Annotated in this window: 49 protein-coding genes, 3 tRNA genes, 1 other RNA gene and 2 pseudogenes (2 of these 55 only partly in view); 29 read left to right on the top strand and 26 right to left on the bottom strand. The window is 66.8% G+C overall.

Translation table 11 applies throughout. From position 1 onward, the window contains the following. On the top strand, positions 1 to 128 hold the 3' portion of the coding sequence (locus EU513_RS02395) for a transglutaminase family protein (protein ID WP_129624255.1). The gene continues 670 nt to the left of window position 1, outside the view; 128 of the gene's 798 nt are visible here — the last part of the coding sequence; its start codon lies beyond the left edge, outside the window; the stop codon is at positions 126 to 128. Positions 129 to 176: 48 nt separating this feature from the next. Here EU513_RS02395 and EU513_RS02390 read toward each other — a convergent pair whose 3' ends face one another. The 3 genes and pseudogenes from EU513_RS02390 to EU513_RS16260 form a co-directional block, all read right to left on the bottom strand. Next, positions 177 to 905, bottom strand: coding sequence for a sulfite exporter TauE/SafE family protein (locus EU513_RS02390; RefSeq protein ID WP_129624254.1), 729 nt, complete (start codon positions 903 to 905; stop codon positions 177 to 179). Positions 906 to 970: 65 nt separating this feature from the next. Further along, entirely contained in the window at positions 971 to 1564 is a 594-nt protein-coding gene (locus tag EU513_RS16265; protein WP_240795903.1) for a fibronectin type III-like domain-contianing protein, read from the bottom strand. Between the two features lie 126 nt (positions 1565 to 1690). Then, positions 1691 to 3292: pseudogene (locus EU513_RS16260) on the bottom strand (glycoside hydrolase family 3 C-terminal domain-containing protein); the annotation flags it as partial. Positions 3293 to 3382: 90 nt separating this feature from the next. Between EU513_RS16260 and EU513_RS02375 the strand changes: the two are divergent. Next, positions 3383 to 5062: a fatty acid--CoA ligase gene (locus tag EU513_RS02375; RefSeq protein ID WP_129624251.1), complete on the top strand. Its 1680-nt coding sequence runs from the start codon at positions 3383 to 3385 to the stop codon at positions 5060 to 5062. Positions 5063 to 5147: 85 nt separating this feature from the next. On the opposite strand, the gene EU513_RS02370 is transcribed toward EU513_RS02375, so the two are convergent. The 6 genes from EU513_RS02370 to EU513_RS15690 all read right to left on the bottom strand — a co-directional run bounded on the left by EU513_RS02370 (position 5148) and on the right by EU513_RS15690 (position 10040). Next, positions 5148 to 5220 (bottom strand) — tRNA-Arg (locus EU513_RS02370). A 156-nt stretch (positions 5221 to 5376) separates the two neighbouring features. Next, positions 5377 to 6540, bottom strand: a complete 1164-nt coding sequence (locus tag EU513_RS02365; protein WP_129624250.1) for a hypothetical protein — start codon at positions 6538 to 6540, stop codon at positions 5377 to 5379. Positions 6541 to 6662: 122 nt separating this feature from the next. Then, positions 6663 to 8219, bottom strand: coding sequence for a metallophosphoesterase (locus EU513_RS02360; RefSeq protein WP_129624249.1), 1557 nt, complete (start codon positions 8217 to 8219; stop codon positions 6663 to 6665). Positions 8220 to 8278: 59 nt separating this feature from the next. Continuing rightward, positions 8279 to 8857: a peptide deformylase gene (gene def / locus EU513_RS02355; RefSeq protein WP_129624248.1), complete on the bottom strand. Its 579-nt coding sequence runs from the start codon at positions 8855 to 8857 to the stop codon at positions 8279 to 8281. A gap of 69 nt (positions 8858 to 8926) precedes the next feature. After that, positions 8927 to 9862: a PH domain-containing protein gene (locus EU513_RS02350; RefSeq protein WP_168990105.1), complete on the bottom strand. Its 936-nt coding sequence runs from the start codon at positions 9860 to 9862 to the stop codon at positions 8927 to 8929. 4 nt (positions 9863 to 9866) lie between these two features. Further along, positions 9867 to 10040: a hypothetical protein gene (locus EU513_RS15690; protein ID WP_168990104.1), complete on the bottom strand. Its 174-nt coding sequence runs from the start codon at positions 10038 to 10040 to the stop codon at positions 9867 to 9869. A 146-nt stretch (positions 10041 to 10186) separates the two neighbouring features. Here EU513_RS15690 and EU513_RS02345 point away from each other — a divergent pair, with 146 nt between their 5' ends. Then, positions 10187 to 11134, top strand: a complete 948-nt coding sequence (locus EU513_RS02345) for a small ribosomal subunit Rsm22 family protein (RefSeq protein WP_129624246.1) — start codon at positions 10187 to 10189, stop codon at positions 11132 to 11134. 85 nt (positions 11135 to 11219) lie between these two features. Then, the gene (locus tag EU513_RS02340; protein ID WP_129624245.1) at positions 11220 to 11534 is read left to right on the top strand and encodes a hypothetical protein; all 315 of its coding nucleotides are present in this window, start codon (positions 11220 to 11222) and stop codon (positions 11532 to 11534) included. A gap of 4 nt (positions 11535 to 11538) precedes the next feature. Here the strand turns inward: EU513_RS02340 and upp are convergent, their stop codons facing one another. Then, on the bottom strand, positions 11539 to 12180 hold the full coding sequence (gene upp, locus EU513_RS02335; protein ID WP_129624244.1) for a uracil phosphoribosyltransferase: 642 nt from the start codon (positions 12178 to 12180) through the stop codon (positions 11539 to 11541). On the opposite strand from upp, the gene tadA reads away from it, so the two are divergent. The 4 genes from tadA to EU513_RS02315 all read left to right on the top strand — a co-directional run bounded on the left by tadA (position 12179) and on the right by EU513_RS02315 (position 16588). After that, a complete protein-coding gene (gene tadA, locus EU513_RS02330) occupies positions 12179 to 12664 on the top strand; it encodes a tRNA adenosine(34) deaminase TadA (RefSeq protein WP_239702542.1) in 486 nt (161 codons plus the stop codon). The genes upp and tadA overlap by 2 nt on opposite strands. A gap of 90 nt (positions 12665 to 12754) precedes the next feature. Then, the gene (locus EU513_RS02325) at positions 12755 to 13927 is read left to right on the top strand and encodes a GAF domain-containing protein (RefSeq protein ID WP_129624243.1); all 1173 of its coding nucleotides are present in this window, start codon (positions 12755 to 12757) and stop codon (positions 13925 to 13927) included. Between the two features lie 89 nt (positions 13928 to 14016). Next, positions 14017 to 15804, top strand: a complete 1788-nt coding sequence (locus EU513_RS02320) for an NAD(P)/FAD-dependent oxidoreductase (protein WP_129624242.1) — start codon at positions 14017 to 14019, stop codon at positions 15802 to 15804. Positions 15805 to 15814: 10 nt separating this feature from the next. Next, the gene (locus EU513_RS02315; RefSeq protein ID WP_129624241.1) at positions 15815 to 16588 is read left to right on the top strand and encodes an acetoin reductase; all 774 of its coding nucleotides are present in this window, start codon (positions 15815 to 15817) and stop codon (positions 16586 to 16588) included. Between the two features lie 221 nt (positions 16589 to 16809). Here the strand turns inward: EU513_RS02315 and EU513_RS02310 are convergent, their stop codons facing one another. From EU513_RS02310 to EU513_RS15685, 4 genes are all read right to left on the bottom strand, one after another. Further along, positions 16810 to 17700: an Abi family protein gene (locus EU513_RS02310; RefSeq protein WP_129624240.1), complete on the bottom strand. Its 891-nt coding sequence runs from the start codon at positions 17698 to 17700 to the stop codon at positions 16810 to 16812. Between the two features lie 269 nt (positions 17701 to 17969). Further along, positions 17970 to 21833 carry a type ISP restriction/modification enzyme gene (locus tag EU513_RS02305; RefSeq protein WP_129624239.1) on the bottom strand — a complete coding sequence of 1288 codons (3864 nt, stop codon included), beginning with the start codon at positions 21831 to 21833 and terminating at the stop codon, positions 17970 to 17972. Between the two features lie 169 nt (positions 21834 to 22002). After that, positions 22003 to 22419: a hypothetical protein gene (locus tag EU513_RS02300; RefSeq protein WP_129624238.1), complete on the bottom strand. Its 417-nt coding sequence runs from the start codon at positions 22417 to 22419 to the stop codon at positions 22003 to 22005. Between the two features lie 232 nt (positions 22420 to 22651). Beyond that, positions 22652 to 22933 (bottom strand): helix-turn-helix transcriptional regulator, encoded by a 282-nt coding sequence (locus tag EU513_RS15685; RefSeq protein ID WP_168990103.1) that lies wholly within the window; start codon positions 22931 to 22933, stop codon positions 22652 to 22654. Positions 22934 to 23162: 229 nt separating this feature from the next. On the opposite strand from EU513_RS15685, the gene EU513_RS02290 reads away from it, so the two are divergent. Then, on the top strand, positions 23163 to 24149 hold the full coding sequence (locus EU513_RS02290; RefSeq protein WP_129624236.1) for a hypothetical protein: 987 nt from the start codon (positions 23163 to 23165) through the stop codon (positions 24147 to 24149). Continuing rightward, positions 24146 to 26080 carry a hypothetical protein gene (locus EU513_RS02285; protein WP_129624235.1) on the top strand — a complete coding sequence of 645 codons (1935 nt, stop codon included), beginning with the start codon at positions 24146 to 24148 and terminating at the stop codon, positions 26078 to 26080. The genes EU513_RS02290 and EU513_RS02285 overlap by 4 nt, the downstream gene beginning before the upstream one ends. 212 nt (positions 26081 to 26292) lie before the next feature. Here the strand turns inward: EU513_RS02285 and EU513_RS02280 are convergent. Next, a tRNA-Ser gene (locus tag EU513_RS02280) sits at positions 26293 to 26382 on the bottom strand. Between the two features lie 99 nt (positions 26383 to 26481). Here EU513_RS02280 and EU513_RS16085 point away from each other — a divergent pair. Further along, positions 26482 to 26679 (top strand): annotated as a pseudogene (locus EU513_RS16085) (helix-turn-helix domain-containing protein); the annotation flags it as partial. Positions 26680 to 26682: 3 nt separating this feature from the next. Here EU513_RS16085 and EU513_RS02270 read toward each other — a convergent pair. Next, on the bottom strand, positions 26683 to 27954 hold the full coding sequence (locus tag EU513_RS02270; protein ID WP_205744639.1) for an alpha-hydroxy-acid oxidizing protein: 1272 nt from the start codon (positions 27952 to 27954) through the stop codon (positions 26683 to 26685). Positions 27955 to 27970: 16 nt separating this feature from the next. Next, positions 27971 to 28495 carry a LytR C-terminal domain-containing protein gene (locus EU513_RS02265; RefSeq protein ID WP_129624233.1) on the bottom strand — a complete coding sequence of 175 codons (525 nt, stop codon included), beginning with the start codon at positions 28493 to 28495 and terminating at the stop codon, positions 27971 to 27973. Between the two features lie 213 nt (positions 28496 to 28708). Between EU513_RS02265 and EU513_RS02260 the strand changes: the two genes are divergently transcribed. Then, positions 28709 to 30259 (top strand): helicase HerA-like domain-containing protein, encoded by a 1551-nt coding sequence (locus EU513_RS02260; protein ID WP_240795887.1) that lies wholly within the window; start codon positions 28709 to 28711, stop codon positions 30257 to 30259. 13 nt (positions 30260 to 30272) lie between these two features. Here EU513_RS02260 and EU513_RS02255 read toward each other — a convergent pair whose 3' ends face one another. Then, entirely contained in the window at positions 30273 to 31094 is an 822-nt protein-coding gene (locus EU513_RS02255) for a LytR C-terminal domain-containing protein (protein ID WP_205744638.1), read from the bottom strand. Between EU513_RS02255 and EU513_RS15680 the strand changes: the two genes are divergently transcribed. Together EU513_RS15680 and EU513_RS02245 are read left to right on the top strand one after the other, a co-directional pair. Further along, entirely contained in the window at positions 31024 to 31983 is a 960-nt protein-coding gene (locus EU513_RS15680) for a MerR family transcriptional regulator (protein ID WP_129624231.1), read from the top strand. The genes EU513_RS02255 and EU513_RS15680 overlap by 71 nt on opposite strands. A 29-nt stretch (positions 31984 to 32012) precedes the next feature. Continuing rightward, positions 32013 to 32099: transfer RNA gene (locus tag EU513_RS02245), tRNA-Ser, on the top strand. A gap of 80 nt (positions 32100 to 32179) precedes the next feature. Here the strand turns inward: EU513_RS02245 and ffs are convergent. Continuing rightward, positions 32180 to 32276: signal recognition particle sRNA small type (gene ffs / locus EU513_RS02240), an RNA gene on the bottom strand. 263 nt (positions 32277 to 32539) lie between these two features. Between ffs and EU513_RS02235 the strand changes: the two genes are divergently transcribed. After that, positions 32540 to 34888 carry a DNA polymerase III subunit gamma and tau gene (locus EU513_RS02235; protein WP_129624230.1) on the top strand — a complete coding sequence of 783 codons (2349 nt, stop codon included), beginning with the start codon at positions 32540 to 32542 and terminating at the stop codon, positions 34886 to 34888. Between the two features lie 2 nt (positions 34889 to 34890). Continuing rightward, positions 34891 to 35562, top strand: a complete 672-nt coding sequence (locus EU513_RS02230; RefSeq protein WP_129624229.1) for a 1-acyl-sn-glycerol-3-phosphate acyltransferase — start codon at positions 34891 to 34893, stop codon at positions 35560 to 35562. Between the two features lie 4 nt (positions 35563 to 35566). Here the strand turns inward: EU513_RS02230 and EU513_RS02225 are convergent, their stop codons facing one another. The 3 genes from EU513_RS02225 to EU513_RS15675 are packed head-to-tail and all read right to left on the bottom strand — an operon-like array spanning position 35567 to position 37497. After that, positions 35567 to 36127, bottom strand: coding sequence for a DUF5063 domain-containing protein (locus tag EU513_RS02225; RefSeq protein WP_129624228.1), 561 nt, complete (start codon positions 36125 to 36127; stop codon positions 35567 to 35569). Next, the gene (gene recR, locus EU513_RS02220) at positions 36120 to 36722 is read right to left on the bottom strand and encodes a recombination mediator RecR (RefSeq protein ID WP_129624227.1); all 603 of its coding nucleotides are present in this window, start codon (positions 36720 to 36722) and stop codon (positions 36120 to 36122) included. The genes EU513_RS02225 and recR overlap by 8 nt, the downstream gene beginning before the upstream one ends. 52 nt (positions 36723 to 36774) lie before the next feature. Further along, the gene (locus tag EU513_RS15675; RefSeq protein WP_168990101.1) at positions 36775 to 37497 is read right to left on the bottom strand and encodes a phosphatase PAP2 family protein; all 723 of its coding nucleotides are present in this window, start codon (positions 37495 to 37497) and stop codon (positions 36775 to 36777) included. 364 nt (positions 37498 to 37861) lie between these two features. On the opposite strand from EU513_RS15675, the gene EU513_RS02210 reads away from it, so the two are divergent. From EU513_RS02210 to EU513_RS02175, 8 genes are all read left to right on the top strand, one after another. After that, complete coding sequence (locus EU513_RS02210) at positions 37862 to 39145, top strand: aspartate kinase (RefSeq protein WP_129624225.1); 1284 nt, start codon at positions 37862 to 37864, stop codon at positions 39143 to 39145. Next, entirely contained in the window at positions 39142 to 40194 is a 1053-nt protein-coding gene (locus tag EU513_RS02205) for an aspartate-semialdehyde dehydrogenase (RefSeq protein WP_129624224.1), read from the top strand. The genes EU513_RS02210 and EU513_RS02205 overlap by 4 nt, the downstream gene beginning before the upstream one ends. 6 nt (positions 40195 to 40200) lie before the next feature. Beyond that, entirely contained in the window at positions 40201 to 41259 is a 1059-nt protein-coding gene (locus EU513_RS02200; protein WP_129624223.1) for an aspartate-semialdehyde dehydrogenase, read from the top strand. Positions 41260 to 41358: 99 nt separating this feature from the next. Further along, positions 41359 to 42165, top strand: a complete 807-nt coding sequence (locus tag EU513_RS02195) for an amino acid ABC transporter ATP-binding protein (protein WP_129624222.1) — start codon at positions 41359 to 41361, stop codon at positions 42163 to 42165. Between the two features lie 55 nt (positions 42166 to 42220). After that, complete coding sequence (locus tag EU513_RS02190) at positions 42221 to 43042, top strand: glutamate ABC transporter substrate-binding protein (RefSeq protein WP_129624221.1); 822 nt, start codon at positions 42221 to 42223, stop codon at positions 43040 to 43042. 70 nt (positions 43043 to 43112) lie between these two features. Next, positions 43113 to 43793, top strand: coding sequence for an amino acid ABC transporter permease (locus EU513_RS02185; RefSeq protein ID WP_129624220.1), 681 nt, complete (start codon positions 43113 to 43115; stop codon positions 43791 to 43793). Further along, positions 43790 to 44659, top strand: a complete 870-nt coding sequence (locus EU513_RS02180; protein WP_129624219.1) for an amino acid ABC transporter permease — start codon at positions 43790 to 43792, stop codon at positions 44657 to 44659. The genes EU513_RS02185 and EU513_RS02180 overlap by 4 nt, the downstream gene beginning before the upstream one ends. Before the next feature lie 39 nt (positions 44660 to 44698). After that, entirely contained in the window at positions 44699 to 45358 is a 660-nt protein-coding gene (locus EU513_RS02175; RefSeq protein WP_205744637.1) for a DUF2461 domain-containing protein, read from the top strand. A gap of 79 nt (positions 45359 to 45437) precedes the next feature. Here the strand turns inward: EU513_RS02175 and EU513_RS02170 are convergent, their stop codons facing one another. After that, positions 45438 to 46430 carry a patatin-like phospholipase family protein gene (locus EU513_RS02170; RefSeq protein WP_129624218.1) on the bottom strand — a complete coding sequence of 331 codons (993 nt, stop codon included), beginning with the start codon at positions 46428 to 46430 and terminating at the stop codon, positions 45438 to 45440. Between the two features lie 131 nt (positions 46431 to 46561). On the opposite strand from EU513_RS02170, the gene EU513_RS02165 reads away from it, so the two are divergent. The 3 genes from EU513_RS02165 to EU513_RS02155 all read left to right on the top strand — a co-directional run bounded on the left by EU513_RS02165 (position 46562) and on the right by EU513_RS02155 (position 49162). Beyond that, a complete protein-coding gene (locus EU513_RS02165; RefSeq protein WP_129624217.1) occupies positions 46562 to 47386 on the top strand; it encodes a CoA transferase subunit A in 825 nt (274 codons plus the stop codon). A 1-nt stretch (position 47387) separates the two neighbouring features. After that, positions 47388 to 48020 carry a CoA transferase subunit B gene (locus EU513_RS02160; RefSeq protein ID WP_129624216.1) on the top strand — a complete coding sequence of 211 codons (633 nt, stop codon included), beginning with the start codon at positions 47388 to 47390 and terminating at the stop codon, positions 48018 to 48020. A gap of 116 nt (positions 48021 to 48136) precedes the next feature. Further along, entirely contained in the window at positions 48137 to 49162 is a 1026-nt protein-coding gene (locus EU513_RS02155) for a phosphotransferase family protein (protein WP_129624215.1), read from the top strand. Positions 49163 to 49425: 263 nt separating this feature from the next. On the opposite strand, the gene EU513_RS02150 is transcribed toward EU513_RS02155, so the two are convergent. Next, positions 49426 to 51180 (bottom strand): alpha-amylase family glycosyl hydrolase, encoded by a 1755-nt coding sequence (locus EU513_RS02150; RefSeq protein ID WP_240795886.1) that lies wholly within the window; start codon positions 51178 to 51180, stop codon positions 49426 to 49428. Positions 51181 to 51395: 215 nt separating this feature from the next. Between EU513_RS02150 and EU513_RS02145 the strand changes: the two genes are divergently transcribed. Then, positions 51396 to 52883, top strand: coding sequence for an amino acid permease (locus EU513_RS02145; RefSeq protein ID WP_129624214.1), 1488 nt, complete (start codon positions 51396 to 51398; stop codon positions 52881 to 52883). A gap of 115 nt (positions 52884 to 52998) precedes the next feature. Here EU513_RS02145 and EU513_RS02140 read toward each other — a convergent pair whose 3' ends face one another. Next, a complete protein-coding gene (locus EU513_RS02140; RefSeq protein ID WP_205744635.1) occupies positions 52999 to 55554 on the bottom strand; it encodes an ABC transporter permease in 2556 nt (851 codons plus the stop codon). A gap of 1 nt (position 55555) precedes the next feature. After that, positions 55556 to 56350: an ABC transporter ATP-binding protein gene (locus EU513_RS02135; RefSeq protein WP_129624213.1), complete on the bottom strand. Its 795-nt coding sequence runs from the start codon at positions 56348 to 56350 to the stop codon at positions 55556 to 55558. 418 nt (positions 56351 to 56768) lie between these two features. Between EU513_RS02135 and EU513_RS16080 the strand changes: the two genes are divergently transcribed. Continuing rightward, positions 56769 to 56972 carry the start of an MBL fold metallo-hydrolase gene (locus tag EU513_RS16080; protein ID WP_205744634.1) on the top strand. Its footprint extends 222 nt past the window's final position, so the window shows 204 of its 426 coding nt (coding positions 1-204); its start codon is at positions 56769 to 56771; its stop codon lies beyond the right edge, outside the window.

Genomic DNA, 56972 nt, shown 5'->3' with positions numbered 1-56972 from the left:
ACGCGAGCGACACCGCGTTCATGACGGTTGCTGCCGGTCAGGTGGAGCTCGGTCAGATGCAGGTCACCGCGATCGCCGAGCCCGACCTGCCGACCGACGACCCCTCGATGCTGACCCAGCTGCGCTGATCGTTGTCTGAGTGTCAGGCGCAGTCCGCGACGCGGATGGTCTGACACTCAGACGGTCAGGGCGACCCGGACGATCACGGCCACCGCAGCGACGGTGGCCAGCATCAGCATCAGCTGCTTGAACCGGGTCGGGTCGATGCGGTGACGCAGCGGCTGCGCGAGCACCGAACCGAGCACCATGAACGGCATCCAGGCGACGCCTGCGATCAGCGCCTCACGCGGCACCTGGCCGCCGACGCCCAGTCCGGCCAGCGAGGCCAGTGCACCGATGAGGAAGAACGGGGCGAGCGTGGAGCGCACCTGCTGCGGCTTCTGCTCCTGCAGCACCAGGCCGTAGAAGGGTCCGCCGATCGATGCGGCTGTGGCCGAGACGCCGGTGACCAGGCCGGCGAGCCCCGACAGGGCGGGCGTCGGTTGCACATGGATCCGGGTGAACGAGCCCGCAACCGCAGCCAGCACCATCGCGGCGACCACGAGCGAGATCACCGAGGTCGACGCGACCGACACCAACCAGACCCCGAGCGGCATCGTGGCCAAGCGTCCGAGCAGTGCCCAGCTGCAGGACCGCCACAGCACATGGGCGCGTCCGCTCACCGCCTCCAGGAGCGGTAGCGGCAGGACGGTGATCAACAACGATGCCGGCATCAGGTCGGGAGCTGCCATGACGACGAAGGGTGCCGCGACGACCGCGAGACCGAACCCGGCGACCCGTTGCACGAACGCGCCGAGGCCGATCACGAGTCCGAGAACGACGAACAGCGTCCATGAGATGCCCATGGGTGCTCCCTTCGCTCAGGCCGACGGACGATGGTCTCAGCGGCGGCCGGGAAACGACGAATCGGTCAGCGTCGACCGAGGTTGCAAAGGCGCAGGACGAGGTCGATCGTCCGCCAACTGAGTTTGCCGTCGCCGAAGCGTGCCGCCGCGCGCAGCGGCAACTCGGCGAAGTTGCGTTCGACCATGGGGCGGTCGGCATCGCTGAGCTCGGTGCCGGCGATCGTCGCGCGCCAGCAGATCGCCCGGAAGGCACGTCCGGCCGGGGTCGTGGCGATCTCGGCGAAGGTGGAGTCGCGGTCGAACGGACGTGTCGGACGCGGTGCCGGGATGGAGCGACCCAGCCGCGCGGCGAAATCGGCGTCGCTCGCAGCGAGGGCGGGCCCGGACGGTGGATCGGCACTGTCGGTGGCGTCACCGTCGACCTGCAGCGAGAGCGTGAGGCCGGGATCTGCACTCGATCGCGCTGCGACGAGTTCGAATCGTCCGGTGGGACAGCGCCATTCGTCCGTACGGACGTCCCAGAACTCGAAGCTTCGGGCAGGCACCTCGACGTCCACCCGTCGTGAACCGCCGACTTCGAGATGCACCTTGGCGAAGCCGGCCAGCTCGCGTTCCGGACGCAGGACGACGCCGGTGAGGTCACGACGGTAGATCTGCACGACCTCGCTTCCCGCACGCGTACCGGTGTTGGTCACCGTGATGCTCACAGTCAGGGCCTGGCCACGGCGGATCGACGGTGAGGACAACTGGGGATCGGACCAGTCGAAGGTCGTGTAGCCGAGTCCGTGGCCGAACGGGAACGCCGGTGCCGGACCGCCGGACACGTGGTGCCGGTACCCGACGAAGAGCCCTTCGCGGTACTCGACCTGGCGTGGGCGTCCGGGAAACCACGGCGTGCTCGCGACGTCCTCGAGACGTTCGGGGAAGGTCTCTGCCAGGCGCCCGCCGGGTTCGGCGTCACCGAGCAGCACGTCGACGACGGCGGCGCCGGATGCCTGCCCGCCGAGGTAACCCTCGACGATCGCCGCCACCTCGTCGCGCCACGGCATCGTGACGGGTGCGCCGTTCGACAGAACCACGACGGTGCGCGGATTGGCCTGTGCAACAGCCGAAACCAGTTCGTCGTGCGCCGCAGGGAGCGACAGGGTGTCGCGATCGAAGCCCTCCGATTCGTAGGCCGGGGGCAACCCGACCATCACGACGGCGACATCGGCAGACGCTGCGATTCGCGCTGCTTCGTCGAGCTGAGCGGCGCTGCTCGTGGACGTCGCCGGGTCGTAGCCCTCGGCATAGGTGACCTCGACGCCGGCGTCGGCGAACGCGTCCCGCACCGTCGTCACTCGGGTGGGATTGACCAGTGAACTGCCTGCGCCCTGGAACCGCGGAACCTCGGCCAGCCCACCGATCAGCGCGATCGATGCCCGGCGATCGAGGGGAAGGGTGTCGTCATTGCGGAGCAGGACCGCGCCGGCCGCCGCGGCCCGCCGACACAGTTCGTCGTGATCGGGTTCGACCGAGCCGACCTCGTTGCCCTGCACTCGTGCGAGCAGGTCGAGGACGCGCTGTGCGGACGTCTCGACCTGTCGATCGGTGAGCTGTCCGGAGGCCAGAGCATCCTGAATGTCGTTGTCCGACAAGGAATGTCCGCCGGGCATCTCCAGATCCATACCGGCGGTGATGCCGACGTCACGCTCGTACACCGCACCCCAGTCGCTCATCACCACTCCGTCGAAGCCCCACTCGTCGCGCAGGATCTGGGTGAGTAGTCGGTGATTCTGGGAGGCAAGTTCACCGTCGACCGAGTTGTACGACGCCATCACCGTCCATGGCTTGCCCCGTTTGACGGCGTACTCGAAGCCGGACAGGTAGATCTCACGCAGCGTGCGCTCGTCGACGACCGCGTCGACCACGAAGCGGTAGTACTCCTGATTGTTGACCGCGTAGTGCTTCAGGCAGGCGCCCACACCGACGCTCTGCAGACCATCGACAACTGCCGCAGCGAAATGTCCGCTGATGAACGGATCCTAGGAGAAGTACTCGAAGTTCCTGCCGCCCAACGGGTTTCGCTTGATGTTCAACCCTGGACCGAGTACGACGTCCACACCGAGTTGGCTTGCCTCGGCACCCAACGCGACAGCCACCTCCCGTGCAAGGTCGAGGTCCCAACTGGAGGCCAACGTGACGGCAGAGGGAAAACAGGTGGCCGGGTGGCTGTCGCCGACTCCGAGATGATCGGCCGACTCGCGCTGCAGCCGGATGCCGAGGGGACCGTCCGACAGGGTCGCGGGAGGCAGGTCATGAACGGGCAGCGGACGCGTGTGCCAGAAGTCGACGCCGCTGAGCAGACCTATCTGCTCGTCCCTGGTCAGGTCGGTGGCTCTCGGCATGTGGGACACAACGACCACTTTTGCAAAGTCGGAGGCGGCTTGCTGTGATTCACGCCACATCATCGCGGCCGGAAATGGCAGGCTCGGTCCATGAAGAGCACCATGCAGTCGCCGCCCCTGTTGATCTCGTCCCTGCTGGAGTACGGAACCACGGTGCACGCCGAGAGCAGATGCATCACCTGGACGCCGGAAGGGGGACGGGAGGTCACGTACGGCGAGATCGGACGACAGTGTCGACAGCTCGCGAATGCGTTGCGGGACATGGGTATCGACGGTGACAACCGCGTCGCGACCTTCATGTGGAACAACGCCGAGCACCTCGTCGCTTACCTGGCCGTCCCGTCGATGGGGGCGGTGCTGCACCCCCTCAACATCCGACTGTTCCCCGAGCAACTGATCTACACGGCCAATCACGGCGGCAGCGAGGTCGTCGTCGTCGACAACACCCTCGCCGAGCCGTTCAGCAAGCTGCTGGAGCACCTGCCCAAGATCCGGCACGTCATCGTCAACGGACCGGTCGACGACGCCGTCCGTGAGGCCCTGGGGGCGCCTGCTCACGTCGAGGCAGTGCACGACTGGAACGAGTTGCTGGCCGGTCGGTCGGACGAGTTCGAGTGGCCCAAGGACGTCGACGAGAACGACGCCTCGTCCATGTGTTACACCTCCGGCACCACCGGAAACCCCAAGGGCGTCGCCTATTCGCACCGCTCGAACTACATCCACGCGATGAGTTGCTGCCTGACGCTCGCGCTCACGCCGTCCGACACCGCGCTCGTCGTCGTGCCGCTGTTCCATGCCAATGCGTGGGGCTACCCGTACACCGCGATGCTCGCGGGCGACAACCTGCTCATGCCCGACCGCTTCCTGCAACCCGAACCGCTCGCTCGGATGATCGAGAAGTGGCGGGTGACCGTCGGTGCGGGCGTGCCGACCATCTGGAACGGACTGCTGCAGCACCTGGACGCCAAGGGTGGTGACATGTCGAGTTGCCGCATGCTGATGTCCGGCGGCGCGGCCTGCCCGCCGGCTTTGATGAAGGCCTTCGAGCGCTACGACGTGGAGATCATCCAGGGCTGGGGTATGACGGAGACCTCGCCGGTGGCGAGCCTGGCGTTCCCTCCCGGTCGTCTCGAGGAAGGCGGCGACGAGTACTGGAAGTACCGCGCCTCGCAGGGCCGGATCATGGGCGGGGTCGAAGCCCGCATCATGGGGCCGGACGGTTCGGTGCAGCCGTGGGACGGGGAATCGGTCGGCGAGGTAGAGGTCCGCGGTCCGTGGATCACCGGCTCGTACTACAGCAACGGCAGCGAAGCCGAAGGCGAATTGGCCGATATGGCAAGCAAGTTCGACGACGGCTGGCTGCGCACGGGTGACGTGGGTTCGATGACCTACGACGGTTACATCCTGCTGAGCGACCGCGCCAAGGACGTCATCAAGTCCGGCGGCGAGTGGATCAGCTCGGTCGACCTGGAGAACCATCTGATGGCGCACCCGGCCGTGCTCGAGGCGTCCGTCATCGGTGTGCCGGACGACAAGTGGGGCGAACGTCCGTTGGCCGCTGTCGTCATCAAGGACGGCGAATCGGTGGAGATGGAGCAGTTGCGCGATTTTCTGTCCGGACGCGTCGCGCGGTGGCAGGTGCCCGAGCGCTGGGCGATCATCGACGAGGTGCCCAAGACGAGCGTCGGCAAGTACGACAAGAAGGCACTACGGTCACGCTTCGCCGAGGGCGGTCTCGACGTCGCGGAGACTGGGGCACCCGCCCAGTAGGTCAGAACGAGGAAGCCCCGACCGGCGCATCCGCCGGTCGGGGCTTGGAATCCTCTGTCTCAACACAGATTCTTGGTATTACCTGTGCACCCGTAGGGATTCGAACCCCAAACCTTCTGATCCGTAGTCAGATGCTCTATCCGTTGAGCTACGGGTGCTTGCTGCCATCACTGGCAACGACGTCACACTCTACCTGCTCACCTCGATCGATGAGAAATCGAGGGCACGATGTGTACGTCACGCTCTGATCGGTGAAGCCGGGCGCCCGTCCGGCCCGCAACCGGCGGACGGTTCCGAGCCGGACGAGCCCGCACTCAGTTACCCGGGCTGACGCTGTCGGCGGCGACGATGCGGCCGTCCTTGACCTGCAGGATCGCGGTGTACGTCTGCTCGGCGGCGGTGTACTTCGAAGGGACGACGTAGGACGATCCCTCACGGTAGTTCGACAGGTTCGGTGCACCGTGCACGCTCTGCGTCCACACCCACTGGGGAGCGCTGATGTTCTCGTTGACGCCGACCAGGATCGACGCGCGGGCGTCCGGGGCAAGGGTCGCGGAGCGCGCGGCGCCGTCCTCGGGGCCACACGGCACTTCCGGCTCGGGGTCGCAGTTGTCGACCTGCGGCTTGAAGGTGACCTTGTTCCCGTCGACCGACACGATGCGCGCGGTGAAGCGTCCGTCTCCGGTGTTCTCCTCGCCCTTCTTCGGCTCCGCAGGCTCGACCGTCACCGGTTCGGCGCGGAAGACGTTGTCGCTCTTGAGGATGAACGTGCCCTCACCGTTCGCCTTCCAGACGCGGACGATCGGGTGTGCGGTGCGCTCCGCGGTGGAAGCGTCGTTGTCCCACGGGGACGTCTCGATCAGGCCCTGGTCGGAGAGCCCGAGCTCGATCGGACCCCAGTTGGCCTGCGACCCCTTGGTGTTCACCACCAGATCGTTGCCGTCCTTGGTGAGCGGTCCCCAGACTCCGCTGCCGTTGGAGAAACCGGCTGCGAACCGGTGACCGACGCCCGGAAGGCTGCTGTTGACGACGAAGACGGCGTGGAAGTCACCGAGTTCGGCGGCGTCGATCTTCGGGGTCGACTGCTCGTGCGACTCGGGGGCCCTGGAGGAGCCGACCTGCTTCCACGACGTGCCGTCCTTGCTCTCGAAGAACTTGACCGTTCCGTCCTTGGCGTACGACATGCCCTCGTGGCCGTTGCTCACCTTGATCGATTTCACGTACGGGGTGCCGGCGACTTTGCTCAGGCTGCCCGACTTCACGGTGGACTGCGAGGACGTGCTGCTGGAGTTGCTCGACCCGGACGACGACGCCGACGAACCCTCCGGCGAGGACGACGACCCCGACGAGGACGACGGGGACGATGGTGAGCCGGACGGGCCGGACCCCATGGTCTCGCTGTTGCAGGCAGTGGTGCCGAAGCCGACAATCGCGATCAGGACGAGGCTGGACAGGCGGCGGGCGGTGTTGTTACGCATGGCATTTCCCCTTGTTTCGTGATTGCGCGAGCGAAGTTCGTTGGTGTGATGATGGCGTGTGAACAGGCGTTCCCGCGATGGGGAGACCTGCCCACGCGGCGCCTGACACAGGAACCCGTCTGTTACTCGCCGCGTACCGGCACGGTGACCGGCTCGACGGGTCCTGCGCACTGCCGATCGTCTGCGGCTTCCGGTACGAACTGTCGCCCGCTCAACACGTTGGTCGACTGCAACTCGGGACGGCCCTGCAGAATGCCGGTGAAGGTGTAGCGGCGCATGGTGGTCAAGGAGCAGCCGGTGTCGAACTCGGCGATGTCGAACGAGTACGCCTGGGTCTGTACCTCGGTGCCCTTCTCGGCGCCCTGTGCAAGGCGGGCGCCGAAGAGCCCGCCGCCGGTGAACGTGCCGACGGTCATCCAGTTCCCGTCACGATGCGGGGTGTGGGTGTGTCCGGAGATCAGCAACTGGTCGTCCTCGAACCCGTCCTCGACCGCGCCCGGCTCGTGGCTCACCACGACGTCCGGGGCCGGGACCTCGTTGTCTTTCCACGTGCTCAGAAAGTGCTTGCGGGCACCTGAGTGGATGCTTTTGTCCTTCGGGTCGCCGTCGCCGTAGAAGCGCCGGTCGTTGAAGCCGCCGAATGTCACACCGGCCATCGTCACCTTCGTGTACAGGCGTGAGTTGGGTTGCAGAGTAACCACATTGGGCACCTTGCTCATCCGGTCCAGCAACGCGGTATCGGTGGCGCTGGTCGCGTCGTGGTTGCCGCGGACGAACAGGTACGGCACGCCGAGCCGCTCGATCGACCGGAAGATGCCGGCGGCTTCGGCCTCGCGCACACTGCCGAAGTTGATCAGGTCTCCCGCGTCGACAACGACGTCCACTCTTTCGGATCGGATGATGTCGCGCATCAATGCGTACTGGTTCGTGCCGTGGATGTCGCTCACGAACATCACCCGCAGCGCGGTCGGCGCAGCGGTCGAGCGGGGCGCGTACTTGGTCTGCAGGGCGCTCGAGAGGGCGAGCACGCTGGTGATGTACCGCGAGGACTCGGAGGTGCGCTTCTCCAGATCGGTGAGGATCGACAGGTCGTTGCGCGCCATGCTCAACAGCGACGTGGTGCGGACCTCGCCGATGTGGCGCTCGTGGTAGGTCACGTAACCGGTGAGGGCCGGTGCGACCAGCGAGAGCGCGAGCGCACCGGCCGCCGTGACCAGACTCGCGCGCGGGTTCCGCCAGGCGCGCCGCGCAACGAGCAGGGCTCCGGCGGTGAGGGCGAGGCCGAGGACGAACCGCCAGGCCACCCCGGTGAGCCCGGCACGGGCAGCAGTGTCCAGCTCTGCGGGGCTCGGCTGGAACTGTGCGGGCGTCGGTGTCCGGCCGGCGAAGGCCTCGGTGACGTCCTTGCGCAACTGGGCGTCGACGATGATGCCCGGGGCAGGCAAGGGGCCGTCGAAGCCGACCGACACGTCGCCCAGCAGGGTCGGCAGGCGGACCGTGGAGTCGGGCACCAGCCCCATCCGGACGTCCGCAGAGTAGAACTTCGTCTCGACGGTGGTGGGGAACAAGCTGGTCATCCCGACCCCACCGACGTACCCGAATGCGGCAAGCAACAGCGTCGCGAGCGCCCACCTACCGGCGCTGCGTGCGTTGCTTCGGGTGATCTGTGGAGCCTTCACTCCTCAACCCGACCAAATCACCGGCGTCCTCGGCGGGAAACGGCACGGTGAACTTGGGATCAGACGTCGTCGGCCTTCTGGGTGGCCGGGTCCCACTTGGTGACGCCCTCCGCTTCCCAACCGCGTTCCTTGCGGGCCTGGCGCGACAGGTCGCGCTGGCTCGGGGTGAGGCGCTCGAGGTAGAGCTTGCCGTCGAGGTGGTCGGTCTCGTGTTGCAGGCAGCGTGCGAACAGTCCCTCGCCCTCGTAGGAGACCGGGTTACCGTCCAGGTCGGTGCCGGTGACGCGGGCCCACTCGGCTCGCGGGGTGGGGAAGTGTTCGCCGGGTACGGACAGGCAGCCCTCCAGGCCGTCGTCCTCGTCCGGCTCTCCGGGCGGCACGACCCCCTTCTCCAGCACGGGGTTCACCACGACGCCGACGAAGTTGTCGTCCTCGCCCCGTTCGGACGGGCAGTCGAAGACGAAGATGCGGTGGCGGGCGCCCACTTGGTTGGCGGCCAGGCCGACGCCGTTGGCTGCCTCCATGGTGTCGAACATGTCGGCGACCAGCGTCCGGATCTCGTCCGTGACTTCCTTGACCTTCTTGGTCGGCTGGTGCAGCGCCTTGTGCCCGATGATCGTGATGGGACGGACGGCCATGTGCGTGGTTCTCCTGGGTGGTGACGGATCAGCGACCAAGTTTCGCACGCGCGCCGAGGTGTCGAGTGATCAGTGGTCGCGGCGGTCGATGCGTTGCGGCGGGGACGCGTCCTCGTGGCTCACCGACCAACTGTCGCCCCGGAAGGGAGTGTCGATCTGGGACGCGTTCTCGTGGTCGGGTGCGGGCTCGGTGACCTGCGGGCCGCGCAGCAGGCGTTCGCGCATCGGAGTGCGTGCCTTGTCGCGGTAACGGTCGACATAGGTGCCGAGGCGGGACGCGACGTCGGACTCCGGGACGTCGGGGATCGGTCGCCCGCCCCCAGGCCGACGTGGTGGTGCGGTCCTCGTGCCGGTGCGGGCCGAGGACGGACGGGGCAGGAACGGATCGGTGTCGTCGGCGCGGTCGTCGTACGCGTCCGTGGTCGGCACCATCACCGGCATCGCGTCCTCGTCCGGATGGCTGAACAGTTCGCCACAGATCGCCCGATAGGACGCCTCGGGGTGCGGAATGTAGGTGATCAGGCGCAGTGCCTGCTCCTGGCCCGCGGACTCCATGACGAACTCGCCATAGCCGAGGATGCGTCCGATGACGGGCTGGTTGAACGACATGTCGGTCACCTTGGCCAGCGGCATCATCGCGGTCTTGCGGTTGAGAATGCCGCGTCGCCAGACCAGCCGCTGATCGGTGGCCATGAACCAGTCGCGGGTCCAGAGCCAGACCGTGATGACCGTGTAGGCCAGCATCGCGAGCAGGACGTACCACATCGCGTTCGTGACGACCCCGAACGAGGGCGGTGCCGTGAACCCGACGAACAGCGTGATCGCGAAGCCCGCGAGCAACGAGAAGACGGTGCCGGCAAGCGATGCCCAGTGCGGACGGTGGACGACGACCATCCGTTCGCCGTGCACCAGGAAGCGGCGCATCGTCTGCGCGCCGCGCGGGTCGACCAGTTCACCCCACGAGGATCGGGTGTTGCTCGGATCGTCGAGGGGACGCCGTGGCATGACGCTACTTGCCGATGATGGCCTTGAAGAAGTCGCCCATGTTCTCGACCCCGGAGGCCAGGAGGTCCCAGATGTTGCGGACGATGTCGGCGGACTTGTCAGGGCTGGTGAAGATGGCATAGAGAACGAAGGCGAAGAGCACCCAGATGGTGATCCTCTTGATCTTCTCGGTCGCCATGGGACCCTCCGGTTGATGAGCGAGCGGGACAGCCCGCTCAAGACGAGCATATTTGCGCGGCTCATTCTGCCAGCGATGTGACGGCTGTGACTGGAGTGGTCATCGCCCGGGAGTGTCGCCGTGCCGGTGGTCGTACGCTTCGACTCGTGAACTCACTGGCTCCGGTGTTGCGTTCGGCTCTCGAGGACGAGCTCGCCGGGCGTCCCCGTGCGGCACTTGCGGCCGCGACGGTGCGGCTGTCCGAGCGCTATCGACGAGGTGGCGCGGCCGCGTCGCCGATCCTTGCGACCGATGCGGATGTGGCCGCCTACGCGGCATATCGAATGCCCGCGACGTATGCCGCATGTGAGCGGGCGCTCGCGCTTTCCTCGTTGTGCTTCGGTGGCCGGATCGACTCGGTGGTCGACCTCGGTGGTGGCACCGGCGCCGGGGCGTGGGCGGCTGCGTCGGTGTTCGAGCCCTCGTCGGTGCGCGTGCTCGACCAGGTGGACGCGGCGTTGAAATGCGGGCAGCGACTGTCCTCGTCCGTGTTCGATGCTCGTTTCGAGACCTGGAGGGTCGGGTCTGCCGTACCGGCCGCCGACCTGGTGATGGCGTCGTTCGTGCTCTCGGAACTGAGCGAGGCGCAGCGGGCTTCCCTGGTCCACGCGATGGGGTCGTCGGCGTCCGAAGCGGTGTTCCTGATCGAGCCGGGCACGCCGGACGGACATCAGCGGATCCTTGCCGCCCGTGCACAACTCGTCGATTCGGGTTGGACGATCGCGGCTCCTTGTCCGCAGTCGAGGGAATGCCCTGTGCGGCAACCTGATTGGTGCCACTTTGCCGCGCGGGTCGAGCGTTCGGCGATGCACCGACAGATCAAGGGTGGCGATCTCAGCTACGAGGACGAGAAGTTCTCGTTCGTGTTCGCCGTCCGCTGCGGTGCTTCGCCGTCCGGTGCGCGCGTGCTGCGGCACCCGGGCAAGCGCAAGGGGTTCGTCGATCTGACCGTCTGTGATGCCGCGGGCGAGACCGGTCGACGGGTCGTCACCAAGAAGCAGGGGGATGCGTACAAGCAGGCCCGCGACCTGCGGTGGGGCGACCCCTGGGTCTGACCCATCCGCCGCATCTGACCATCCGGGCGGCGTCTGGACATCCAGATCACAACGGGTGCCGCCGGCGCTCCCAGTCGTGGCTCGGATGTCCATTCGCGATCCGGATCATCAGATTCGCACAACCCCCAAACAAATCGTTGCTGTTGATGTCGCTCAGGGAGAACGCATTCCGCCGACCGCACTGTCCCGGGAGGGCAGCTACGACATGGTCGGCTCGTTCGTCGCGATGCCGATCGGGATGCTCGTGTTCGGCGTCCTCGCCACTGCCGTCCCGCTCAAGCCGCTGCTGATCGCGTCAGGCGTGCTCTACGCGCTCATCGCGCTGTCGACGCTCGCCGTGCACTCGATCCGGACGATGGAACGGCTTCCCGAGCACGCCGACGAGCCGCTGCTCACCTGACCGGTCAGTCGGCGACGCCGTACAGACGGTCGCCCGCATCGCCCAAGCCCGGGACGATGAAGCCCTGCTCGTTGAGACGTTCGTCGATCGAGCCGGTGACCAGCGTGATTGGGATCTCGAGTTCGGCGAGGTCCCTCTCCATGAACTCGATGCCTTCGGGCGCGCACAGCAGCGTGACCGCGGTGACGTCGTCCGCGCCACGCTCCGCCAGGTAACGAATGGCCATGGCCAGCGAACCGCCGGTGGCGAGCATCGGGTCGAGCACGTAGACCTGGCGGCCGGACAGGTCGTCGGGAAGGCGGTTGGCGTACGTGACCGCTTCGAGTGTCTCCTCGTCGCGCTGCATGCCGAGGAACCCGACCTCGGCGCTCGGCAACAGCCGCACCATGCCTTCGAGCATGCCCAGGCCGGCACGCAGGATGGGCACGATCAGCGGCTTCGGCGATGACAGCTTGATACCGGTGGTGGGGGCGACGGGGGTGCTGATCTCGAACGGCTCGACCCGCACGTCCCTGGTGGCCTCGTAGGCCAGCAGCGTCATCAGCTCCTCGGCCAGGCGCCGGAACGTGGGGGAGTCGGTGCGCACGTCCCGCAGGTAGGTGAGCTTGTGGGCGATGAGCGGGTGATTGGCGACCAGAACACGCATGGACCAGACTCTACGGGTGATCGCCGCCGCCGACGACTGGATGCAGATCGCGCTCGACGAGGCGCGTGCCGCGCTCGCCACTGACGACGTGCCGGTCGGGGCCGTGGTGCTCGATGCGGACGGAGTGGTGATCGGCACGGGACGCAACGCGCGGGTCGCGATCAACGACCCGCTCTCACACGCCGAGATCGTCGCGATCCGTGCAGCTGCTGAGACGCACGGCAACTACCGCCTCGACGACTGCACCCTTGTCGTCACTCTCGAACCCTGCCTGATGTGCACCGGTGCGGTGATGCAGGCCCGCATCCCGAGGGTGATCTTCGGGGCATGGGATGCGAAGGCGGGCGCCTGCGGTAGTGCATGGGACGTCGTGGCGACCAACCGCTCCCCGCACAAGCTGACCGTGGCCGGCGGGGTGCGTGAGGCAGAGTGCGCGCAGTTGCTCACCGACTTCTTCCGCGCACGGCGGCGGCGCAAGGGCTGATTGCGACTCCTCACCCCAGGGCCCACCAAGTGGTGCAGATCACATTTCTATAGGTCAGACTGGTCGCCTACGTCCGACCCCAGGAGTCCGATGAGCAGCCCGACCTTGCCGGTGACGCCAGCCGTCCGTGCTCTCGACGACCTGCGGCACAAGGCCGCGGATCTTGCGCGCCTGCACGAGCAATGGCAGCGCAGCCGGCTGGTCCCTGACGCCCTGCGCCCCGAGGTGGCGCGGGCATGGGCGCGCCACGAGCCCGAGCACCGAGCCGCTCGTTCCATCGGCACGCTCGCTGTCGACCAGGTGCGCGAGCGGCGGGACGCCTCGGTGGTGCTCGCGGCTGCGGTCGAGCCGCTGCGTCAGTTGCTGCTCGACACGGCCGTCGAGTCGAGCAACGAGATGGTCGTCTGCGACACCGACGGAGTCGTGCTGTGGGTCGACGGGCCACGTCCGGTGCGCGCCGAGTCGGAACGGCTGGGGTTCGTCGAGGGTGCCCGCTGGACCGAAGACCTCGTCGGCGTCAATGCGCTCGGCACCGCGCTGACGGAGAGGCGAGCGATCCAGTTGTTCGGCGCGGAGCACTCCAACCCCGACCAGCACCGCTGGGTCTGCACCGGCGCACCGATCCGCGACCCCGCCTCGACCGCGGTCATCGGGGCGATCACGCTGTCCGGGCCGCTCGCGAGCGCCCACCCGCACACCCTCTCGCTGGTGACCAGCGCTGTCCGGGCCGTCGAGTCGGAACTCACGTTGAGCCACCGCCGCTCGCTGCGCGACCTTGCCGGCGCAGACGAGCGCGCCGCGCTGGTCGTCGACAGGTACGGCTGGGTCGCGGCGGCCCGCGGTATCGATGCGCCCGAACGCGTCTGGGCGCCAAGGGGATTCGCTTCCGGTGCGATCTGGTTGCCCGCGTTCGGCACCTTCGAGTGCGTGCCGGTCAGGTCGGGCTGGGCATTGCACCCGACTCAGTCGCCGCAGCCGCAGCTGCGGCTGGTGCGGCACCCGCGTCCGACCCTGGAGGTGGGGGAGGCGCAAGACCCATCGGACGCCGCGAACGCGCGGTTCGCGCTCACCCCGAAGCAGGTGGTGCTGGTCGAAGCGCTCGCGGCCGCGCCGGGCGGACTCGACGTCGCCCAACTGCAAACCGTGCTCGGGGTCGGCAGCGCCGTGTCGGTGCGGGCCGAGATCTCCCGGCTGCGACGCCGCGTCGGCGGACTGCTGGAGAGCCGGCCCTACCGCTTCACCGTGCCGTGCGCGATCGACTGACCGCTGCAACCTTCTGCAACGCTTTCTCGCTGCGCACCTGACTCCTAACGTCGGCGATGTGACCCACATCACCTTCGAAGGAGACCGTGATGACCGATGAACTGAAGACCGCCCAGCAGTGGCTGAGCTCGTTCGAGCAAGCCCTCGGCGGGGACGACGACGCCGCGGTGACCGACCTGTTCGGGCCGGAGTGTTACTGGCGCGACCTGGTGTCGCTGACCTGGAACCTGCATACTGCCGAGGGCGCCGACGAGATCACCGCGATGCTCGACGGCACTGTGAAAGGCCTGCGCCCCAGGAACATTCGTGCGACCGAGGCGGCCGACGCCGACGGGGTGATCGAGGCCTGGTTCGAGTTCGACAACGACGCGTTCAACGGCAAGGGCCTGGTGCGGCTGCGCGACGGCAAGGCATGGACGCTGCTGACCACCTCGCAGGAACTCGTCGACTTTCCTGAGAACCGGGGCACCCGGCGTCCGCTCGGCGCCGAACACGGCAACCCCAACCAGGACAAGAACTGGCTCGACCACCAGAAGGAACGCCAGGCGCGCCTGGGTTACGAGGACCAGCCGTACGTGGTCATCGTCGGCGGCGGTCAGGGTGGCATCGGGCTCGGTGCCCGGTTGAAGCAGCTCGGGGTGCCGACGCTGATCATCGACAAGCACCCGCGTCCGGGCGACCAGTGGCGTGGCCGCTACCACTCCCTGTGTCTGCACGACCCGGTCTGGTACGACCACCTGCCCTACCTGCCGTTCCCGGCGAACTGGCCGGTGTTCACGCCGAAGGACAAGATCGGCGACTGGCTGGAGAGCTACACCAAGATCATGGAGCTCGACTACTGGAGCAACACCGAGTGCGTGTCGGCCGACTACGACGAGTCGACCCAGAAGTGGACCGTCAGGGTGATGCGCGACGGTTCGCCGGTCACCCTCGAGCCCTCGCAATTGGTGCTCGCAACGGGCATGTCGGGTGTGCCGAACATGCCGACCGTGCCGGGCATGGAGACCTTCAAGGGCGAGATCCAGCACTCGTCCCAGCACCCGGGTGGCGACGCGTACGCCGGCAAGAAGGCCGTCGTCGTCGGTTCGAACAACTCGGCCCACGACATCTGCGCCGACCTGTGGCGAGCCGGAGCCGACGTCACGATGCTGCAGCGTTCGAGCACCCACATCGTGCGGTCGCAGTCGCTGATGACCGAGGTGCTCGGCCCGCTCTACTCCGAGGAGGCGCTGGCCAACGGCATCGACCACGACAAGGCCGACCTGATCTTCGCCTCGATCCCGTACAAGGTGCTGCCGGGCGTGCAGAAGCAGGCCTTCGACGTCATCCGCGAGAACGACAAGGAGTTCTACGACGGGTTGGAGAAGGCCGGGTTCATGCTCGACTTCGGCGACGACGACTCCGGTCTGTTCCTGAAGTACTTGCGGCGCGGCTCCGGCTACTACATCGACATCGGTGCCTCCGACCTGGTGGCCAAGGGCGAGATCAAGCTCGTCGCACCGGCGAACGTCGACCACATCGACGAGACCGGGGTGGTGCTCGACGACGGACGCCACCTCGACGCCGACCTCATCGTGTTCGCCACCGGCTACGGCTCGATGAACGGTTGGGCGGCGAAGCTGATCAGCCAGGAGGTCGCCGACAAGGTGGGCAAGTGCTGGGGCCTCGGCTCCGACACGACCAAGGACCCGGGCCCGTGGCGAGGCGAGCTGCGCAACATGTGGAAGCCCACCAAGCAGGACAACCTGTGGTTCCACGGCGGCAACCTGCATCAGTCCCGGCACTACTCGCGCTACCTGTCGATTCAGCTCAAGGCGCGCATGGAGGGGCTCGACACGCCCGTCTACGCCATCCCCGAAACCGTCCACCTGTCCTGAAGGAGCCGTCATGGCCAACGTCCACATCACCGGCGCAGCGCGCGGAATCGGCAAGTCGATCGCGAACCGATTGGCGAGCGACGGACACGACCTGGTCGTGTCCGACCTTCCCGACATGTCCGACGCACTCGAGGCCACCGCCGAGGAGTTGCGGACCCACGGCGGCAAGGTCGTCGCCGCCACCGGTGACGTGTCATCGGCCGACGACGTACGCCGGTTGGTGGCCACGACCGTCGACGAACTCGGGTCGCTCGACGTCATGGTCGCCAACGCCGGTATCGCCCAGACCAAGGCGCTGCTCGAAGTGACTCCCGAGGAATACGACCGGGTGCACGCGGTCAACGGGCGAGGGGTGTTCCTCTGTTACACCGAGGCCGCCAAGCAGATGATCTCCCAAGGCAACGGCGGCAAGATCATCGGCGCGGCGTCGATCGCGGCGCACAAGGGATTTCCGTTGCTCGGTGTCTACTGCTCCAGCAAGTTCGCGGTGCGGGCGCTCACCCAGTCGGCCGCGCAGGAGTGGGCCGAGCACGGCATCACGGTCAACGCCTACTGCCCGGGCATCGTCGACACGACGATGTGGGAGGAGATCGATCGCGATCTCGGCGCGATCAACAACGTCGGCAAGGGCGAGTCGATGAAGGCGATGGCCGCAGGCATCGCACTCGGACGCGTTTCGACCGGCGATGACGTCGCCAAGCTGGTGTCGTACCTGGCTGGCCCCGACTCGGACTACATGACCGGGCAGTCGGTGCTGGTCGACGGTGGAATGGTCTTCAGTTAGGTCTTCAGTTAGTCAGACGGCAAACGGAACGAGGCGCCCGCATCGCTGCGGGCGCCTCGTTCCATCTGGCGGGGTTCCGACGAAAGTCTGGTGACCTGCGTAGTTGGCACCTGCCGAGTTGGTGGTTGCACGGGCAACGGCGCTCCGTTGCACACGCACGGAAGGCGGTGAGGCCCTGCGGGTCCAAACAGTGGCAACGCGCGGGAGTTGGCCTAGACGTCTCAGCTTCGACCGTCACGGTGGGCCAGTGGCTGGGTGAGCCCTTCCAAGAAGGCGCTGCCGCGACCGTGCGTGGCCAGGAGCGCCGGGACGACCGGGTCGCCCAGGTTGGTCTTGGTGAGGATGTCGTCGAGGGAGACGAGGACGTCCATGACGGATCTGGGGTCGAACTGGCCGATCTGCTTCTTGGTTTTGTGACGGGCGTTGTTCGGGGTGAGCCCGGCGTCGATGACGGAGTGTCGCCACAGCCGGGCGTGGTGGGCGCACCGGTTCCGGACGTACACGAGGGCTTTGACTCTGGAGTGGAAACCGGCCTTGGCGATGCCGAGCTCTTCAGCGATCACGGGGTGCAGAGTGCCGCCGGCCGCACGTTCGACGCACTTGGAGAGTGTGCCGAACGAGAACGCTTCGACTGCGGACCAGACCGGAAGATCCGCGTACGGGTCGGAGGCGTTGTTGTCGCGGTAGCGGAGGATGAACCGTTCCCGGCTGCGGTTCAGGTCAGCCCGGCACGACTCGGCAAGGGATTCTGACGTGGCGGCTCCCGAGAAGAACGAGTCCTGCAAGTAGGTGGCGTGCGAGTACGTGTCTCGCCCGAGGACGTACGCGTAGGTGGTGCGTAGCGCGATCTCGACCCGTCCGAGCCCGGCCATCAGCAGATCCCGCAGGGCTTCGTCGGCTTCGTACAGCGCCCACACGTCAGCGAACGTAGCCCCCGCCACGAAGGAGTTGTTCCCGTCGTGTGGCGCGGCTTGGAAGTACCGTGCGTACCCCATGAACCGGTAGTAGTTGACTCTGGACAGCCGCTCCTCGCACACGTCGGTGTCGCTGATCTCGAGCCCGCGCTGCTGGAGCAGGGACACTTGGTCGGGCCAGGACAGCCAAGGCTTCATGGAGGCATCGAAGCACAAAAAAGGCCCCTCCCATTTGAGCTTCTACGAGAGGCTTGGGAGGGGGGCGATTGGCCGCAACACTACGGCGGTTGCGACGGAAGGTCAACTGACAGGTGGGGCGGCGGCCCCGCGCTGAGCGTCTTGCAGAACGTCCGGTGGAGGTCTTGAAGGGCCACCGCAGCCCCGCCCGGCCAAGGGGATGGCGCCCTCGCCTTCAACGAACGAGCCTGCTGGCGACGTTGGTCGTGCCGAGCGCGCGGGTACGCGGTTCAACGCACCGTGGGGCCCCCGTCGCGGAGCCCCTTCCTCAGCGCACCGAGGGCAGTCGTGTCGTCCTCGTTGTAGGCGACCAGCCGCGCCCGCGCCTGGTCAGCTTCAGGCCCGGAAGCGCGGGCCATGTCGATCCAGGTGAGGGTGTCGGCCCCGCTTGCGCCCACCGTCCGCCAGGTTGCCCCGAACGTCGCGGCGACCGCCTTGAGCGACGTCCCGGCCACCCCGTCGAAGTGGTCTCGAACAACCTTGAGCAGATCCACCATGTTGTCTTCGAGCGCGCCGATCCGCTTGTCCCCTGACAGCACACGTTGGAGGTTCGCCGGTTCGGTCGGGCCGTAGTGGTAGATCCCGATTGAATGCCCGGCATGTCGGGCGTTGGCGGTGACTTGTGAGATCCAGCCGACGAACTCGTCCGCGAGTTGCGCCTCTTCTGTCTGCCCGTAGTCCGTGCTCCAGTTCGCAAATGCTCGGTACGTCCCGTCCGGGTCGTCGGGTCCGGTCAATGTCGCTCCCCACAGGTAGACGTGCCCGTCCTTGTGTTCGCAGTCGATGTCGATGCTCACGTCCGTGAGTGGTAAGCCGATATCACCATTGGTTACGCGGGCGAGTGCGGTACCTGAAGCGCGCACCTCGTCCCGTCTGACGGCGACGTCGGAGAACGCAGGCGTCGGGGCGGTGCCGGGCCCCACAACACGATCGAACGCCGCGTTCAGTTCAGTGGCCAGGTCCGCGAGGGCCGACACTGCGGCGATCGTCTTCAATGTCTCGCCCGCTTGCGAGATCGTGGCGGTCCAATGCGCACGCGCCGCCAGCCATTCGGGTAAGACCCGATAGTTGCTGACCATGAAGGACCACACGCCGTGTGGTATTCCCGTGATGGTGCGCCCGTTCGCGAACCGCAACGTGGTGCCGACCAGTTCGGCAGCGCCGACCGGACCGTGGCCCTTGCCTTCCCATTTCAGCCCAGTTGTCGGCGCTTCCTTCCGCCATGCGGTGCGGGTCCTCCGTCCGAGCGCGGCAACGTCGGCGGCGAGACCCTCGTCGTCGGTTAGTGGTACGCGCGGCGCGGAGGCTTCCAGTTCGGGCCAGTACCGTTCGGCGTATGCGGGCGCGGACAGGATGGCGAGCGTGTAGTCGTATGCGTTTTGGGCCGGGTCGAGCGATTCGGGAAATACGCGGTGCGCCCACCCAAGCGCCGCGTCGCTTAGACCGCAGCGGCGCCCGCCGACGATCGTGCGACCATCGTCTGGTTGGCCGTCGCCTGGTAGCCAAAGCGGGAACACGCCCTTACCGCCCGCCTGTCCTTTGAACGAGTGCTGGTCCGGTAGCAAGTCGGTGTGGATCGCCAGCGGGCCAGCACCCAGATCCCGCGGGAGGGAGATGAGCGTCGGCACGTCACCGGCCGCGTAGACGGCGTGCAGTTCGTCGCGGTACCAGTCGATCCACGCCGGGTCGTCATACACGTGTCGGCTGTCGAGGGGCCGGTAGAGGGCTTTGCGGACCTTGCCAGTGCTGAGCTTGTTCTTGTCGGGCACCGCCTTCTTCGATCGTGTGGACTGCGCCGTGGACCAGCCGGCCCGTCGTTGCGGGTCTGTGAGAGCAGCCCACCTGCCGAGGTTCCCGCCCTTGATAACAGGCGCGGATGGTTTGGCCCGAACTTCCGAGTAGACACCGTCACGGTCGACTGCCCACGGGGAGTACTCGCTAGTGTCGCGGGCCGACTGGATCCCGGTGAACGGGTCGTACCGGAACATTTCGGTCAGGGTCGGCGCGTCCGCAAGCGCGGCGGGCCAGTGGACCGGGACGAAAAGGTCGTCGCCGTCGACGGTCTCGAACGCGGACGCATCGAACGGGTCAGCGAGTGCGGCCAGCTTGTCGGCCTTTTTGCCGAACATGCGTCGATACCGGACGGTTGGTTCCCCGTGGAACGTCTTGTCGAACACGAGCCAGACAATCGCCACGCCCGTCTGGATACCGAACACGTTCACGTCGCCTCCAGCGAACGAGCGGGCCCCGGAACCGCCTCGCGCGTCACCGCCTAGGTCGTACACCCACACTTCCTTCACGCCCTTGCGGACAAGGCGGCGCAGGCCGACCAGGCTCGGGCCGATGATCCATGTGCGGTTGGTGACGTAGGCGACGATGCCGTGGTTCGTGGTCGTGTCGATGGTCGGCAGTTGTGCCGTGGCCTGCCGGTCCTTCGGGTCGCGCAATGCCCACAAGGACCAGGCCCAGAACGCGACGTACAAGTCTGTCGCGGATTTCAGGTCGGCCCGCCGGTCAACGGGGGTCGCGTTGACGACCTCCTGCATAAGGGCTGCCGCGAACACATCCCAGCCGCCGTTGGCGGTCTTGACCCGCTCATACGGTGGATTGCCGAGGATGACGAGGATTTCCTCGCCCGTCTTGATCCAGTCGGCACGTTGACGCTCTGCGAGTATCTCGTCGCCAGCGGGCCCGAACCCCGATACGGGTAGTTGGCCTGACTCGGGCGCGGCGAGTGTGTCAGCGAGGTAGATCGGGAGGCGTTGGGTCGGCGGGACTCCTTGTGCGGCTAGGAGTGCTTCGAGGCGCTGGTGCGCGATCGTGTAGGGGCCGGGGAACAGCTCGAAGGCGGACGTGCGGGTGGTCAGGACCTCGCTAACGACTTGGTCGGTCGGCAGCCCGGACTTGCCAGCTTCGTGCGCGATCTCGTTGGCAAGTCCGAGGAGGAACGTGCCGGTCCCTGTTGCGGGGTCGAGGAATCGCGCGTCCTCGTCAAGAATGCCGTCGGGTCGGGAGAGCGCGGTGCGGATGAGTTCGTCTACGCCGGAGACGATCTGTTGGACGATTTCTACGGGTGTGTAGTAGACGCCGTTCGCCTCGCGGGCGGCTTGGTCATACCGACGGAAGAACGGCTCGTAGGCATGAACGATGGGATCCGGTACGTACTTGCGGCGACCCTTCTGGTGCGTGGTCGAAGTGAACAGCGTCGGAGGGATGAGGTTGACGGTGCGGCACAATTCTTCGAGGAGAGGCTTCAGGGTGGCGACCTGCGATTGCGGGGACCATAGGATCGCGAGACACTGCGCGAGGAGGGGGTGGACCCCGGGTTTCAGGCCGACCTGTTGGGTGAGGCTGATGTCCTGGCCGGATTCCAGGTGCCACAGGAGCGCCCCGAAAGCCGCGATCTGTACGTAGGAGTCCACGAACTTTTCCCAGGTGAATGGCTGTCCGTTGCGGTAGAGGAGTGCCCCGAAGTCGCTGCGGAGTTGGTTGAGGTGCGAACCGGCGTTGGAGGGGCCGAGCTCAATGAGGGCGAGTTTGATCGCCTTGGCTCGGGACGCGAGCGCGACGACCGCCGTGTCGACCTTGGTGTAGTCGCCGAGCTGGAAGGACGCGAACAGGCCGAGCAGGTCGTGGAGGTCGTCCAGTGCTTTCGGGTCGGTGGGCAGGATCGTGTCGGTGGTGAACGTGTCCCGCTCAAAGGTGGCCTTCTTCACCCGTCGGCTGTCCTGGTACAGCTCCCATTGCCAGCCGTCGGTCAGGATCAGGTTGTGTAGGCCAGCGACGAACAGTTCACGCTGCTTCTTGTCGTGGCCTTTGAGGTCGGTAAGGTCCTTGCCGGTCACTGCCTTGAACTCGATCCAACCGAGCAGTTCGTTGCCGCTGTCCACGCGGAAGTCTGGGATTCCAAAGTCAGTTCCGGCCTGCTGTGACACGTGCAGGGTGCGTGCCGTGACCGCTGGGAGTGCAGCGGACAGGAAGTTGTCAAGCTTGCCGGTCACGCTGAGTTCCGCGGACGCGCCGGGGATCGCGAGGGTGGATTTGCACTCGGATACGAACGCGGCAAACAGATCCGGAACTGACTCGTTGGGCATGTGCGCGTGTCCCTCCTGCGGCTGGTGCCACAATGTAATCGCTTGCCTCCGCGTATTCGGCCGTTCGATTCGGTTTCGCGGGTTCGGTGATGAGTATCGGACGGCGGCACGGAAATGCTCGCGGTTCCGCGAGTGTACGTGTCAGGGAGCCGCAGCTTCGCCTCGCCATTCAGCTGGGGTCGACGCCGGTGAGTTGGGCGTACGCCTCGCGGATGCTGCTCAAGGCGAAGGGGAGCCGGTCCGCGATGTGCATCAGGAGGTTGTGGAGGTCGGCCAGGTCTTCGTCGGTGATGATGCCGTCGAGGAGGTCTCCGAGGAGTTCGAGGACGCCTTCTTGCATCAGCCCGTCGCATACGCTGACGTATTCGAGCGCATGGTCGAGCTCAGCGACGACCGTGTCGTCGGCGGCCAGGGATGCTTGGTGTTTTAGGGCTTGGAGTTCCCGCTTCTTGCGTTGTCGGAACTCTGCGTGGGCGAAGGCGTCTCGGGCGCGTCGTGCTTCGGTCCGGCAGGTGTCTGAGCAGAACGCGCGTCTTGGGGGTGGGACGGGTTTCCCGCAGCGGGCGCAGCTGCGGGGTGTCCTCATGGTGTGTGCCTACCGGGCACCAACCGCCACCGTCAACGGGTACACGCCGTCAAGCGTGAAGTGATGACGTCATCACTTGGGTCCTCGGACGGGAACCCTGGCGCGCATGACGCACTCGTCGCTTCATCCGGTCGGTCAGCGGATCACGCTGCCCGCCGCCGGCGCCTGCGGGCGCGACGCGACCCGGTTGATTCCGGGCGCGCTGGAACGGAGTGTGCTGGAGCGGGGCGGGTCAGTCGCGGTTGGGTTGGCTGACCGGCCAGAGGCTGACGCCCAGGGCGGCTTCGAGCCGCGCGAGGACTCGTGTTTCGACGCGGGTGCTGCCGGTGCGGACGGCGTGGACGGTGCCGACGGAGACGCCGGCGGCTCGAGCGACGTCCCGCGTGGAGAGCCCGTGTCTGGTCATGTGCCCGTCGAGGGTCGCGGCGATGTGTTGGGTGGTGCGGTCGACGGCAGCGTCGAGGTCGTCCGCGGTCGCGCGGCGCGTCTCGTCGTGGTTGCCGGGGTCGGTCACCCGCTCAGGGTACGGGTCCTGCAGGTGGGGTTGTCCCGTCCGTCGGGTTCGTGGGGTTGCGTCGGGGTCGGGATGGACGGTTCCATGGGTGTTCAGCAGAATGAACACTTGGGAGGTTGTGGCGCGTGGAACCCTCATCTGGCCGTCGGCCATGTGGGCAACCCACTTCCTCGACTGCCGACCACGCCACTGCACCCACGACCTTCCCCTGCCGTCCTGGTGGACACGCATGAGCGGCCGCGGCATCCCCATGGCGTCGAACCGCGACGACGCGCTCCGCGCCGGGATCCGTCTCGCTCACCGGTTCAAAGGCAACCCGCCCCTTCCGGCGCCCCAGAGGGAGTTCGCCCGCGACCTCGTGATCGACGTCCTGCCTTCAGCGCCGCAACCCGTCTCCAGCGCGTGGGTCCGCCACACCCTCGCCGCCGTCGGCACGTTCACCCGGTGGGTCGTCATGGACGGGCTGCCCCTCGACCGGGACGTCGTGCTGACCGAGGAGGTCATCACCCGCTGGGTGCACGTCGGTCTGGCGGACAGGACGAACGGGACACGCTCGACCTATCAGACCCGGCTCGAGATCATCCGCTGTCACTACCGCGGCATCGAGTGGGTCGGCAGCAGGTACCCGACCATCGGGAAAGACGACCCAGGCATGCCGTTGACCCCACAGGCCGAAGCCGACCTGTGGTTGTGGTCCACGAACCTGCGCCGCGTCACGTGGCGGCAACGCGTGGGCGCTTCACTCGCCCTCACGCTCGGGTGCGGACTGACCCGGTACGAACAAGGCCGGGTCGCACGTGAGGACGTGACCCGTGACGATCACGGCGTCCACGTCACCGTGGCCTCGGTCCGCGCGGACATCCCGCCGCGGGTCGTCACCTGCCGCCGCTCGTGGGAGACACGCCTGGCAGCGTTGACGCTCGCGACCGAGCCCGGCCATCTGATCGCGTCACCGTGGCGGACCATCCCACAGACCGACGCGGGGTTCGACCAGATGTTCGCGACCGTCAACCGGCAGTCCCCGCCCCCGGCCCGCTGGAACCACCAACGGCTCCGCAACACCTGGTTCGCCCGGCACCTGACCGTTGGCACGCCCATCCCGGTCCTGCTCGCCGCCGGAGGGGTCACCTCCCTGCAGACTCTGACCCGGCTGCTGCCCCTCCTGCCTGACGTGGACTCTCACGCCGCGGCGACCTGGTTGCGAGACGCGCCATGAGCCGTTCCAGCAGCCGACGGCGCGGGAAGCCCACGACCGGAACGACGGGACGTGAGCTGCGCCAACAGGTCGCCACCCCGCCCGGTCTGGGCTACCGCTCGGTCCTCGCGCGCGTCGGGCGCCCACCTCTGGACGAGACCGTCCGCATGTCAGCGTTCGGGCTCGTCACCTTGTCCCGACCGACCCTGTTCGATGACGACGAGGTGCGGGACGTGGCCGCGCTCATAGACTGGTCCGGGCTGCCCGACTGGGTCCAAGCCAGGATCGACGCGCTGAAGACGAAACCGGGACGCCCGTGCGTGCTCCCGATCCGGGCTCTCATGGTTGGGCTGCTCCTCGCGCCGCGCGACAACAGGGGACTGCTGCTGACCGAGGTGACCGAGATCCTGTACCGCCGGATCCGCCCGTCCGTCCAGGCTGAGCTCGGGATCGCCCCGGCGGCCCGGCAGGGCGAGGCGCGGACACGGGAACGGCGTGCCCGCGACGCGGAGTACGGGCGGGTGCAGCGCGCGTTCGCGCGGCTCCGCGCCGTCATGGACCCGTCGATCCACCGGAAAGGCAGGGTCATGCCGTGGACCGAACTCGTCCAGCACGACCGGCAGCTCACTCCCGACGAGCAGTTGGAGATGCAAGCCGTCCTCGACACGTTCTCCAACACGCTGCTCGCAGCCACGTTCGCGGCACTCCCGGACGCCACCCTCGACGCGTACGACGGCTCCGCAGGCGTGGACGCCACACCCATCCGGCTCCACGCACGCTTGCGTGGAGCAGACTCCACCATCGCCGCGTCCGACCCGGACGGCGGCGTCTACAAACGCACCGGCGACCACTCCGAAGGACCGACACCCGTCAAGGGCGACCGTCGCAGGAAGACGGACAAGACCATGTTCGCGATGGACCTTCACCTGATGGTCTCCGCAGACCCGACCCTCGGGCCGTTCCAGTACATGCCAGCGTTGGCCCTGGCGATGACGCTCGACCGTCCTGGGGTCGACCCCTCCGGTGCGACTCGTCGCCTGGTCTCCGTCCTCGCAGAACGGGGACACACGCCCGGCTACCTCGCCGGGGACGGCCTGTACACCAACCAGAACCCGAACGACTTCCAGATCCCCGCACGCCAAGCCGGCTGGAAACTCGTCCTGCCCTACGGGAAAGACCAGACCGGGAAGCAGGTCACCCACCCCAGCGGAGCCGTCATGGTCGACGGCACCTGGGTCTGCCCTGCGATCACCGGAGACCTCGCCGACGCGGTCGCACGGTTCCGCGCTGAGCAAATCACCCACGAGGAGTTCCTCGCCGCGGTGGCGAAACGCAACGACTACCGGATGCGCCTGCACGCCAAGAACGACGACACCGGCAACCTCCGCCTCCGCTGCCCCGCAGCCGGTGACGCGCCCACCGCGAAGTGCGTCCTGAAGCCACGCTCCGAGGAGCCCCGCCCCATCACCTTGACCGCCTCCGGGCAGAAGTTCGACGGCCGGCCACGCATCGTCCCCGGCCCCGACATCAACCGCGACCACCCGCCCCAGGTCTGCGCGTCCGAGACCATCACGGTCGACGGCGAGGTCGGCGCGAAGTTCGATCAGCACCTCCCGTTCGGCACACCCGCGCACACGCACGTCTACAACGCGCTGCGCCAGTCCCAGGAGGGCTACCACGGGTTCGCGAAGGACGAAGCCCGCGAAGCCCTCGGAACCTCTGGCCGTCGTCGCGTCCCCGGCAAGGCAGCCCAGTCCGTCTTCGCCGCGTTCATCCTCGCCGCCGCCAACCTCCGCAAGATCACCGCGTTCTACGCGAAAGCCGAACCCGACGCCGCTGGCCGGCTCTGCGTCCGACGCCCGGATCAGTCAGTCGAACGGACCCTGAACCCGCCCGGCGAAGCCCCACCCGACCAACCCGACCAAGCCGACGCCGACGAGGACGCCGCCTGACCCGGAACCCCGCAGGGAACGGGCGGCTGGTGCTGCGCCCGAGGGCCATCCCGGCCCCAATCAGCCTCCGCGGAAGGGCCCAGAGGGGCACTCGCGGCCCCTCCACCCCCGAATCCCAGTATGACGAAGGCTCCCGGACCATTGATGGTCCGGGAGCCTTCCTCTTGGATCGACTTTCATCGACCCAGGACGTCATTTTCATTGACGCCCCCTGGCGGTGGCGGAGGGATTTGAACCCTCGGTGGGGGTTAACCCACAAACGCTTTCGAGGCGTTCTCCTTAGGCCGCTCGGACACGCCACCGCCGAAGAACATACCCGACGGTCGACGTTCGGCCCAAACCGGCACACTGGACGGGTGGAGCACGAAGACATCGTCCGGCTGCGGCGGGCGCGTGATCGGATGGATCGCGACTACGCCCAGCCCCTCGACGTGCCCGCTCTCGCGGCCGATGCGCTGATGTCGGTCGGCCATTTCCAGCGCTCGTTCAAGAAGGCGTACGGCGAAATGCCCTACTCCTACCTGATGACCCGGCGGGTCGAGCGCGCCCAGGCGCTGCTGCGCATCGGTGAGTTGAGCGTCACCGACGTCTGCATGGCGACCTCAGGCCAGCATCGAGGAGTCGATCTCGGCGATCGAGGTGACGCCGGTGGTGGCCATCATGAGGTCGAGTTCGGCACGGAAGTGTTCGAGCACCTCACGCACCCCGTCCGCACCGGCGATCGCGAGCCCGTAGACGTAGGGGCGGCCGATGCAGACCGCTGACGCGCCGAGCGCCAACGCCTTGTAAACATCTGCACCACAACGGATTCCGCTGTCGAACAGCAGCGGGACGCGTCTATCGACAACGGGGACGATCGCCTCCAGCGCATCGAGGGAGGCGATCGCTCCGTCAACCTGCCGGCCGCCGTGGTTCGAGACGATGATCCCGTCGACACCCGCCTCCAGTGCCAGCCGAGCGTCCTCGACGGACTGCACACCCTTGACCAGGATCGGCAGGTCCGTCATCTCCCGCAGCGTCGCCAGGTCGTCCCAGGTCAGATCGGTTCGGGAGAAGACCTCCAGGAAGGTCTGGACGGCGGCGCGTGGATAGGGCGAGCGGAGGTTCTCGCGGAACTCGCCGGGATAGTGCTTGGTGATCGAGAGCAGCGAGCGCACCGCGGCCGGGGTCGGTCGTCCGTCGGGCTGTTTGCCCGGCCCGCCGTTCACGCGCTGCTCGACCAGGTCCCGGAACGCCGGGTCGGACGTGTACTGCGCGATGCCGAGACCACGGGCGAACGGCAGGTACGCGCGATCGAGGTCGAGCGTGCGCCAGCCGAGCACGGTCGTGTCGAGCGTGACCACGATCGCGCCCGCACCGATGGCCTCGGCCCGTCGCACGAACGACTCGACGACGGACGTCTGGTTGCTCCAGTAGAGCTGGAACCAGCGCGGGTGATCGCCGAGTTCGGCGGCGATCTGCTCCATCGGCACGGACGCCTGCGAGGAGATGATCATCGGCACGCCCGCGGCCTTCGTCCCGCGCGCGACGGCGAGATCGGCATCGGGATGTGCCATCTGCGCCACACCGATCGGGGCTGTCAGCAAAGGGGAGGGGAAATCTCTGCCCAGCAGGGAGATCGACTGTTCCCGGCGGCTCACGTCGCGCAGCATTCGCGGCACGATGCGGTGCCGGTCGAAGGCGGCACGGTTGGCGTCCATCGTCGACCCGGATCCGGCACCGGTCTGCACGTAGTCGCGTGCCGGCGGGCTCATCGCCTTCAACCCCGCGCGCTCCAGCGAGTCGGCATGGGTCGGCACCGATGGCGTCCGACCGAACACGCCCGCTGAGTAGATTCGCGACTGGATCTCGCGCCCGAAAGGCAACTGGGTCATCTCGGGGCCTCCTGGTTCAGCAGCCGGGTGGGGTGGTGCTGGTGGTCGGCGCGGGGGTGTCGATCGTCGGGAAGGCATCACCCAGAACGACGTCGATCGAGTCGTCGTCGCGTCCGTCGGTCATGCTCTGGGCACCCGGCACGAGGGGTTGCACGAACTGCTTCGCCTTGGCTGCGCCCTTCGGGCCGAACCGGATCTGGCCGACCGTCTTCAGCTTCATCTGGTACGGGTCGTTGCTCACAACACCGACGGTGAAGTGGTGCGCCTTCAGCGCTTTTGCCGTCTCCTTGGCCTTGCCCTGGCCGCTGGAGGCGTTGTAGACGTTCAGGACGAACCCGGCGTTGGCGTGCACGACCTTCGTGGGTGAGCAGCTCGCCGGCTTCTGGGGCGGGCGACTACCCGGGATCATCCCGGTGGTGTACGCCGCCGCGTAGGCCGATCCGAGCACGACGGCCAGTCCGACCCCGATGAGCACCATGAGGGAACGCCTGCGCTTGCGGTCGCGGGCGTGGGCGCGTCCGGTCGATTGTGCGTACTTCATGAGATCGGCACCATCAGATCACGTGGACGCGTGCGTGCAGCGGCGATCGGTGCCCATGTCGGTGGGCATGTCGATCCGTAACGACACCCCAGGCCGTGATCGAAGGACGGGCGCACTTCGCTCACGGCCTGGGAGATCACCGCGCCAGTCTAGGTCGGCTGGTTCCGGCGGCTCGCCTGTGTTCGGATGTGATCTGAGTCTAGAGTCGTCGCCGTGAGCGAATCTGCGACGCAACTCGACCAGATCAAGTCCGGGTACGGCTTCGAGGGCCTGGCCCTCCAGCTCGGGGTGGCGATGGACGAAGACACCCCGCGTCCCGACGCGCCGGTGCGCCTGCCACTGGCGATGATGAACCGCCACGGCCTGGTCGCCGGCGCGACCGGAACGGGCAAGACCAAGACATTGCAGTTGATGGCCGAGCAGTTGTCGAACCAGGGCGTTCCGGTCTTCATCGCCGACATCAAGGGCGACATCTCCGGACTGGCGACGCCGGGCGAATCGAGCGAGAAGCTGCTCGATCGCACGCAGGGCATCGGGCAACAGTGGACCGCGACCGCTTACCCGACCGAGTTCCTCACCCTCGGCGGACGGGGCAAGGGCGCCCCGGTCCGCGCCACCATGACCTCGTTCGGACCGACTCTGTTGGCGAAGGTGCTCGGTCTCAACGACACCCAGGAGTCCAGCCTCGGCCTGATCTTCCACTACGCCGACAAGCGCGGACTGACGCTGCTGGATCTCAAGGACCTGCAGGCGGTCATCAAGCACCTCGTCTCGGACGAGGGCAAGGCCGACCTGAAGGAACTCGGCGGCCTCTCTTCCGCGACGGCCGGCGTCATCCTGCGCTCGCTGATCACGTTCTCCGACCAGGGCGCCGACGTCTTCTTCGGTGAACCGGAGTTCGACACGGCCGATCTGATGCGAGTTGCGCCGGACGGAAAGGGGGTCATCACGTGTCTTGAACTTCCGCAGGTGCAGGACCGTCCCGAACTCTTCTCCACGTTCCTCATGTGGCTGCTCGCTGACCTTTTCCAGGACCTTCCCGAGGTGGGTGACGCGGAGAAGCCGAAGCTGGTCTTCTTCTTCGACGAGGCGCACCTGCTGTTCAAGGACGCGTCGAAGGCGTTCCTCTCCTCGATCGAACAGACGGTGAAGCTCATCCGATCCAAGGGTGTCGGCATCTTCTTCGTCACACAGACGCCGAAGGACGTGCCGGAGGCCGTCCTCGCCCAACTCGGCAACCGCGTCCAGCATGCGTTGCGCGCGTTCACCCCGGACGACCAGAAGGCGCTCACCCGCACCGTCCGCACCTTCCCGACGAGCGAGTACGACCTGGAGGAACTGCTCACCACCCTCGGCACCGGTGAAGCCGTCGTCACCGTCCTGAGCGAGCGCGGTGCACCGACGCCGGTGGCCTGGACGCGGATGCTAGCGCCGACCTCGCTCATGGCGCCGTCGTCCGAAGCGACGATGGATCAGTTGGTCTCCGCGTCGCCCTTCAACGCCAAGTACGGCGCCGCGGTCGATCGCGAGTCGGCGTACGAGATGTTGAACAAACGGATGGAGGCGGCGCCGGAACCCGCAGCCGCAGACCCGGAGCCGCCCGCGCCGGCAGCTCCGCCCGCCCGGCGGGCCGAGCAGGAACCGGGAGTGGTCGAGCAGGTGGTGAAGTCGAGTGCCTTCAAATCGATGCTTCGTTCGGCCGGCACCGTCATCGGACGCGAGATCACCCGAAGCCTGTTCGGGACGGCTCGGCGTCGTCGCTGACCGCTGGTTCTGATCAGCAGCCCGGCGGTCTGGAACTCGGTTTCGCCGGAGCCGGAGTCGCCTCGGCGGCGGGCACCAACTCCTCGAACTTGCTGCCCAGCATGACGTCGACGGTCTCGTCCTTGCGACCGTCCTTCACCAGGCGTGCGCCCTTGATGGACAGTTGCACGCGGCGCGCGGCCGGCTCGCCGAATTCGCCGTGCCGAATGATCGCGGTGTCGTCGGGGAAGTAGCCGCCGTTGGGGTCATTGCCGTTGGCTGCGACCTGGAAGCCACGCTCGCGCAACCCGGCAGCGACAGTGCCGGACAGTCCGCCCTTGAACGTCGTGTTGTACACCCGCACGGTCACCTTCTGCGCGGGCGGCGGCGGCACCGGCACGAACTTGAACGAGTCGCCCAGGACAAGGTCGACCGTCGGGTTGCTCCGGTCGTCCTGGTACAGGACGGCGTTCTGTACCTGGGAAGCGAGATTCAGCGCGACCTGGCGGCCGTTCCTGCCGTGGCGGATCTCCGCGGTACGCGGTTCGGGTCGGCCGTCGGGGTTGGGGTCGTTGCCGGTCTTCAGCACGTGAGCGCCACGCCAGGTCAGTTCACCCGCGGCCTTCGAAGCCAGGCCGGAGGTGGCGCTGGCGTTGTAGATGTTGAGGTAGATCTGGGAGAGCGGCACCGTGAACGACGGTTTCGGCAGTGTCTTCGGGCACGCAGCGGTCGCACGGGGTTTCTGGGGTGCGGGGTCGTCGCTGCACCCGGTGACGAGGACGGCGATGCCGACGACGAAGCCGACGCATGCCAACCGTCGGTCGTGCATTGTCGTCCCCTTCACGATCGCAGTCACAGCCAGCGTGATTGTTTCACGTCCGGCTCGTGCCCGTGCCCGGGACACGTCCGGGCGGCTCGTCGGTCGAGTCAGGCTCATGAGTCGCGGCTTTCAAATGGATTTGGCAGGAACTCCCCGAGAGCCGCGGCGGTGGTGGGCGAAGACTTTGCTACGGTCGTCCCGGCTTCCGGGGGAGGCGAGCCCGAACGAATGGTCGTCCAGAGCGATAGTGAGGGTGAACCCGCAGCGCGGGTGCTTCCCGAGGAGGTTTGCAGTGCGTATCTCGGAACTGTCCGAGGTGACGGGGATGCCCATCGCCACTTTGAAGTTCTACCTGCGCGAGGGGGTGCTGCATCCCGGCGAAGCGCAGGCCAAGACCCAGTCCTTCTACGACGACTCCCATGTGGAGCGGGTCAGGCTCGTCCGGGCGCTCACCGAGGTCGGGGGACTCTCGATCGCGGCCACGAAGATGGTCGTCGACGCGATGAACGACCCGCAGGTCGACCGGCTCAGCCTGCTCGCGACCGCCCAGAAGTCACTTGCCCCACCGGTGATCGTCCCGCGGCGCGAGCACCCACTCGCCCGGCAGCTGTTGGACAAACTCGGGTGGGAGTACAGCGACGGTGACCGGATGGTCGATCTGCTCGAGCGCCAGCTGGAAGTGGCCGCCGAGGCCGATGTGGGTATGACGATGGCGCACATGGTGGGCCTTGCTCGGCTGGCCCACGACATCGCCGAGGTCGACATCTCCCTCGTCCCGGACGACGCGACCCTCGCCGTCCGTAACACCGTGCTCGGCACTGCAGTCTCCGACAAGTTGCTGATCACGCTGCGCCGACTCGCGCAATCCGATGTCGCCCGGCGTGCCGGCGCCGAGACGCCCCAGTTGGAGCCGATTTCGGACTGAGCGTCCGGCCCGGTATCCTCGACCGGCCTGGAGGATTCGCATAGTGGCCTAGTGCGCACGATTGGAAATCGTGTTGGGGATGAAACCCCTCGCGGGTTCAAATCCCGCATCCTCCGCGTGGTGATCGCAGTGATCACGAACAAGCCCCCGGCACTTCGGTGCCGGGGGCTTGTTCATGTTCAGGGCCCAACGGGCATGAAAGGACCCCTCGCGCACCTGAAAGAGCTCACCTGCCCTTGCTGCATTCCTGCCCTGGGGGAGTTCAGTGAGGTATCACCACACGAGGGGTCTGCTGAGGAGTTTAGAACAGGCGCGCGCCCAGGCCCAATCGCGGTGCCGTGGCGGCACCCGGGTGAGTCGACGGCCAGGCACACGGAGGCGGGCGGCTCGAGCCGTCAGCGAGGTACGAGCGACGAGTCGAACGCCGAAGGAGCGTCCAGAGGACAAACTGCTCTTTCAGGTGCCCGACGGGTCCCTTCATTTCCCCTTCCTGGCGTTCGTCCCCAGCTTGGGTCGACCGGTGTGGGCTGTCGGTCCTGCGGCATAGAGTGACTGGGTGAGCACAGCCCTCTACCGTCGTTACCGCCCGGAGACGTTCGCCGATGTGATCGGGCAGGAGCACGTCACCGAGCCGCTGATGCAGGCCCTGCGCACGGGGCGGGTCAACCACGCCTACCTGTTCAGCGGTCCGCGCGGCTGCGGCAAGACGACCAGCGCGCGCATCCTGGCCCGCTGCCTCAACTGCGAGCAGGGGCCGACGCCCACGCCGTGCGGCACCTGCGAGTCGTGTGTTGCGTTGTCGCGCAAGGGAGCCGGCACGGTCGACGTCATCGAGATCGACGCGGCCAGCCACGGAGGTGTCGACGACGCTCGCGACCTGCGCGAGCGTGCGTCCTACGGCCCGGCGCAGAGCCGGTTCAAGATCTACATCATCGACGAGGCGCACATGGTGACGCCGCAAGGCTTCAACGCGTTGCTGAAGATCGTCGAGGAACCGCCGGAGCACGTGAAGTTCATCTTCGCGACCACCGAGCCGGAGAAGGTCATCGGCACGATCCGTTCGCGCACCCACCACTACCCGTTCCGTCTGGTTCCGCCGGCGCGGCTGGCCGAGTACATGGAGGGCCTCTGCGCGACCGAGGGCGTGGCCGTGGAGCCGGGAGTCCTCTCGTTCGTCACGCGTGCCGGTGGTGGGTCGGTCCGTGACTCGCTCTCGGTGCTCGACCAGTTGATCGCCGGTTCGACCGATGACGGGCTCACCTACGCCGGTGCTGCCGCGTTGCTGGGTTTCACCGATGGTGCGTTGCTGGACGCGACGGTCGACGCCTTGGCGGCCGGTGACGGTGCTGCGGTGTTCCAGCAGGTCGACCGCGTCGTCGAGTCGGGTCACGATCCGAGGCGTTTCGTCGAGGACCTCCTGGAGCGATTGCGCGACCTGATCATCGTTGCTGCGGTGCCCGACGGAGCCGAGGCGGTGCTGCGCGGTCTGCCCGGTGATCAGATCGAGCGGATGCGTAGTCAGGCCGGTGCGTTCGGGCCCGGACGGCTGTCGTACGCCGCCGACATCATCAACGCCGGTCTCACCGAGATGACCGGTGCGACCAGTCCCCGCCTGCAGTTGGAACTCATGTGTGCGCGGGTGCTGCTGCCCCGCGCCGCGGGAGAGGACGGGTACGGCGCCCGCCTCGACCGGCTGGAGCGGCGCATCGACATCTCCGCCGGGTCCGCGACAGCTCCTGTTTCCCGACCGGCTGCCGCTCCGGTGCCGAACCCGACCGTCGATCAGTCGGAAAGCCCCGTGCCGCAGCGTGACCCGGCCTCCTCCCAGCAGCGGCCGGCCCGCGAGATTCCGGTCGCCGAGGCGTCGGAGCGCCGTGTGCAGCAGCGTCCGGTCGAGCGAGGTCCGGAGCCCGCGTTCGAGCAGGAACCGCCGCCCGAGGACGACTTCCCGGACGAATCCGTGCCGCCTCGGCGATCATCGACGGGTCCGCAGACGCCGACCGAACAGACACCGTCCCGCGACGCGCGTCCGGCCGAGCGGCAGTCCGCGCCGGAGCCCGAGCAGGCACCCTCGCAGGCACCGTCGCAGGCACCGGCAGCTCACCCCGGTGCACTCGGGGTCGAAGAGATCCGTCGCGAATGGCCGGCGATCCTGCAGCGAATCTCCGCCATTCGCAGGGTCACCTGGACGCTGATCAGCCAGCATGCGCACGTCGCAGCGTTCGACGGTTCGGTGTTGACCCTGGGCAGCAGCAGCCCCGGACTGGTCGAGCGCATCGGCTCCGACCCCAACCCGGAGATCGTTCGCAAGGCCGTGCACGACGCACTCGGGCTCGACGTTCGGGTGACGGCTCAGGTCACCGGGCCCGGCGGGCAGGTGTCGGTGGCGCAGGAGCAGCACCAGCGCAGTTCCGGTTGGGGCCCCAGCGCTGATGCCCACGTGGTCGACGCAGGTGAGGACGAAGCGGCCAAGCAGGCGGAAATCCGTTCCCGCTGGCAACAGCGGGTCCGTCAGGCCGGTGGAGAACCCGACGACGCTGCGGTCACACCGTCGCGTGTGACCACCTCCGACGATCGCGCGTCCGAGCACCCCGCTCCGCCCAGCGCAGATCGTGCGGCCCTCGACCAACAGGCAGCCCTGTCTCGTTATCAGCGCGACGACCAGTCGGGTGACTGGTCCTCGGTGTCGTCCGACGCGCCCGCCTGGGCAACCGCAGAAGCTGCGCCGAGCGCCTCGCCGCAGCAGCCCTCGTCCACCGCCGCTCCCGAGTCCAGCAGAGGTCGTGACGACGACGGGCCGGTCGAGTCGATGGACGACGAAGACGTCACCGACGGCGACGAGGTCGGCCTGCCGGTGATGACGTCCGTGCTCGGTGCGACGGTCATCGAAGACATCAGGGAGTAGCGATGCTCTACCTCACGACGCAGCTGTTGGTGTCGCCGTTGGCCCGGGCCTGGTTCCGGCCCGACGTCGAGGGCGCCGACAACGTGCCGCGCACCGGTGGGGTGTTGCTCGCGTCCAATCACCTGTCGTTCATCGACAGCTTCGCGATCCCGCTGGTGGCGCCCCGGAAGGTGGTGTTCCTCGCCAAGGCCGAGTACTTCACCGGCACCGGCGTGAAGGGTGCGGCCAGCCGAGCGTGGTTCACCTCGATGGGCATGGTGCCGGTCGAGCGTGACGACTCGAAGGCCGCTGCGCAGTCGCTCGACATCGCGCTCGACGTCCTTCGTCGTGGGGAAGTGTTCGGCATCTATCCCGAGGGCACCCGCTCGCGCGACGGGCGGCTCTACCGCGGACACGTCGGCGTCGCGCATCTGGCGCTCACCGCGAAGGTGCCGGTCGTCCCGGTCGGCCTGATCGGCACACAGCACGTCCAACCGATCGGCACCAACAAGGTGCGGCGCGAGAAGTTCACCGTGAAGTTCGGGGAGCCGATCGACTTCTCCGGACGCTTGGACGGCGTCGCCCAGGGCAAGGCCCGGCGCCTGGCGACCGACGAGATCATGGACGCGATCGCCGCGCTCAGCGGTCAGGAGCGCGCCGGCGTCTACAACGAGCGCTCGGCTCCCACGACCTGATCGATCAGGGGTGCAGGGCGTCGAACTCGGCCTCGGCGGCAGCGTCGTCGTCGACGTCGAGGCGCAGGTGGCGCAGGATCGTCAGCAGCACCCGCAAGCACGACGCGGCGCGTACGCCCCACTCCGACAGGTAGCTGAACTGCCACCACCACAGCGCCTCGACGGTGCGACCGGCGCGGTAGTGGACGAGTCCGTGCTCGAGTGCCTGGACGATGTCGGTGAGGTCGTCGGAGACGGCGCCGCGCGCGGGTTCGACGGAGGTGACCGGGTCGACCAGGTCGGTGTAGTCGTCGATGCCCTCGAAGAGGTTGGCGAGGTTCTGGCGCAATGGGTCGAGGTCGGCCTCAGCGCCGGGATCGGATTCGAAGCGTTCTGCGGGCACGACGTCCTGCACCGCGCCGAGTCGGGCGCCGCTCATCTGCAACTGGGACAGCAGGAGCAGCAACAGCGGGATCGCTGTCTCGGGGGCGCCGCCGGCGGCGATCTCGCGTACGGCGGTGGTGAAGGTCTCGGCGTCGCGGGCGGTCTCGGCGGCCAGGCCGCCCAGGTCGGAGATCTCAGACATTCGTCAGCACCTTTCGTCCTTCGATGGCCCGGCCGAGGGTGACTTCGTCGGCGTACTCCAGGTCGCCGCCGACCGGCAGGCCTGAGGCGAGACGCGAAATCCGGACGCCCATCGGACGCATCGAGCGCACCAGGTAGGTGGCGGTCGCTTCGCCGATGTGGTTGGGGTTGGTCGCGATCAACACTTCCTCGATGGGTTCTTCACCCAAGCGGCGGAAAAGTTCGGTGATGCGCAGGTCGTCCGGGCCGATGCCCGACATGGGATCGATCGCACCGCCGAGCACGTGGTAGACGCCCTTGAACTCACGCGCCCGCTCCATGGCCATGACGTCCTTGGGTTCCTCGACCACGCACAACTGGGTACGGTCGCGTTTTTCGTCGGCGCAGATGCGGCATCGATCGGACTCGGCCACGTTGAAACACGTGTCGCAGAAGCGAACTCGCGCCTTGACCGTCTGCAGCACCTCGACCAAACGGTTCACGTCGGCGCTGTCGGCCTGGAGCAGATGGAACGCGATGCGCTGCGCGGACTTGGGCCCGATGCCGGGAAGCCGGCCGAGCTCGTCGATCAGGTCTTGGACCACACCTTCGTACACAACCCTGAGCGTACGTCGTCAGGCCGACACCGCCGGTTGCCGCGCGCGAGGATCAGTTCGCGGTCTGCGGGCGCAGTTCGTCGCGGGTGGGTGCGGGGTGGAAGGCGCCCTGCCCGAACAGCAGTCGTTGGACTGCGAAGGCCGCTGCCAGCACGGCCGCACCGGCGACGCCATCGAGGATGAAGTGGTTGGCCGTGCCGACCACGACCACGAAGGTCATCATCGGATACACGATGCCGAGGACGCGTAGCCACGGTCGCCGCGCGATCGAGAAGACACACAGGCCCACCCAGAGTGCCCACGCGCAATGCAGGCTCGGCATCGCGGCGAACTGGTTGGTGGAACTGGCGACCGTCGGGTCCGACCAGGAACCCCAGGCGCCGTAGGTCACCAGCGTGTCGGTGAATCCGGCCCCCGGCAGCAACCGCGGGGGAGCCATCGGCAACAGGTAGAAACCGACCAGGCCGAGGACCGTGGTGCCGACCAGGACGGTGCGCGCCGCCCGGTAGTAGCGCTTGTGGACGCGGAAGATCCAGATGAGCGTCAGCGCGGTCACCGGCAGATGCAAGTAGGTGTAGTAGGCGTTGAAGCCGTGCGCGAGTATCGATTGCCCGGCGACGAACCGGTTGACCGAGAGCTCGAGGTCACCGGTCAGCTGTTGGGTCAGATCGAGCACCTGGTGGCCGCGGTTGTACGCCTCGTCCTGACGGGCGGGCACCAGGTTACGCAGCCGTTCGTAGACGACGTTCAGGACGACGATGATCGAGATCTCCACCCACCATCTCGGGGAGCGGTGGGTGCGGAGCGTGACAGGGAGGAGCGCCCGACGCCGCCTGACCCCCCTGGTCGCGACTGTCGTGACAGTTCCCCCAACGCTGTTCACGCTGCTTGACACCACGTAAGTGTCTCCTTCTCGATCCTTGTTTGCCAATTGTTTGCCCGCCGGCGGTTGCCTACGACGACGCCGGACCGGCACGGCGGGTTGTTCTTCGATCCGCGATCGGGTGAGGGCAAGGCGTGGACGACGAGTCCGAATCGCGGTCTGCGCAGGGGGACGCCACAAGCCGTCGTTACGATTGGCCGGGCTCCTTCGAGCTCGCGAGCAAACCCACACGCACAGCAACCCAAGGAGATCCGCCGTGAGTTTGGTGGTCCAGAAGTACGGCGGCTCGTCGGTGGCGGACGCCGACAGCATCAAGCGCGTCGCACGACGGATCGTCGACACCCGCAAGGCCGGCAACCAGGTGTGTGTCGTGGTGTCCGCGATGGGTGACACCACCGACGAACTGCACGACCTCGCCGCTGCGGTGTCCCCGGCACCGCCGGAGCGCGAACTCGACATGCTGCTGACCGCCGGTGAGCGCATCTCGGCCGCCCTGCTGTCGATGGCCATCGCCAATCTCGGCGACTCCGCCCGGTCGTTCACCGGCTCCCAGGCCGGCGTCATCACCGACGACGTGCACGGCAAGGCACGCATCATCGACATCACGCCCGGACGCATCCGCGAGGCGCTGGACGGCGGGCACATCGTGATCGTCGCCGGCTTCCAGGGCGTCAGCCAGACGACCAAGGAGATCACCACGCTCGGTCGTGGCGCCTCCGACACCACCGCCGTCGCGCTCGCGGCCGCGCTGGGTGCGGATGTCTGCGAGATCTACACCGACGTCGACGGCATCTTCACCGCCGACCCGCGCATCGTCCCGACGGCGCGCAAGATCGACCGCATCAGCAACGAGGAGATGCAGGAGATGGCCGCCTCGGGCGCCAAGATCCTGATGCTGCGCTGCGTGGAGTACGCACGCCGGTTCAACATGCCGATCCACGTGCGCTCCTCGTTCAGTCACCGTGAAGGCACCTGGGTCGTCGACAACGACTCGCGCAACAACCAAGGAGAAGAAGGCGTGGAAGACCCGATCATCGCCGGCGTCGCGCACGACCGCAGCGAAGCCAAGGTCACCGTCGTCGGGGTCAAGGACTCCCCGGGTGTGGCCGCCAAGATCTTCCAGACGATCGCAGCCGCACAGATCAACATCGACATGATCGTGCAGAACGTCTCGGCGCTCGACACAGGTCTGACCGATGTCTCCTTCACCTGCCCCAAGGGCGACGGTCAGAAGGCCGTCGAGGTGCTGCAGGCCGCCAAGGACTCCATCGGTTACGACCAGCTCCAGTACGACGACCAGGTCGGCAAGCTGTCGCTCGTCGGATCCGGCATGCGTTCGCACCCGGGTGTCAGCGCCACCCTGTTCCAGGCACTCGCCGACAACGGCATCAACATCGAGATGATCAGCACCTCCGAGATCCGCGTCTCGGTCGTGACCAAGGACGACCAGTTGGACGACGCCGTCCGCGCCGTTCACACCGCGTTCGGACTCGACTCGGCCGACGGTGAAGCGGTCGTGTACGGAGGTACGGGCCGATGAATGAAGCGAAGAAGTTGAACGTCGGCATCGTCGGTGCCACCGGACAGGTCGGCGGCGTCGTGCTGCAGATCCTGGCCGACCGCGACTTCCCCGTGGGTGACCTGCGCCTGTTCGCGTCCGCGCGTTCGGCAGGCAAGACCATTGAGTGGCAAGGCCGTTCGATCGAGGTGGAGGACGCCGAGACAGCCGACCCGTCGGGTCTCGACATCGCCATCTTCTCCGCCGGAGGCGCGACCTCCAAGGCACTGGCGCCGAAGTTCGCCGCCGCCGGTGTGACCGTGATCGACAACTCGTCGGCCTGGCGCATGGACCCCGAGGTGCCGCTCGTCGTCACCGAGGTGAACCCGAACGAGGCGCTCTTGCCCGCCAAGGGCATCATCGCCAACCCGAACTGCACCACCATGGCCGCGATGCCGGTGCTCAAGCCGCTGTCCGACCAGGCAGACCTGCGTCGGTTGACGGTTGCCACCTACCAGGCTGTTTCCGGCTCGGGTCTCGCCGGTGTCGAGGAGCTTGCCGGCCAGGTGCGCCAGGGCGTGGAGTCCGGCAACCTCGAGCAACTGGCCCACGAGGGTTCGTCGGTCGAACTCGGCCCGGCCAAGAAGTACGTGGCTCCGATCGCTTTCAACGTCGTCGCCCTCGCGGGTAACGTCGTCGAGGACGGATCGGGGGAGACGGATGAGGAACAGAAGCTGCGCAACGAGAGTCGCAAGATTCTCGGTCTGCCCGACCTGCTGGTCGCCGGCACCTGCGTCCGCGTCCCTGTCTTCTCGGGTCACTCGCTGGCGATCCACGCCGAGTTCGACAAGCCGATCACGCCGGACGAGGCCCGTTCGCTGCTGGCCGACGCCCCCGGCGTCGAGCTCGCCGACGTCCCGACTCCGCTCGATGCTGCCGGCGCCGACCCGTCGTACGTCGGACGGATTCGGCAGGACCAGTCCGTCCCCGACGGCAAGGGTCTGGTGCTGTTCATCTCCAACGACAACCTGCGCAAGGGTGCCGCGCTCAACACCGTGCAGATCGCCGAGGTCATCGCTTCGGGGACGTGAGGCCTGATGAACGGTCGCCGACCTGTTCTCGCCGTCGTGGGTGCGACGGGGGTGGTCGGACAGACCCTGGTCTCGATGCTGCCCACCCGTCCCGACGTCTGGGGTGAGGTGCGGCTGCTCGCGTCCGGACACTCCCAGGGAGCGACGATGCAGGCGCTCGGCCAGGAACTGCCTGTCCAGGAGTTGGCGGAGGCGAACTTCGACGACGTCGACGTTTGCATCCTCAGCGTGCCGATCGATGTCGCCCGCACCTGGGCGCCGATCATCGCGCGAGCCGGCACCGTCGTCATCGACAACTCCGGGGCCCACACGGTCAACCCGACCGTGCCGTTGGTGGTGCCGGAGATCAATCCGGATGCAGCCCGCGGCGAGGGCGGGCGGATCATCGCCAGCCCCGGTGGCACGACCTTGCTGATGGCCAACACGCTCGCGACTTTGCACGAGGTCTGGCATCTGCGCGAGGTCGTCGCCGCCACGTACCAGGCCGTGTCCGACGCCGGTGTCCGCGGCGTCCATCGCCTGTACGACGAGACCGCCGAGCTTGCAGGGAACCGAGGCGTCGGTCAGACTCCGGGCGATGTGCGTCGCTTCGTGTCCGACATCGACGGGCGCTCACCGTTCCCGGCGCCGGTGGCGTTCAACGTGATTCCGTGGGTCGGTGGCCCGGGCGACGGACGTTGGTCGAGTACCGAGCTGCGTGCCCGCGAAGAGGTGCGCGCCATCCTGGGTGAACCCGATCTGCGGATGGCGACCACCTGCGTCCAGGTGCCGGTCACGACCGCCCACTCGGCCTCGCTGCATCTGAGCTTCGAGCGACGACTCACGCGGGCCGACGCCGTCCGCGCCCTGACCGAAAGATCCAACTCCGTTGTCGTCCTGGACGATCCGTTGCGGCAGGAGTGGCCGACGCCCGTCGACGTCGTCGGCACGGACCCGGTGTTCGTCGGACGGGTCAGGCAGCCCGGTGACTTCCCGCGCGCCCTCGAACTCTTCGTCTGCGTCGACAACCTGCGCAAGGGGTCTGCGCTCAACATGATCCAACTCGCGGAGCTCGTTGCGAGCTGAACGGCGAACGTCCGGATTTGGTCACGATTGCGCTGCGTAACGTCCCAAATGCCCCCATGTCATGACATTGATGTGTTCATGTGACTTAGGGTGTCCGCCATGACGCAGCAGAATGCCGCCGAGGGGCAGCCCGCGGATCTGAGCAAAGCGGGGCGTGACGGGCAGGCCGGTCGGCCGTTGGTCGTCCTGGAGAACGTGAACAAGCACTTCGGTGATCTGCACGTGTTGCGGGACATCGACCTGACCGTTCACCAGGGTGAGGTCGTCGTCGTCCTTGGCCCTTCCGGGTCGGGTAAGTCGACGCTGTGTCGCACGATCAACCGCCTGGAGACCTACGAGAGCGGGTCGATCACGATCGACGGCATTCCGCTGCCGGAAGAAGGCGCGGGCCTGGCCAAGCTTCGTGCGGACGTCGGCATGGTCTTCCAGTCGTTCAACCTGTTCTCGCACAAGACGATCCTGCAGAACATCACGCTCGGGCCGATCAAGGTGCGCAAGATGAAGGCCAAGGAGGCCGAGTCGCGCGCGATGGAACTGCTGAAGCGCGTGGGTGTCGACCACCAGGCGAACAAGTATCCGGCGCAGTTGTCCGGCGGACAGCAGCAGCGCGTGGCGATCGCGCGGTCGCTCGCGATGGAGCCCAAGGTGATGCTCTTCGACGAGCCGACCTCGGCACTCGACCCCGAGATGATCAACGAGGTGCTCGACGTCATGGGGCAACTCGCCAAGGAGGGCATGACGATGATCGTCGTGACCCACGAGATGGGCTTCGCGCGCCGTGCCGCCGACCGCGTCGTCTTCATGGCCGACGGCCAGATCCTCGAGCAGGAGACGCCCGAGGAGTTCTTCAACAACCCCAAGACCGATCGCGCCAAGGACTTCCTGTCCAAGATCCTGGCGCACTGAGCACGCTCACCCACAGTCCCGGGATGACAACCATCCCGTCAGCAGGAGGAGAATCATGAAGTTCCGTTCCGCTTCCGCGGTCGCCATGATGGCCGCAGCATCCCTGACCCTCGCCGCCTGCGGCGGAGACGACTCGTCCGGCTCGGGGGAGAAGATCAAGATCGGTGTGAAGTTCGACCAGCCTGGTCTGGGCTTCAAGGAGGGCACCAAGAACTCCGGCTTCGACGTAGCCGTCGCCAAGTACGTCGCCGGCAAGATGGGCTTCAAGGAAGACCAGATCCAGTTCGTCGAGTCGCCCTCGAAGCAGCGCGAGAAGATGCTGGCCGCCGGCACCGTCAAGATGATCTTCGCGACCTACTCGATCACCGACAAGCGCAAGGCGCAGGTCTCCTTCGGCGGCCCGTACTTCGTCGCCGGCCAGTCCGTGCTGGTGAAGTCCGACAGTGACATCAACAGCGTCGACGCGCTCAAGGGCAAGCGGGTCTGCTCGGTCACCGGTTCGACCTCGGTCGACAACCTGAAGAAGAAGCAGCCGGCTCTGGTGCCGCAGAAGTACGACACCTACTCCGCCTGCGCCACCGCGCTGAAGTCGGGCGCTGTCGACGCGATGACAACGGACGACGCGATCCTCGCCGGGTACTCCAACCAGGCGGCGTACAAGGGTGCCTTCAAGCTCGTCGGTGGCACCTTCTCCACCGAGAAGTACGGCGTCGGCCTGAAGAAGGGCGACAAGGACACCTGCACCAAGGTCAACTCCGCGATCCAGGAAATGATCAAGGACGGGTCGTGGGAGAAGGCGCTGAAGGAGAACCTGGGCGCCGACTACAAGTACAACACCACCGAGAACCCGCCGAAGTCCCTCGAGACCTGCGCGTGATCGGTGCCGCGTCGGTGTCGGTCATGCCGGCACCGACGCGGTTTCCCTTTCGTGACTTCGAAAGGCAGTGATGTCACAACTCATCAACGAGTACCACCTGCTGTCGGCTTTCTGGATGACCATCAAGCTGACGGTCCTGGCTGCGATCGGCAGCCTCGTCCTGGGCACGATCATCGCGGTGCTGCGTATGTCGCCGGTGCCGATGTTGCGCTTCCTGGGCACCTCCTACGTCAACGTCTTCCGCAACCTGCCGCTGACATTGATCATCCTTTCGATGAACCTGGTCCTGTGGGCGCAGCTGAGCATCAGCCTCGCCGACAGCAAGGACCCCGCGTACCTCGACATCAACAACTTCCGGTTGGCGGTGCTCGGTCTGGTGATCTACCACGCCGCGTATGTCTGTGAGTCGCTGCGCAGTGGCGTCAACACGATCCCGCTCGGGCAGGCCGAGGCCGCCCGCTCCATCGGGCTCACCTTCGGTCAGTCGCTGAAGGAGGTCGTGCTGCCGCAGGCGTTCCGCGGCGCGGTGGTGCCGCTGGGCAACACCCTGATCGCGCTCACCAAGAACACCACGATCGCGGTCGTCATCGGTGTGGCAGAGATGGCAGCCCTGCTGACCGCGGTCACCGAGAAAGACCCCGGCCTGCTGAACCAGGCGTTCCTGGCCACGGCCGGACTGTTCGTCCTGCTGACCCTCCCCACCGGCGTCCTCATCGGGCACCTCGGTAAGAAGCTGGCGGTGAAGAGATGAGCGCCTCGGTTCTGTTCGATGCACCCGGCCCGAAGGCTCGCCGCCGGCACATGATGCTCACCGTCGTCGGTGTGCTGTTGTTCTTGGTCGGAATGTTCCTGGTCTACAAGCGGCTGGACGACAAGGGCCAGTTCGCGTCGGCGCTGTGGAAGCCGCTGACCACCGGCACCGTCTGGCAGTCCCTGCTCGAGGGCCTGGTCGGCACGCTCAAGGCGGCCGCGATCGCGATCGTGATCGCCGGTGTCCTGGGTGTGCTCTTCGCCCTCGGCCGGATGTCGGAGATCGCGCCGCTGCGCTGGATCTGCTCGGTGTTCGTGGAGATCTTCCGCGCAGTCCCGGTGCTGTTGATGATGCTGTTCACCTACGGCTACCTGTCCACCAGTGGTGCCGTGGACGACGAACTGGCCCCGTTGTACGCGACCGTCACCGGTCTGGTGCTCTACAACTCCTCGGTGGTCGCCGAGGTCATCCGCTCCGGTGTCGACCAGTTGCCCAACGGGCAACGGGAGGCCGGTCTGTCGATCGGTCTGCGAGCCAACCAGACCCTGCGGATGATTCAGCTGCCGCAGGCGATCACCGCGATGTTGCCGGCTTTGATCAGCCAGTTGGTCGTCGTGCTGAAGGACACCGCGCTCGGTTACAACGTGCTCTACAGCGAACTGCTGCGCACCGGTCAGGGCATCGGATCCAACAACGCCAACATCGTGCAGATGATGTTCGTGCTCGGCGTGATCTACATCCTGATCAACTACTCGCTGTCCAAGCTGGCCGAGTTCGTCGAGCGCCGGTTGAAGAACCGCGGTCGCGGATCGAGGAAACAGCAGGTCACCGGCGGACCGGTGGTCGCTGCCGACGCAGCCGCGTAGTCCCGTTCTGCGGACTTTCCTCATGTCTACGATCGAACGGTGATTTCGGACGTGGGTTTCGACGGTTTCCCGGTGGCAGCGCTCGACTTCTACGACGACCTCGAGCAGGACAACAGCAAGGCGTTCTGGGACGCGCACCGCTCGACCTACGAGGAGTCGGTGCGCGCGCCGTTCGAGGCTCTCGCAGCGGACCTGGAGTACGAGTTCGGGTCGGCGAAGATCTTCCGCCCGAACCGCGACATCCGGTTCAGCAAGGACAAGACCCCGTACAAGACGCATCAGGGGATGTACGTGTCCGCTGCCGAGGCCACCGGGTGGTACGTGCAGTTGTCCGCTGCCGGTGTCATGGTCGGCCTCGGGTTCTACAACGCCCCGCCGGACCGACTCGCCTTGTTGCGCAAGGTGATCGACAGCCCGAGCGGCGCGACCCTCGAGCGCATGATCGGCGATCTGACGGCGCAGGGCTGGGCGCTCGGCGGTGACACCGTCAAGACCGCGCCGCGCGGTTACAGCGCAGACAACCCGCGCATCGAACTGCTGCGACACAGGACGATGTCGCTGTCGAAGCAGTACGGCTTCGAGCCGTTCGTGCACACCCCGGAGGTGTTGACGCGGATCCGGGACGACTGGCGCACCGGCCGACCCCTTGTCGACTGGCTCGCCACTCATCTCGGCGACGATGGGACGGGTCTTCGTTGAGCCTTGGGCCTGACGGAGGAAGGCGCAGGTGCCGAAACCACGGCGCGATGGGCTGGGACTCAGCCGGACGCTGTTCAGCTCAGAGCCCTTGGGCGTCCAGGGCTTCGGCGGTCATAATCCGACCCAGTTCGATCATCTCCGCGGCGCGGTGGAATTCCAGCGTTCGGCACGCGTCCGAGGGCAACGTGACCAGGACGTCCGGCGGGTTGGATGCCATCCGGTACCGCGCGACCAGCGACGACATCGTGTCGAACGAGCGGTTGAAGATCTCGATCGTCGACAGGTCCTTCGGCATGCGCGACCCGAGCAGACGCGCCAGCGGGTCGGCGTCCAGGTCGGCGTCCTCGGCCGCACGGTTGGCGGTCAGTCGCGCAGACAGCCGCTGCATCGTCGGCGTCTCGAGAATCTCGTTGGTGCTCCGGCGAACTCGGCGAGCTCCTCGGGTCAGCGCCTCGCTGCTTCCGATGATGGTGCGCAGCGGCGAGAGCGGCACACCCTCGTTCACGCCCTGACTCTGGCGAACACCGTTGAGCGAGATCGCGATCGTGATGCCGGAGGGCACCGCGCGCGTGGGTTCGACGGGGATCGGGTTCATCAGTCCGCCGTCGACCAGCATTCGTCCGTCGACGGTGATCGGGTGGATGACTCCGGGCATCGCGATCGATGCACGCACTGCGATGTCGGCCGGACCCTTCTGGAACCACACCTCGCGGCGTCCGTCGAGGTCGGTGGCGACGGCGGTGAACGGGATCGGGAAGTCCTCGATCTGCGAATCGGCAAGCAGTGCACCGATCTTCGTCAGGATGCGCTCGGCTCGGACCACACCCGGGCCGCCGAGGCTCGGGTCGACCAGCCGCAGGATGTCGCGCTGGGTGAGACTGAGCGCCCACTCCTTGAGGTTGTCCATCCGGCCGGACGCGGCGAAGCTGCCGACGAGAGCGCCCATCGAGGTGCCGGCGATCGTGACGACCTCGTGGCCGCGTTCGGCGATCACTTCGAGGGCGCCGATGTGGGCGTAGCCGCGGGCGCCACCGGAGCCGAGTGCGATGGCAACTCTCTTCCCGGGTGTCATGACTGCAACTGTAGGACGGTGTGGCGTGGCACCAGTCGGCTGCCGGCACCGTGTGTGGCCGCCATGGTGACCGCGGTCACATGATGGATAGCATCGGGGCTGGTTCACCTCGACACAACGAAAGTGCGGTCATGGACAAGGTTGTTGCGTCCGCGGCGCAGGCGGTGGCCGACATCGGCCCCGGTTCCTCGCTGGCGGTCGGCGGATTCGGGCTCTGCGGCATCCCGACGGTTCTCATCGAGGCGCTGCACGACGCCGGCGCGGACGACCTGAAAGTGATCTCCAACAACTGCGGCGTCGACGGTGCCGGCCTGGGAATCCTGTTGGCCGACAAGCGGATCAGCCTCGTCCAGGCGTCTTATGTCGGTGAGAACAAGGAGTTCGCGCGGCAGTACCTGTCCGGTGAGCTCGAGGTTCGCCTGACCCCGCAGGGCACCCTGGCCGAGAAGATGCGCGCCGGTGGTGCCGGCATCCCCGCGTTCTACACGCAGACCGGTGTCGGCACTCAGGTGGCCGAGGGCGGCATGCCGTGGAAGTACGACGCCGACGGAGGTATCGAGATCGAATCGCCGCCGAAGGAGACCCGCACCTTCGACAGCCTCGGCGCAGAGCGCGAGTACGTGCTCGAGGAGTCGATCGTCACCGACTTCGCGTTGGTGCGTGCCTACAAGGGTGACCGTCACGGCAACCTCGTCTTCCGCACGTCGGCCCGCAACTTCAACCCGGCCTGTGCGATGGCCGGGCGCGTCACGATCGCCGAGGTCGAGCACCTCGTCGAGCCCGGTGAGATCGAGCCGGACGAAGTGCACCTGCCGGGCATCTACGTCCACCGCGTCGTGCCCCTGACGCCCGAGCAGGCGCAGGACAAGTTGATCGAGCGCACGACCACCCGTCAGCGTCCGGGCGCCGGCGCGGCCGGTGGCTCGGAGAGCGTCGCAGAAAGCAAGGAGGCCTGAGATGGCTCTGTCCCGTGAACAGATGGCGGGTCGTGCGGCGCAGGAGCTGCAGGACGGCGACTACGTCAACCTCGGCATCGGCCTGCCGACGCTCGTGCCCAACTACGTGGCCGACGACGTCGAACTCGTGCTGCAATCCGAGAACGGCATCCTCGGCACCGGTGCCTATCCCTTCGAGGGGGAGGAGGACGCCGACCTCATCAACGCCGGCAAGGAGACGGTCACCCTGCGCAAGGGGGCGAGCATCTTCGACTCCTCGACCAGCTTCGGGATGATCCGCGGTGGCAAGGTCGACGCCGCGATCCTCGGCGCCATGCAGGTGAGCGCGGTCGGCGACATCGCCAACTGGATGATCCCCGGCAAGATGGTCAAAGGAATGGGCGGGGCGATGGACCTGGTCCACGGCGCGAAGAAGGTCATCGTGCTGATGGAGCACCTCGCCAAGGACGGCAGCCACAAGATCGTGCAGGAGTGCTCGTTGCCGCTGACCGGCAAGGGAGTCGTCCAGCGCATCATCACCGACCTCGCGGTGATCGACGTGACCGACGACGGTCTCGTCGTCCGGGAGATCGTCGACGGTCTGTCGCAGGAGGAACTGCAGGAGAAGACCGGCGTTCCGCTGACCTTCGCCTGACCTCGCCGAGGCGTGCGGGCATCGACGTCATCGCGCGTCCCGCAGGGTCTCGCCAGAGGGCGGCCACGTAATCTGCTGACCATCGGCGTCGGTGGCGATTTTTGAGGAGACATGCGGTGAGTGAGTACGACGAGTTGGTGCGTCCGGAGCACCTCGGGCCCGCGTTGGCCGAAGCGACCGGTGACGAGGCATGGAGTGAGTTCGAGGCCAAGCTGATCGCGGGCGGCAAGTCCAATCTCACCTTCGAACTGCGCTCCGGCGCAGGCGAACTCATCCTGCGCCGTCCACCGTCGGGCAAGCTGCTGCCGAGTGCACACGACATGGGTCGTGAGGCGCGGGTGCAGAAGGCGCTCGCCGGCACGTCGGTGCCGGTGCCCGAGATCGTGCTCGTCGACGAAGGCGAGTTGCTCGGACTGCCCTGCTATGTGATGCGCAAGGTCGACGGTCACGTGATCCGCGAAGCATTCCCCGAGGGATACGCCGACTCGGTCGACGACATGCAGCGCATCGCGGGGGCGCTGGTCGATACTCAGGCCGCGCTGCACCTGACCGACCCCGACTCTGTCGGGCTTGCTGACTTCGGCAAGGCCGAGGGGTTCATGGAGCGCCAAGTGCGTCGCTGGACCGAGCAGTGGCAGCGCTCGAAGACCATCGAGATTCCGCAGATGGACGAGCTCGGACGCCGCCTGTCCTCAGGGGCGCCTGCGCCGCAGCGGGTTTCGGTCATCCACGGTGACTTCCGGCTCGACAACTGCATGATGGATCCGAAGGACCCGCGCACCGTTGCCGCGGTCCTCGACTGGGAGCTCTCGGCGCTCGGCGACCCGCTCGCCGACCTGGCGCTGACCCTCTTCTACTGGGTCGAGGAGTCGGACGAGCCGGTCGGCATCACACCGTCCATCACCCGCACGCCGGGCTTCCCGGGACGCGACTTCGTCAAGAAGCGGTACGCCGAGCGCACCGGGCTCGACCTGTCGGATCTGGGCTTCTACGAGGCGTTCGCCGCGTTCAAGCTCGCCGGCATCGTCCAGGGCATCAACGCCCGGCAGAAGGCCGGTTCGATGGCGGGCCAGAACTTCGGCGAACTCGACCACCTCGTCAAGCACATCTCCCAGAAGGGTCTGGACACCCTCGACGCATGAGCTACGCGGCTGACCCTCGTTCGTCGCGGCGGGCAAGCAGGATGATGACTACGGTCACCAGCGCCGCGACGACCGATCTGTACCAGCGAGGCGGTCACGGACGACTTCTGGTTGCCGACGGCCTTGACGAGGTTCTCGCCGTGGACCACCTTGCTCGCTGCCGGCTTCGTCGGCGGCGTGGCTCAACCACCGCCGCTGGTTGAGCCGTGGGGGTGAGCTTGCGAACCCCCACGCGCCGAAACCGAGGCGAGATGCGCTGGGCCTCAGCCGGTGTAGCCGAACACGAGGGCCGAGTACGGGCCGATGTTGACCGTCGCTGCAGCCGGCTCGCCTTCCGCGGTCACCGATCCTGCTGCGACTGAACCGAACTCGTCGGAGTAGCTCGTGCCGTCGGTGTTCAGCAACAGTTCCCAACCACCCGCGCCCGGGAAGCTCACCGGAACGTCGGAGCGTGCCTCGCCACTGAAGTTCAGCACCACGACGACGCTGTCGTTCGGGCCGCCCTGCGCCCAGCGGTGGTAGGCGATGACGTTGGCGTCGTCGTCCGCGCTGACGATCTCGGTGTGTTGACCACGCAGTCCGGCACTGCGTCCTGTTGCGTTGCGGCGCAACGCGATCAGGTCGCGCCAGATGTCGACCACGCCGGGCACCTGCTCGGTGAGCGACCAGTCGAGCGGGACCGTGTCCTGGAACCAGCCGTCCTGCAGGAACTCCTGACCCATGAACAGCATCGGGATGCCGGGGGAGGTCAGCATCGTCGCGGCACCGAGCGTGGCCATCTTCTGGGCGAGCTCACCGGACGTGTCGTCGGGCGCGACCTCCAGTGGCACGCGCGCCTTCCCGTTTGCCACCTCGTCGTGCGACTCGGTGTAGATGACCCGCTGGAACGCGTCGTCGTTGTACTTCTGCAGGATCGCTCCTGCGAGTGCCTCCAGCGAGCGGTGTTCGTCGGTGGACGCCTTCAGCGCCTCACGCACCGGGTGCACGAACGCACCGTCCCACTGGGCGTGGAAAGCGGCGCCGGCCTCGTCCGTCGAGCTGACCGCGGGGTTCTGCTGCATGTCCTCGGCGATCAGGATGCGGTCCGGGAACTCCTGTCGCACAGCGGAGTTCACCTCCCGCATCATCGCCCAACCCTCGGGGATGTCCATGCCCGAGCCGTCCTTGCTGCGGATGTACGGCGTCATGTCGAACCGCAGACCGTCGGCGTGGAAATCGCGCAACCACATGAGGGCGTTGTCGCGGATGAACGCGCGCACCTCCGGACGTCCGTAATCGGGGCGGGTGTCGCCCCACGGCGTCGAGGACCGCTCGTCGTTGTAGAAGTAGATGCCGCCCTTGCCGTTCTCCGACCAACCGTCGAACTGCCAGGTCGGCAGGTCGCTCGGACCGAAGTGGTTGTAGACGACGTCGACGATGACCGCGAGGTCACGCTCGTGCGCGGCCTTGACGAGATTCTTCAGACCGTCGGGCCCGCCGAGCACCGATTCCACCGCGAACAGGTGGGCCGGGTTGTACCCCCAGGAGTCGTCGCCTGCCCATTCCATGACCGGCATGAGCTCGATCACGTTGACTCCCAACGACTTCAGGTAGTCCAGGCGCTCGCCGACGGACTCGAACGAGCCGCGTCCCTGCTCGGCGTTGAACGAGCCGACGTGCAATTCGTAGATGACCAGGTCGTCGATCGAGTCGAGCTTGGGGGCGTCGCTGCCCCAGTCGTACGTGCCGTGGTCGTAGACGATCCCGTTGCCGACCGAGTTGGTCACCTTGCGGGCATACGGGTCGATGCGCTGGAAGGACTGACCGCCGGCGGTGAGCTCGTACTTGTACTCCTGGCCGACCTCCGCCTTCGTCTCGGCGTACCAGTAACCGTTGCCCTCGGGCTCCATGACGGTCGCGCCGCCGTCCCAGCCGTTGAAGTCGCCGACGACGGCCACGCGTTCTGCGTGGGGAGCCCACACTCGGAAGGCGACGCCGCCTTCGAAGGGGATCGCGCCCATGCCTGCCTGCTGACCCATCGGTGTCTCCTGAACTCGACTCGAACTGCCCGGCCGGACGGCCGTGCGCCAGCGTACGTGGCGACGGACGCCGGGCGGGGTGACCGGAATGTGGGCGTTACCACTGGGTACTCCCGGCGAGTGCGAAATTTTCCCGTTCTCACTCTGGCCCAGGGGGTCAGACAGTCGTAGATTCAACTCTCGACTCGGGCAGCACCAGCAGGAAGGCTCTCGCCATGAGCATGATGCGTACGAAGACGGTCGAGCAATCGATCGCCGAGGGTGACGAACCGGAGTACCAACTCAAGAAGCGGCTCACCGCGCTCGACCTCACGGTGTTCGGCGTCGGCGTCGTCATCGGCGCAGGCATCTTCACGGTGGCCGGTAAAGCCGCCAACGAACTCGCCGGTCCGGCAGTGGTTCTTTCCTTCATCATCGCCGCGTTCTGTTGCAGCCTGGCTGCCCTCTGTTATGCGGAGTTCGCGTCGGCGATCCCGGTCTCCGGCTCGGCCTACACCTTCAGCTATGCATCACTGGGTGAGATCATCGCGTGGATCATCGGGTGGGACCTCCTGCTCGAGTTGATGCTCGGTGCAGCTGTTGTCGCGCAGGGTTGGTCGGCCTATCTCGGAGTGTTCTTCGAACAGATGGGCTGGTCGATGCCCGAGTCGATCGCGTACGGCTCGAGTTTCGACCTTCCCGCCTTTCTCCTGGTCGCGGTGCTGACGATCCTGGTCAGCGTCGGTATCAAGGAGTCGCTGCGGGTCAACCTCGCACTCGTCGCGCTGAAGGTCTTCATCGTCCTGTTCGTGATCGTCGCTGGTCTGTTCTACGTGAAGAAGGAGAATTACACGCCGTTCGTCCCCGACAGCAAGCCGGCCGAGGGCACCACGGACGTCTGGAAGCAGCCGCTGACCGAGTGGATCTTCGGCATGACACCAGCACACTTCGGTATCGCGGGCATCATGGCCGGAGCATCGTTGGTGTTCTTCGCGTTCATCGGTTTTGACGTCGTCGCGACCACCGCCGAAGAGGCCGAGAACCCCGCTCGCGACCTGCCGCGCGGCATCATCGGTTCGCTGATCATCTGCACCTTGCTCTACTGCGGCGTCGCCTTGGTGCTGACCGGCATGCAGCCCTACAACGAGATCGCACCCAGTGCGTCCCTGTCGAAGGCCTTCGAAGCGGTCGGGCAGGACGGGTTCGCGACATTGATCGCGGCCGGTGCGGTCGCCGGTCTGACCACGGTCGTCATGACATTGCTGATCGGCGCCTCGCGTGTCATCTTTGCGATGTCGCGTGACTGGCTGCTGCCGAAGAGCCTCGGCAAGACGAACCCGAAGACCGGAACCCCGCTGCGGATCACGATGGGTCTGGGCCTGGTCATCGCCCTGGTCGCCGCGCTGACCCCGGTCGGCGAACTGGAGTACATGATCAACATCGGCACGTTGAGCGCGTTCTTCCTCGTGTCGATCGCGGTCCCGGTGCTGCGTAAGAAGCGTCCCGACATGCACCGCCCGTTCAAGGTGCCGTTCAGCCCGGTGCTGCCGATCATCTCGGCGTTGATCTGTGGCTACCTCATGCTCACGCTCCCGGTCGAGACCTGGTTGCGCTTTCTCATCTGGTTGGTGCTTGGGTTCGTCATCTACTTCGTCTACGGCTATCACCGCAGCCGGCTGGCCAAGGGCTACACCGGTCCGGCGACGGAGAAGGCGAATCTCTGACGTCGACCGGAGATGTCGAACGGGCGGGCTCCTTCCAAGGAGCTCGCCCGTTCGTCTTTTTTCGTTGTCAGGGGCAGCGTTCACATTCGCGTTGGGCGGACGTCCTGCCGGTGATCTAGAGATCGACGATCGCTTCGAGCGGCTTGGTGCGGGCCGCCCGGATGGCCGGCCACAGTGCGGCCAGCACACCGGCCACTGCTGACATCGCCAAAGTGAACAGGATCGTTCCCCACGGGATGACCGCCTGGATGTCCGGGATCCACTCGCGGAAGGTGCGCACCAGGCACCAGCCGATCGCGACGCCGATGACCATGCCGAGCAGAGCACCGAAGATGGAGATCAGGATCGACTCCAGGTAGATCGTCCGGCGCACCTGCTTGCGCAACATTCCGACCGCACGAAGCATGCCGATCTCGCGCTTGCGCTCGACCACCGACAACGCGAGCGTGTTGATGATGCCGAGCACCGCGATCAGCAGCGACAGACCGAGCATCCCGTAGAGCACGGTGAGCATCTGGTCGATCTGACCCGACTGGGAGTTCGCGAACTCCTTCGGTGTCTGCACCTTGATCGTCAGGTAGTCCTTCGTCGCCTCGCCGATGCGTTCCTGCACCGGCGGGACGTCCGCGCCGTCCTCCACATTGACCAGGGTCACGAACGACGACTGCAACTGCTTGGGCACGAGGGCCGTGTACGCGTCCTGACCGATCAGGTACGGACCCGAGAGTGGACTCTCCTGGTACACACCGGTGACGGTCGCCGTCGTGCTGGTGCCGAAGACGGTCTGCAGACGCACCTTCGATCCCAGTTTCCAACCCGGCTCGGTCGCCTGCTTGTCCGAGACCAGCAGGTCGTTGCCGCCGAGATTGGAACTGCCCTGCACCATCTTGAGCTTCATCACGTTGCCCAGGTCGCCGCTGGGCGCCGTGCCGACGGCATTCTTCCCGTCGACCTTCGCCGGGACGTTACGCAGTTGCACCACGTCCTGCACGCCGTCCACCGCGGCGACGGCGGCGGCGCTCGCCGGCGGAACGCCGCGTTCGCTGCCGATGAGGATGACGTCGGCGGTGATGTCGCTCTTGACAGCTGCGTCGATCGTCGATTTGAAGGACGATCCGAGAGTGCCGATCACGGCAACCAGCATCAGCCCGAGGGTGAGCGCGAACGCTGTCGCGGCCGTCCGGCGCGGGTTGCGGACGGCGTTGGTGCGGGCCAGGTTGCCGAGCTTGCCGAACGGTCGGGCGATGACCGCACCGAGCGCGCCGATGATCGGACGTGACAGGGCGGGCGACCCCATGATGATGGCGACGATCAGCAGGACGGCGCCGAAGCCGACCGTGCCCGCCGCCTGTCCGCCCTTGCCGGTTGCGCCGATCGCGATGGCGGCGGCACCCAGGACGGCGAGCACTGCACCGATCAACGTGCGCAGCCTGAGCGATGCGGCGCCGTCGGTCTGGCTCTCACGCATCGCCTCGACCGGAGCGACCTTGGATGCTCGGCGAGCCGGCGCGTACGCACTCACCATCGTCACCAGCACGCCGACCAGCAGGCAGGCGACGAGCGCCACCGGCGAGATCGCCAACGCTCCTTCGGGCAGCCCCGAGCCGGTCAACGACAGCAACGCCTGCAACCCGGCCGCCAGACCGATGCCGATCGCGAAGCCGATCACCGACCCGGTCAGCCCGACCACGAACGCCTCGAAGAGCACCGACCGGGTGATCTGCTTGCGACCGGCACCGATCGCACGCAGCAGTGCGAGTTCCTTCACCCGCTGCGCGACGATCATCGAGAAGGTGTTGTAGATGATGAACGTGCCGACGATCAGGCCGATCGCCGCGAACGACAACAGGATGTAGTTGAAGATCTGCAGGAACTGGTTGATCGAGTCCTTCGCCTGCTTGCGCACCTCGTTGCCCGTCGTCACCTTCAGGTCCGGAAAGGCCTGTGCCACACGCTGTTTCAGCTGTTCGGGGGAGACGCCGTCGACGGCGCTGAGCGAGACGGTCGACACGTGTTCACCGTCCGTGAACAGTCGTCGGGCGCCCTCGGTGGTGAAGTCGGCTTCGGTGTACCCGCTGGCGGCCGTCGACAGCTTGGTCACGCCGACAACCGTGACGTCCATCGGCTCGCCGTTGCCGTTGGTGGCGACCACCTTGGTCCGGGAGCCGACCTTCAGCTTGCCCTTCTTGACCGCGTCCTGGTTGAGGATGATCTCGTTCGGTGCCTGCGGGGCACGTCCTTCGATGATCCGGACGCCGTTCGGGTCCAGCGCCTGGTCGTTCGGCACCCAGTTCGATCCGACGCTGGGCGCGCCGCCGGTCTGGATCGCCTTGCCGCTCGCGTCGGCGACGACGATCGTCCCCGTGTAGCCGAGCTGCACCTTGTCGACGCCGAGGCGGCGCTTCTGCGCTTGCATCCGATCGACGTCCGACTGGGGAATGCCGAGGTCGGTGCTGACCCCACCGCTCTCGTTCTTGGAGGTGACCTGGGCATCCACCCCGATCGCGACGTTGTCGAACAGGTCGTTGAACGACTTGCCGACGGTGCCGGTGAAGACCAGCGAGCCGGCCACGAACGATGTGCCGAGTACGACCGACAGGACGGTGAGCAGCAGGCGCAGCTTGTGCGCGCCGAGATTCCGCAAGGACACCTTGCGCATGGTGTTCGCCATGTCAGCGTCCCTGGGTCGGGGCGGTGCGCGGGGACGTCGGACCGGCGCCACCGTCCAGGTGCTTCATGTACTCGTAGATGTCATCGGCCGACAGGCCGCTCTGGTCGGAGACGACCTGTCCGTCGGCGAGAAAGACGACGCGTTCGGCGTAGGACGCGGCGCGCGGGTCGTGGGTGACAATCACGACGGTCTGCCCGAAGTCGTCGACCGCCGCGCGCAGGATCGAGAGCACCTCGGCGGACGACTTGGAGTCCAGGTTTCCGGTCGGTTCGTCGCCGAAGATGATTTCCGGTCGTCCGACCAGCGCCCGAGCGCATGCGACACGCTGCACCTGACCACCCGACAGTTCGCTGGGCCGGTGACCGAGTCGGTCGGTGAGACCGAGTCGCTGCGTGACGGTGTCGAACCATTCCTTGTCCACGGCGGCGCCGGCGATGTCCAGCGGAAGGGTGATGTTCTCCTTCGCGGTCAGCGTCGGCACCAGGTTGAACGACTGGAAGACGAACCCGATGCGATCGCGCCGCAGCTTGGTCATCGCGGCGTCCTTCAAGCCGCTGAGGTCGGTGTCGCCGATGAGGACGCGCCCGCTCGACGCGGTGTCGAGACCGGCCAGGCAGTGCATGAGCGTCGATTTGCCGGATCCGGATGGTCCCATGATTGCGGTGAATTGACCACGGTCGAAGGTCGCGCTGACTTCACGCAGGGCGTACACCGTGGTCTCACCCGAGCCGTAGGTCTTCGTGAGGTTCTCGGCCACCGCGGCGGCTTGACGGACGGGTGCTGCGGGGACCGTCATCGGTCAACCTTTCGATCGGCGTGGGGAGCTGACCGGGCACGTCCAGCGTGCGTCGTCCTCCCCCGAAGAGCATCTGCTGCGTCGAGCATTTCACGTGAGCCCGGTAGAGCGCATTGCGGTTTACCCGACGTTCGCTCGTCGGGCCAGCACGCACAGCAGGCGTCGTCGCGAGCATCCGCCATGCCCTGTCTCCAGCCACCGCCGGGCTGCGCACTGCTCGCTCTGCGCGATGCCTTCACCGGCTTTCCCTGCGTCTGACCTTCACCGGGGTTTGGCATCCCAGTCGCACCCTTCGGGGGGTCGCGAGGCTTCACGGTCCGTGGTCTGATGGGCAGTAGGTGAGCCGACCCCGCCAGCAGCTCGGGCCGCCGGCCTGTCAGTTCACCCATCTTCTTCAGCTAGACACCAGGAGTAAGCCATGGACGCGAGTCTGGAGTTCATCGGCACCGCCACCACGGTGCTGCGACTTGGTCCGTTCACGATCTTGACCGACCCGAACTTCCTGCACCGGGGCCAGTTCGCCTACTTGGGCAAGGGCCTGGTGAGCCGACGGCTGACCGAGCCCTCTGTTCAGCCACAAGACCTGCCGCAGCTCGACGCCATCGTGCTGTCCCACCTGCAC

This window comes from Yimella sp. RIT 621 (assembly GCF_004146205.1).
Taxonomy (GTDB): domain Bacteria; phylum Actinomycetota; class Actinomycetes; order Actinomycetales; family Dermatophilaceae; genus Yimella; species Yimella lutea.
This window is presented reverse-complemented; position numbering and strand designations above follow the sequence as displayed.

What these genes read in the sequence shown, in the direction of transcription:
- EU513_RS02225 (WP_129624228.1), bottom strand. Translation starts at nt 36,127, where the DNA reads ATGTCTGAGATCTCCGACCTGGGCGGCCTGGCCGCCGAGACCGCCCGC.
- EU513_RS02205 (WP_129624224.1), top strand. Translation starts at nt 39,142, where the DNA reads ATGAATGAAGCGAAGAAGTTGAACGTCGGCATCGTCGGTGCCACCGGA.
- EU513_RS02180 (WP_129624219.1), top strand. Translation starts at nt 43,790, where the DNA reads ATGAGCGCCTCGGTTCTGTTCGATGCACCCGGCCCGAAGGCTCGCCGC.
- EU513_RS02185 (WP_129624220.1), top strand. Translation starts at nt 43,113, where the DNA reads ATGTCACAACTCATCAACGAGTACCACCTGCTGTCGGCTTTCTGGATG.
- EU513_RS02340 (WP_129624245.1), top strand. Translation starts at nt 11,220, where the DNA reads ATGTCCATTCGCGATCCGGATCATCAGATTCGCACAACCCCCAAACAA.
- EU513_RS02350 (WP_168990105.1), bottom strand. Translation starts at nt 9,862, where the DNA reads ATGCCACGGCGTCCCCTCGACGATCCGAGCAACACCCGATCCTCGTGG.
- EU513_RS02285 (WP_129624235.1), top strand. Translation starts at nt 24,146, where the DNA reads ATGAGCCGTTCCAGCAGCCGACGGCGCGGGAAGCCCACGACCGGAACG.
- EU513_RS02140 (WP_205744635.1), bottom strand. Translation starts at nt 55,554, where the DNA reads ATGGCGAACACCATGCGCAAGGTGTCCTTGCGGAATCTCGGCGCGCAC.
- EU513_RS15680 (WP_129624231.1), top strand. Translation starts at nt 31,024, where the DNA reads ATGCCGACGACGAAGCCGACGCATGCCAACCGTCGGTCGTGCATTGTC.
- EU513_RS02290 (WP_129624236.1), top strand. Translation starts at nt 23,163, where the DNA reads ATGAGCGGCCGCGGCATCCCCATGGCGTCGAACCGCGACGACGCGCTC.
- tadA (WP_239702542.1), top strand. Translation starts at nt 12,179, where the DNA reads ATGGACCAGACTCTACGGGTGATCGCCGCCGCCGACGACTGGATGCAG.
- EU513_RS02315 (WP_129624241.1), top strand. Translation starts at nt 15,815, where the DNA reads ATGGCCAACGTCCACATCACCGGCGCAGCGCGCGGAATCGGCAAGTCG.
- EU513_RS02270 (WP_205744639.1), bottom strand. Translation starts at nt 27,954, where the DNA reads ATGACCCAGTTGCCTTTCGGGCGCGAGATCCAGTCGCGAATCTACTCA.
- EU513_RS02265 (WP_129624233.1), bottom strand. Translation starts at nt 28,495, where the DNA reads ATGAAGTACGCACAATCGACCGGACGCGCCCACGCCCGCGACCGCAAG.
- EU513_RS02300 (WP_129624238.1), bottom strand. Translation starts at nt 22,419, where the DNA reads ATGAGGACACCCCGCAGCTGCGCCCGCTGCGGGAAACCCGTCCCACCC.
- EU513_RS02135 (WP_129624213.1), bottom strand. Translation starts at nt 56,350, where the DNA reads ATGACGGTCCCCGCAGCACCCGTCCGTCAAGCCGCCGCGGTGGCCGAG.
- upp (WP_129624244.1), bottom strand. Translation starts at nt 12,180, where the DNA reads ATGCGTGTTCTGGTCGCCAATCACCCGCTCATCGCCCACAAGCTCACC.
- EU513_RS02310 (WP_129624240.1), bottom strand. Translation starts at nt 17,700, where the DNA reads ATGAAGCCTTGGCTGTCCTGGCCCGACCAAGTGTCCCTGCTCCAGCAG.
- EU513_RS02320 (WP_129624242.1), top strand. Translation starts at nt 14,017, where the DNA reads ATGACCGATGAACTGAAGACCGCCCAGCAGTGGCTGAGCTCGTTCGAG.
- EU513_RS02390 (WP_129624254.1), bottom strand. Translation starts at nt 905, where the DNA reads ATGGGCATCTCATGGACGCTGTTCGTCGTTCTCGGACTCGTGATCGGC.
- def (WP_129624248.1), bottom strand. Translation starts at nt 8,857, where the DNA reads ATGGCCGTCCGTCCCATCACGATCATCGGGCACAAGGCGCTGCACCAG.
- EU513_RS15690 (WP_168990104.1), bottom strand. Translation starts at nt 10,040, where the DNA reads ATGGCGACCGAGAAGATCAAGAGGATCACCATCTGGGTGCTCTTCGCC.
- EU513_RS02150 (WP_240795886.1), bottom strand. Translation starts at nt 51,180, where the DNA reads ATGGGTCAGCAGGCAGGCATGGGCGCGATCCCCTTCGAAGGCGGCGTC.
- EU513_RS02160 (WP_129624216.1), top strand. Translation starts at nt 47,388, where the DNA reads ATGGCTCTGTCCCGTGAACAGATGGCGGGTCGTGCGGCGCAGGAGCTG.
- EU513_RS02325 (WP_129624243.1), top strand. Translation starts at nt 12,755, where the DNA reads ATGAGCAGCCCGACCTTGCCGGTGACGCCAGCCGTCCGTGCTCTCGAC.
- EU513_RS02170 (WP_129624218.1), bottom strand. Translation starts at nt 46,430, where the DNA reads ATGACACCCGGGAAGAGAGTTGCCATCGCACTCGGCTCCGGTGGCGCC.
- EU513_RS02230 (WP_129624229.1), top strand. Translation starts at nt 34,891, where the DNA reads ATGCTCTACCTCACGACGCAGCTGTTGGTGTCGCCGTTGGCCCGGGCC.
- EU513_RS02375 (WP_129624251.1), top strand. Translation starts at nt 3,383, where the DNA reads ATGAAGAGCACCATGCAGTCGCCGCCCCTGTTGATCTCGTCCCTGCTG.
- EU513_RS02195 (WP_129624222.1), top strand. Translation starts at nt 41,359, where the DNA reads ATGACGCAGCAGAATGCCGCCGAGGGGCAGCCCGCGGATCTGAGCAAA.
- EU513_RS02200 (WP_129624223.1), top strand. Translation starts at nt 40,201, where the DNA reads ATGAACGGTCGCCGACCTGTTCTCGCCGTCGTGGGTGCGACGGGGGTG.
- EU513_RS02190 (WP_129624221.1), top strand. Translation starts at nt 42,221, where the DNA reads ATGAAGTTCCGTTCCGCTTCCGCGGTCGCCATGATGGCCGCAGCATCC.
- EU513_RS02305 (WP_129624239.1), bottom strand. Translation starts at nt 21,833, where the DNA reads ATGCCCAACGAGTCAGTTCCGGATCTGTTTGCCGCGTTCGTATCCGAG.
- EU513_RS02165 (WP_129624217.1), top strand. Translation starts at nt 46,562, where the DNA reads ATGGACAAGGTTGTTGCGTCCGCGGCGCAGGCGGTGGCCGACATCGGC.
- EU513_RS02365 (WP_129624250.1), bottom strand. Translation starts at nt 6,540, where the DNA reads ATGCGTAACAACACCGCCCGCCGCCTGTCCAGCCTCGTCCTGATCGCG.
- EU513_RS02145 (WP_129624214.1), top strand. Translation starts at nt 51,396, where the DNA reads ATGAGCATGATGCGTACGAAGACGGTCGAGCAATCGATCGCCGAGGGT.